General features: G+C 45.3%; 38 protein-coding genes. 27 read left to right on the plus strand and 11 right to left on the minus strand.

The window, feature by feature from the left end; all coding sequences use genetic code 11:
* The 3 genes from A3763_RS23210 to A3763_RS23220 form a co-directional block, all read left to right on the plus strand.
* Positions 1–574 (plus strand): ABC transporter substrate-binding protein (locus A3763_RS23210; protein ID WP_197483071.1); only part of this gene is annotated, 574 nt, incomplete at its 5' end.
* Positions 564–1,478 (plus strand): ABC transporter permease, encoded by a 915-nt coding sequence (locus A3763_RS23215; RefSeq protein ID WP_068633688.1) that lies wholly within the window; start codon positions 564–566, stop codon positions 1,476–1,478. The genes A3763_RS23210 and A3763_RS23215, both read left to right, overlap by 11 nt.
* Positions 1,475–2,266: an ABC transporter ATP-binding protein gene (locus A3763_RS23220; protein WP_068633686.1), complete on the plus strand. Its 792-nt coding sequence runs from the start codon at positions 1,475–1,477 to the stop codon at positions 2,264–2,266. The genes A3763_RS23215 and A3763_RS23220 overlap by 4 nt, the downstream gene beginning before the upstream one ends.
* Positions 2,267–2,292: 26 nt before the next feature.
* Here the strand turns inward: A3763_RS23220 and A3763_RS23225 are convergent, their stop codons facing one another.
* The 3 genes from A3763_RS23225 to A3763_RS23235 form a co-directional block, all read right to left on the minus strand.
* Complete coding sequence (locus A3763_RS23225; RefSeq protein ID WP_068633684.1) at positions 2,293–3,249, minus strand: ion transporter; 957 nt, start codon at positions 3,247–3,249, stop codon at positions 2,293–2,295.
* Positions 3,250–3,331: 82 nt separating this feature from the next.
* A complete protein-coding gene (locus A3763_RS23230) occupies positions 3,332–5,059 on the minus strand; it encodes a bifunctional protein-serine/threonine kinase/phosphatase (RefSeq protein ID WP_068633683.1) in 1,728 nt (575 codons plus the stop codon).
* Between the two features lie 100 nt (positions 5,060–5,159).
* A complete protein-coding gene (locus tag A3763_RS23235) occupies positions 5,160–6,635 on the minus strand; it encodes a NarK family nitrate/nitrite MFS transporter (RefSeq protein ID WP_068568131.1) in 1,476 nt (491 codons plus the stop codon).
* 344 nt (positions 6,636–6,979) lie between these two features.
* Between A3763_RS23235 and A3763_RS23240 the strand changes: the two genes are divergently transcribed.
* The 10 genes from A3763_RS23240 (at position 6,980) to A3763_RS23285 (ending at position 19,938) form a co-directional block, all read left to right on the plus strand.
* Positions 6,980–8,245 carry a nitrate/nitrite transporter gene (locus tag A3763_RS23240; protein WP_068516785.1) on the plus strand — a complete coding sequence of 422 codons (1,266 nt, stop codon included), beginning with the start codon at positions 6,980–6,982 and terminating at the stop codon, positions 8,243–8,245.
* Between the two features lie 52 nt (positions 8,246–8,297).
* A complete protein-coding gene (gene moaB / locus A3763_RS23245) occupies positions 8,298–8,858 on the plus strand; it encodes a molybdenum cofactor biosynthesis protein B (protein WP_068567508.1) in 561 nt (186 codons plus the stop codon).
* 203 nt (positions 8,859–9,061) lie between these two features.
* Positions 9,062–10,243 (plus strand): alginate export family protein, encoded by a 1,182-nt coding sequence (locus A3763_RS23250; protein WP_068633681.1) that lies wholly within the window; start codon positions 9,062–9,064, stop codon positions 10,241–10,243.
* Positions 10,244–10,478: 235 nt separating this feature from the next.
* Positions 10,479–11,090, plus strand: coding sequence for a hypothetical protein (locus tag A3763_RS23255; protein ID WP_068516779.1), 612 nt, complete (start codon positions 10,479–10,481; stop codon positions 11,088–11,090).
* A gap of 8 nt (positions 11,091–11,098) precedes the next feature.
* Positions 11,099–11,839, plus strand: a complete 741-nt coding sequence (locus tag A3763_RS23260; protein ID WP_068516776.1) for an MBL fold metallo-hydrolase — start codon at positions 11,099–11,101, stop codon at positions 11,837–11,839.
* Between the two features lie 22 nt (positions 11,840–11,861).
* The gene (gene yegQ / locus A3763_RS23265; RefSeq protein ID WP_068568159.1) at positions 11,862–13,238 is read left to right on the plus strand and encodes a tRNA 5-hydroxyuridine modification protein YegQ; all 1,377 of its coding nucleotides are present in this window, start codon (positions 11,862–11,864) and stop codon (positions 13,236–13,238) included.
* Positions 13,239–13,577: 339 nt separating this feature from the next.
* The gene (locus A3763_RS23270; RefSeq protein ID WP_068516770.1) at positions 13,578–14,762 is read left to right on the plus strand and encodes an NnrS family protein; all 1,185 of its coding nucleotides are present in this window, start codon (positions 13,578–13,580) and stop codon (positions 14,760–14,762) included.
* A 278-nt stretch (positions 14,763–15,040) separates the two neighbouring features.
* Positions 15,041–16,078 carry a dihydroorotase gene (gene pyrC / locus A3763_RS23275; RefSeq protein WP_068516767.1) on the plus strand — a complete coding sequence of 346 codons (1,038 nt, stop codon included), beginning with the start codon at positions 15,041–15,043 and terminating at the stop codon, positions 16,076–16,078.
* Between the two features lie 233 nt (positions 16,079–16,311).
* Positions 16,312–17,427 carry a methyl-accepting chemotaxis protein gene (locus A3763_RS23280; RefSeq protein ID WP_068516764.1) on the plus strand — a complete coding sequence of 372 codons (1,116 nt, stop codon included), beginning with the start codon at positions 16,312–16,314 and terminating at the stop codon, positions 17,425–17,427.
* Positions 17,428–17,733: 306 nt separating this feature from the next.
* The gene (locus A3763_RS23285; RefSeq protein ID WP_068553466.1) at positions 17,734–19,938 is read left to right on the plus strand and encodes an immunoglobulin domain-containing protein; all 2,205 of its coding nucleotides are present in this window, start codon (positions 17,734–17,736) and stop codon (positions 19,936–19,938) included.
* An 81-nt stretch (positions 19,939–20,019) separates the two neighbouring features.
* Here A3763_RS23285 and A3763_RS23290 read toward each other — a convergent pair whose 3' ends face one another.
* The 4 genes from A3763_RS23290 to A3763_RS23305 form a co-directional block, all read right to left on the minus strand.
* A complete protein-coding gene (locus A3763_RS23290; protein WP_068516759.1) occupies positions 20,020–21,054 on the minus strand; it encodes a hypothetical protein in 1,035 nt (344 codons plus the stop codon).
* Between the two features lie 113 nt (positions 21,055–21,167).
* Positions 21,168–21,896: an SGNH/GDSL hydrolase family protein gene (locus A3763_RS23295; protein WP_068516756.1), complete on the minus strand. Its 729-nt coding sequence runs from the start codon at positions 21,894–21,896 to the stop codon at positions 21,168–21,170.
* A gap of 194 nt (positions 21,897–22,090) precedes the next feature.
* The gene (locus A3763_RS23300) at positions 22,091–24,475 is read right to left on the minus strand and encodes an RND family transporter (RefSeq protein ID WP_068760609.1); all 2,385 of its coding nucleotides are present in this window, start codon (positions 24,473–24,475) and stop codon (positions 22,091–22,093) included.
* A gap of 45 nt (positions 24,476–24,520) precedes the next feature.
* A complete protein-coding gene (locus A3763_RS23305) occupies positions 24,521–25,651 on the minus strand; it encodes a YCF48-related protein (RefSeq protein ID WP_082865196.1) in 1,131 nt (376 codons plus the stop codon).
* Positions 25,652–25,727: 76 nt separating this feature from the next.
* On the opposite strand from A3763_RS23305, the gene A3763_RS23310 reads away from it, so the two are divergent.
* From A3763_RS23310 to A3763_RS23330, 5 genes are all read left to right on the plus strand, one after another.
* Complete coding sequence (locus tag A3763_RS23310; RefSeq protein WP_068509332.1) at positions 25,728–26,642, plus strand: alpha/beta fold hydrolase; 915 nt, start codon at positions 25,728–25,730, stop codon at positions 26,640–26,642.
* Between the two features lie 62 nt (positions 26,643–26,704).
* Entirely contained in the window at positions 26,705–27,115 is a 411-nt protein-coding gene (locus tag A3763_RS23315; protein ID WP_068516751.1) for a YeeE/YedE family protein, read from the plus strand.
* Positions 27,112–27,525 (plus strand): DUF6691 family protein, encoded by a 414-nt coding sequence (locus tag A3763_RS23320; RefSeq protein WP_068516746.1) that lies wholly within the window; start codon positions 27,112–27,114, stop codon positions 27,523–27,525. Before A3763_RS23315 ends, A3763_RS23320 begins: the two co-directional genes overlap by 4 nt.
* A 15-nt stretch (positions 27,526–27,540) precedes the next feature.
* A complete protein-coding gene (locus tag A3763_RS23325; protein ID WP_068516744.1) occupies positions 27,541–28,167 on the plus strand; it encodes a DUF2238 domain-containing protein in 627 nt (208 codons plus the stop codon).
* Positions 28,160–28,729 carry a nucleoside deaminase gene (locus tag A3763_RS23330; RefSeq protein WP_068509914.1) on the plus strand — a complete coding sequence of 190 codons (570 nt, stop codon included), beginning with the start codon at positions 28,160–28,162 and terminating at the stop codon, positions 28,727–28,729. The genes A3763_RS23325 and A3763_RS23330 overlap by 8 nt, the downstream gene beginning before the upstream one ends.
* Before the next feature lie 17 nt (positions 28,730–28,746).
* On the opposite strand, the gene A3763_RS23335 is transcribed toward A3763_RS23330, so the two are convergent.
* Both A3763_RS23335 and A3763_RS23340 read right to left on the minus strand, forming a co-directional pair.
* The gene (locus A3763_RS23335; protein ID WP_068516741.1) at positions 28,747–29,070 is read right to left on the minus strand and encodes a DUF2288 domain-containing protein; all 324 of its coding nucleotides are present in this window, start codon (positions 29,068–29,070) and stop codon (positions 28,747–28,749) included.
* A gap of 167 nt (positions 29,071–29,237) precedes the next feature.
* Positions 29,238–30,722 carry a wax ester/triacylglycerol synthase family O-acyltransferase gene (locus tag A3763_RS23340; RefSeq protein ID WP_068514503.1) on the minus strand — a complete coding sequence of 495 codons (1,485 nt, stop codon included), beginning with the start codon at positions 30,720–30,722 and terminating at the stop codon, positions 29,238–29,240.
* Between the two features lie 440 nt (positions 30,723–31,162).
* On the opposite strand from A3763_RS23340, the gene A3763_RS23345 reads away from it, so the two are divergent.
* From A3763_RS23345 to A3763_RS23355, 3 genes are all read left to right on the plus strand, one after another.
* A complete protein-coding gene (locus tag A3763_RS23345) occupies positions 31,163–32,155 on the plus strand; it encodes an alpha/beta hydrolase (RefSeq protein WP_068516739.1) in 993 nt (330 codons plus the stop codon).
* 170 nt (positions 32,156–32,325) lie between these two features.
* Positions 32,326–33,072: a hypothetical protein gene (locus tag A3763_RS23350; protein ID WP_068514029.1), complete on the plus strand. Its 747-nt coding sequence runs from the start codon at positions 32,326–32,328 to the stop codon at positions 33,070–33,072.
* 17 nt (positions 33,073–33,089) lie between these two features.
* The gene (locus A3763_RS23355; RefSeq protein WP_068516736.1) at positions 33,090–33,902 is read left to right on the plus strand and encodes a crotonase/enoyl-CoA hydratase family protein; all 813 of its coding nucleotides are present in this window, start codon (positions 33,090–33,092) and stop codon (positions 33,900–33,902) included.
* 16 nt (positions 33,903–33,918) lie between these two features.
* On the opposite strand, the gene A3763_RS23360 is transcribed toward A3763_RS23355, so the two are convergent.
* Both A3763_RS23360 and A3763_RS23365 read right to left on the minus strand, forming a co-directional pair.
* The gene (locus A3763_RS23360) at positions 33,919–35,787 is read right to left on the minus strand and encodes a long-chain-acyl-CoA synthetase (RefSeq protein ID WP_068516732.1); all 1,869 of its coding nucleotides are present in this window, start codon (positions 35,785–35,787) and stop codon (positions 33,919–33,921) included.
* 49 nt (positions 35,788–35,836) lie between these two features.
* Entirely contained in the window at positions 35,837–36,112 is a 276-nt protein-coding gene (locus tag A3763_RS23365; RefSeq protein WP_068516730.1) for a polyhydroxyalkanoic acid system family protein, read from the minus strand.
* Between the two features lie 268 nt (positions 36,113–36,380).
* On the opposite strand from A3763_RS23365, the gene ubiE reads away from it, so the two are divergent.
* The 6 genes from ubiE to tatB are packed head-to-tail and all read left to right on the plus strand — an operon-like array spanning position 36,381 to position 40,582.
* Positions 36,381–37,169, plus strand: a complete 789-nt coding sequence (gene ubiE / locus A3763_RS23370) for a bifunctional demethylmenaquinone methyltransferase/2-methoxy-6-polyprenyl-1,4-benzoquinol methylase UbiE (protein WP_068516050.1) — start codon at positions 36,381–36,383, stop codon at positions 37,167–37,169.
* 10 nt (positions 37,170–37,179) lie between these two features.
* Positions 37,180–37,881: an SCP2 domain-containing protein gene (locus A3763_RS23375; protein WP_068516727.1), complete on the plus strand. Its 702-nt coding sequence runs from the start codon at positions 37,180–37,182 to the stop codon at positions 37,879–37,881.
* A 27-nt stretch (positions 37,882–37,908) separates the two neighbouring features.
* Entirely contained in the window at positions 37,909–39,579 is a 1,671-nt protein-coding gene (gene ubiB, locus A3763_RS23380; protein ID WP_068516722.1) for a ubiquinone biosynthesis regulatory protein kinase UbiB, read from the plus strand.
* 17 nt (positions 39,580–39,596) lie between these two features.
* A complete protein-coding gene (locus A3763_RS23385) occupies positions 39,597–39,929 on the plus strand; it encodes a phosphoribosyl-ATP diphosphatase (RefSeq protein WP_068512015.1) in 333 nt (110 codons plus the stop codon).
* Between the two features lie 9 nt (positions 39,930–39,938).
* Positions 39,939–40,163, plus strand: a complete 225-nt coding sequence (gene tatA / locus A3763_RS23390) for a twin-arginine translocase TatA/TatE family subunit (RefSeq protein WP_068512005.1) — start codon at positions 39,939–39,941, stop codon at positions 40,161–40,163.
* Between the two features lie 29 nt (positions 40,164–40,192).
* Positions 40,193–40,582 carry a Sec-independent protein translocase protein TatB gene (gene tatB / locus A3763_RS23395; protein ID WP_068512008.1) on the plus strand — a complete coding sequence of 130 codons (390 nt, stop codon included), beginning with the start codon at positions 40,193–40,195 and terminating at the stop codon, positions 40,580–40,582.
* Positions 40,583–40,733 lie beyond the last annotated feature (151 nt).

Here is a 40,733-nt window from a genome sequence, read left to right on the forward strand (position 1 = left end):
GAGCAAAAACGTTACAGGCGTGTCGGACCTAACACCGATAAAACTGCATTTAGAGATGATTAAAGAGGTCCTCCCTGCCAGTAAGCAACTCGGTATTATCTACAACCCAGGAGAAGCTAATTCTGTTTCACTTCTCAAGCTAATCAAGCAACATGCTGAAGAGCTGAACCTTCAAGTAATTGAAGCAGTCTCCCCCAAGTCCTCGGATGTGCAAACTGCAGCTCGCTCATTACTCGGCAAGGTTGATGCAATTTACCTCCCTACAGACAACACAGTCATCTCTGCTATAGAAGGTATCATCAAAATTTCTGAGCAAGCAGACATTCCTGTTTTTGCCGGCGACACCGATAGTGTCGCTCGTGGCGCCATCGCGGCCTTAGGGTTTAACTACTATGAAGTGGGCCGACAGACAGGCAAGATCGTTGTGCAGATTCTTCAAGGCCAATCACCTGCTGATATTCCGGTTCAAGGTGTCATGAATACAGAGTTGTTTGTTAATCCTGGCGCAGCAAAGCGTATGGGCATAACACTTTCGCCAGAGTTTATCTCTAAGGCTAAATCACTTGTTGAATAGTTTTGCCTTATTCGGCGCCTTAGAAACCGGCTTCATTTTTGCTCTGGTCGCATTTGGAGTCTTTCTTTCTTTTCGAGTCCTGGGTTTTCCTGACCTTACTGTTGACGGGTCTTTTCCCTTAGGGGCCGCTGTCGCCGCGGCACTGATTGTTGCTGGCGTAAACCCTCTTATCTCGACGCTCTGCGCTTGCTTAGCCGGCGCCCTTGCAGGCTCAGTGACAGCGATATTAAATGTGAAACTAAAAATTTTGCATTTACTTGCATCAATCCTGACTATGATCGCGCTTTATTCCATTAATCTGCGAATAATGGATGGCCCGAACATCGCGTTGCTCGGCGTTGATACCTTGTTAAGCCCGCTAGATAAGCTAAGTATTGCTACTTATGAGATTCCTTATTACGTCGCCTACCCAATTTGCTTCGGTATCATTAGTCTTATTACTTTCACCCTGCTTTTTATGTTCCTGCGTAGTGAAATTGGTTTAGCAATGCGCGCCACAGGCTCTAACCCCAGAATGGCTCAGGCCAATGGCGTCAATACTTCGTTAATGGTTATTCTTGGGATGTCACTATCTAATGCCCTTGTCGCCCTGGCAGGCGCTTTATTTGCTCAAAGTCAGGGTAGCGCTGATGTAACTATGGGGGTCGGCATCATTATTATCGGCCTTGCTTCTGTGATAGGCGGCGAAGCCTTGATTAGCCCGAAGAACCTGTTTCGCTGGATCCTTGCCTGCCTGATTGGCTCACTACTCTATCGCCTGGTTATTGCCGTGGCACTTAACGGTGAATTATTAGGCCTTAAAGCTCAAGATCTCAATTTGATCACGGCTATTTTGGTAACGCTCGCAATTGTTGCCCCAAATATCAAAAGCGCCATTAAAGCACGCACGAGGTTCGGCCAATGATCTCAATGAGCAAGGTAGATGTTAGTTTTAATCTCGGCAGCCCCTTAGAAAACCATGTATTAAAGGGAATCGACCTGACTATTCCTAAGCATCAATTCATTACAGTTATTGGCAGCAACGGTGCAGGTAAATCAACCTTACTGAACGCCCTGTCTGGTGAAGTCGCTGTTCAAACAGGACAAATTCACTTAGATGATCAAGACATCACTAAGCTTCCTGTACATAAAAGAGCCCGATGGATAGCGCGAGTCTTCCAAGACCCCTTAACTGGCACCTGTGAAGACCTGACGATTGAGGAAAACCTTGCACTTGCGCACGCACGCACCTCACGAAGAGGGCTAAAACGAGCCGCTCGAAGAGAGTTCAAACAAAGCTTTATTAATAAGTTGAAGAGCCTGGAGCTTGGCCTGGAATATCGTTTAGAAGATAAAATTGGACTGTTGTCAGGCGGTCAACGACAAGCGGTCAGCCTCCTAATGGCAGCACTTCAACCTTCAAAATTACTACTGCTTGACGAGCATACTGCTGCCCTGGACCCGAAAACAGCCAAATTTATCCTTAACTTAAGCGAAGAGATTATTCGTAGCGAAAAACTAACTGCCTTAATGGTTACACACAGCATGAATCAGGCCTTAAGCGTTGGCGATAGAACCTTGATGCTTCATCAGGGCCAGGTTGTTCTGGATGTCAGTGGCAAGCAGCGCGAAGGTATGAACAGCCAAGACTTACTGGATCAATTCCATAAGAATCATGACGCCTTGGATGACGATAAATTAGTACTTTCCTAAACTGGCACTGACTCTTACAAAGACATTTAGTGCCGAAAGTGACTCACAACACCCGTCGCCTGATCGAGTGTTAAGCCATATTCAGACACTAAATACGCCACTTCTCGCTGCTCAGACTGACTCATACTCAAATGCAAAGAAGGCTCTTCCTCTTTATTCTTTCCAGCGACTACCTCTAATTGGCCGCGACGAATACGCAGTTTTCTTCGTCGCTCATGCTCCTGCTCTCGAACAAGCTGGACAAATGAGGATGCGAAAATACCAGCGGGCATCGCTGCGATCCCGACACCACAAACCATGACCAGCGCACCAAAAAGCTGTCCTCCGACAGTAATAGGCGTCACATCTCCATAGCCAACGGTTGTCAAGGTCACAACGGCCCACCATAAACAAGCGGGGATACTGCCAAAGGCTTCAGGCTGTTCAACTTTTTCAAAGATATAAATACCTGTCGCGGCAATAAACATCAAGATCATCATCACCAAACCTGCTGCCAGCAAGGTGTTCTTATTCTCACGAAAGACACGAGCAATCATCAACAGTGATGCAGAATAACGCGTTAACTTAAGCACCCTTACCATCGATATCAGCTTAAGAATACGCAGGTCACCAAACGCATCACCCGGCAGTAGCAACAAAAGGAATAAAGGTAAGAAAGAGAAAAGGTCGATTAGGCCCATGGGCGAACGAATATATAGCCAACGCTTTCGCCCGCTAGTCATATGAGTCGCATGAGGTGTTTCTGCCGCTACCCAATAACGCAACAGATACTCAAATGCAAAAACGACCACAAAGCAGATATTAGCAATGAGTACCCAGTCGCCCATTTGCTCCCTGAAGCCTGGCAGAGAACCAAGTACGACTTCAAGAATATTAAGAATAATAACTAATGAGAGAAAGACCGTCACTATCAAGGAAGGAAAGAAATCGGCCGAAGGCTCGTTGAGGCAGCGATACCAAAAAGCGCGGGCAGTAGTACTCATGTCGTTAACACTTCTTTTATTGTAATAGCGACAATATAGCTCGACTCAAGCCTTCATCCAAGCTCAAATCAAAGCATTTACATCAACTGTTCTGGCTAAACAGGTAAATGAGCAGCAAGAAAGTAACAAACCAGAAACCTGACAGAAGCTTCCAGAACATTAAAGTATTGGCACTCTTCTGCACCACCGGGTCCGCTTTCAGAAACTCAGGGTTTGGCTGCAGCAGGTCCTTCATAAAGTCATCGATCGTTCTATACCGTTCTTCAAGATCAAAAGACGTCCCTCTCTTCAAAGCACCGTCAAACCATTCTGGTATCACCGGGTTATTTGAACTGGCTTCAGTGTACCGTAACTGATCATAATCAAAGGCACTTCTGCACTGCTCTATTTTATCTCCATAAGGCAAGGTGCCTGTAAACATTTCATAGGTAATGGTTGCTAGCGAGTAGACGTCCCCCTGGATCCCGGGGTTATGTCCGCGTAGATAAAGCGGGTCTGAGTAGCCAGCTGTACCCAAAACGCCATCAGGAATAATCGGGCTCACGCACTCAGACAAACCGGCAACAAATACTGACCCGAAGTCCAACACCAAGGCCTTGCCCTCTTCAGTCACCATAATATTTCCGGGCTTCAAGTCTTGATGTACCGCCTCGTTTTGATGAAACGCTTTTAAGCCCTCTGCAACTTGTTTAACGATATTGATAGCAAGCTTTGGACTCGGTGGCTGGTTCTTTCTCAGCCATTTATCTAAGCCCTCTCCCTCGACATACTCCATGAGGTAATATAGAAAACTGCGCTTGCGGTCTTGTCGAATAATCTTGACCACATTAGGGTGCTGTATGCGAATACCTATCCATTCTTCCTGGATAAACCGGTCAATATAAGCGGTATCTTCCTCAAAGTTTGGTGAGGGCGTCTTCATCGCCAACAGCTCGCCTGACACTTCATCTTTTACTAGATACAACTGGCTTCGACTCGAAGCAAATAACTCTTTTTGGACGACAAAACCATCCAGTTTCATACCCTTTTCTAAAGCTGGCGGGAAAGGTAGGCGTGTCAGTTTCGCACTATAATCATCAAGGTTTTCGAAAGGCAGCTGTTCAACAATACCCACAACGGCACTGATATTGTCATCGGTTTCGCCTTCTCGTGCCAAATCTAGAAATTTGTCCGCGATAAACTCAGCCGGCTGGTCCATCGCCAGCGTTTCGATTATTCTCGCTTCCTCGATAAAGTCATGTACACCATCACTACACAGCAATAAGCGATCACCGGCTTCAAGAGGAATTCGCCCATAATCGAGGTGCAAGCGATTATCCATACCGATGGCGCGAGTAAGAAAAGTTTTACCGCCGCCTAAAGAAGCGACATGATCAGTAGTACATTGGGCGAATTCGCCTTCTCTCAGCAAAAATATTCGACTATCGCCAACATGAAAAAAGTGCGCGGTACGACCTTTGATGACGATGGAGCTGAATGTAGATAAGTAACCTTTAGTATCAGACGAGAACTCGTGACTCTTACGAAAAAGCTTGAGGTTAATCGTTGATAGAATCTGCTCTCCGCACTTACTGACTGACCAGGTGTCAGGCGTCTGGAAATATTCCTCAATAAAACGTTCAACAGCCGTATGGCTTGCTTCGCGCCCCGCTTCAGCTGATGAAACACCGTCGGCAACGACGAGTGCACAACCTTTATTGTTAAGCAGATAGCTATCTTCTGGAACCTTGACGCCAGCCGAGTCTTCATTGATCGGTTTTATACCGGCGTCTGTTGAAAATGCAGCATCAATCTTAAGAATCTGGGCCATCGAGAAATCCTGAGTTTAGTGCTATAGCGTTACCTTAACGCAAAAATGCCCGCCGATGAAATAAGCCACCAGCAGGCACTCTAGACTAGCAAGTTTCTAACTAGCCAACATCAATCATATGAACTGTGCCATCTGGCAGTACTTCAGAGATCTGTCCTTTTGGCTCATCCATCATTGCAGCAATGAAGAATACAATCAGTGCAGAACAACCGATCACCAAGAAGAAAGTACTGTAATCTACAAAGCTCAAAACAGTTAGGTAAGTTACTGCACCGACGTTACCATACGCTCCGGCCATACCTGCAATCTGACCTGTCATACGACGTTTGATCAGTGGAACTACCGCAAATACCGCACCTTCACCAGCCTGAACAAAGAACGAACAGCACATGGTTGCAATCACAGCAGCGGGGATCCACCAAGATGAATCAACCTGGCTCAATACAAAGTAGCCACATGCCAAACCACCAATCAAGAACATTAGAGCTTTACGACGACCAATGTGATCAGAGAACCAACCGCCAGTTGGGCGTGCAACCAAGTTCATGAAGGCAAAGCCTGAAGCCAATAGGCCCGCTTTGACAGGATCAAGACTTTCAAAAGTTTCCAAGAAGAATAGAGGCAACATTGATACAACCGCTAGTTCTGAACCGAAGGTAACGAAGTAAGACCAGTCTAGAATCGCAACTTGCTTAAAGTGGTACTTATCAAGCTCTTGGACACCGTTTGTCAGATTTTCTTTATTTACATTCCAGATAGAGTAAGTTTGGAAAACATATAGAGCGACCAAACCCGCCCAAATAACGTAAACAGCAGTCTGACTTAAGAGAGCAACACCCGTTGGAGATAGTTTCCAAGCCAACACAGCTAAGGCTGCATACATTGGAATATTCATGAACAAGTATAGGTAAAAGTCACCCCAGCTTGTTACTTCCAAACCACCTGCTTTCTTAGGCTTAAAGTAGGTTGAACCTTTTGGCGTATCACGTACTACCTGATAGTAAATAAGGCCATAGATACTAGCAACAATACCTGTTGTACCTAATGCATATCTCCAGCCATCTTCTCCACCGTACATCATTGCCAGCGTAGGCAATAGCATAGCCGATGCAGCTGAGCCAAAGTTACCCCAACCACCGTAGATACCTTCTGCGATACCGACAGACTTATGAGGAAACCATTCGCCAACCATGCGGATACCGATTACAAACCCGGCACCAACAAAGCCCATTAAAAAGCGCATCATTGCGAGCTGCTCATAAGATTGAGCCAGTGCGAATGCTATACACACGACGCCTGTCAGTACAAGTAAAGTACTATAAACCTTTCTGGGCCCTAGTTTATCCACCAAAATACCGATGACGATACGTGCTGGAATTGTTAGCGCAACGTTCAGAATCATCAGGGCTTTGACCTGCTGACTCGACATATCAAACGCTTCTTTCATAAACACCAAAAGCGGAGCATGGTTAAACCAAACCATGAAGGTTAAGAAAAAAGCAAACCACGTAAAGTGGAGTGTTTTAATCTTGGGGTCGCCAAAAGCGAACAGGTTTATTTTATGATCAGTGGACATAAAGCCTCCTATACAAAAAAGGGGTATGACGCTATTCTGCTTCGTGTGTAGGGTTTCCTACTTGATATGAGTCAAGTAAGGCAGGGCCTGAGAATGCCCCGGCACAGCGCATATACCTACTTTATTTTTTACTCCCTTGCCACAAAGCCAGCAGGCATCACAAAGCCTACTCACTTATAGGTAGGCGACTCATACCCCCTAACTCAAAAGGGTTAGAACAAACATGCACAAGGTTTTTTTGATTTAATAGGTATCAATCACTTTAATAGATAAACGAGCTCCTCTGTACCAACAATACCTTTGAGGATAAACCGAGTTAAACAGCCTTCGATCAGAGCGTCATAATGAATTTTGAGATCCCTGGCGCAGCCAGAGCCTTAACCATTGCCACCATAGCATTTGCTGCTAATTTTTCGGTATGGACACTCTATGCCGTTTTGGGGCTTGAACTTCAAAACAGCTTAAGCCTAAGCGCAACACAGTTAGGATTATTCTTTTCGGCCCCGGTTCTAACCGGTGCACTAGGGCGTATTCCTGCTGGCTGGCTTAGCGAGCGCTACAACCCCAAGAGCCTATTCACCCTACAAATGCTTCTTAGCACACCGCCACTATTCATCCTGCCTCACATCGAGACTCTGGAAGGCTACCTATTACTTGGCTTGTGGATCGGTATTAGTGGCACATCTTTTACCATCGGCATTCGTTATATCACCGACTGGTTTGAAAGTAACCGACAAGGCACTGCCATGGGTATATTTGGTGCAGGTAACACCGGCTCAGCCATTACCCTTGCACTTGCCCCAATTATTGTTGCGAACTGGGGTTGGGACAGCATTGGTCCTATCTATGGGGTTGGTTTACTCATTATGGCTTTTCTGTTCTGGCTAATAGCACCTACCCGCCCCTATACCCCGACAAAACTTCAAGCCGAACTTAGCACCCTACAAGCACTTAAATCCATCCAGATTTGGCGCTTCGGTCTATATTACTACTTTGTCTTCGGTAGCTTTTTAGCGCTAATCCTCTGGCTCCCACAGTATTATGCTTCCGCTTATAAACTCAGCTATAGCCAAGCGATGGCCTTTACGCTTTTCTTTGTTGCCACCTCTGGCATGGTTCGAGCATTAGGAGGCTGGTTTGCAGACCGCTATGGTGGTCGCACCGTTAACTGGGCAGTATTCTGGATATGCTTAGTTTGCTTGTTCTTCTTGTGCTATCCGCCGACCACGATGACCATACATGGCGTGCATCAAGATGTAGAACTGGCTATCGAAATTAACGTCTGGTTCTTCAGTACATTGATATTTATTATCGGTATAGCCCAGGGCTTTGGGCGAGCAAGTGTGTATAAGACAATTCATGAATACTACCCTCAGCAAATGGGGCTTGTTGGTGGCTTAGTGGCTGCAATTGGCGCCTTAGGCGGCTGCACACTCCCTATCGCTTTTGGCCTAGCCGTTGACTGGATCGGCATCCATAGCGCATGCTTCATGGTTTTATATGGTGTGCTCGCTTGCTGTATGACTGTCATGTTCCTTGCTATCAAGACTGATCGCTTTAACCAGCGCGTGCAACATGCCACCAGTCATAACTTCCTAGATGATGATTAAGCATCATCTTTAAACTTTATTACTACATTGCTTATACAAGAGAGATATCCCTATGGGTCACAACGTCAGCCAAGAAACCATCCCTTTAAACATTGCCGTATTAACGGTTTCAGACACTCGCACTGAAGACAATGACACATCAGGCCAACTTCTGGTAGAAAAGTTAAACTCGGCTGGGCACAAGCTCGCAGACAAAAAGATTGTCATTGACGACATATATAAAATTCGCGCTGCGCTCTCGAAATGGATTGCGAGTGATGACACCCAAGTTATTATCATTACCGGTGGTACAGGCTTTACTAGCCGAGATAGCACCCCTGAAGCCGTTACCCCTTTGCTTGATAAGGTCGTCGATGGTTTCGGCGAGCTTTTCCGACAAATATCTCTTGAGCAAATTGGCACCTCAACCGTCCAGTCTAGAGCACTAGCGGGCATGGCAAACAAGACCTTACTATTCTGCCTACCAGGTAGCACCAATGCCTGCCGCACTGCCTGGGATAATATAATCGACTCACAAATTGACAGCCGTCAAGGCCCTTGCAACTTTGTACCCCAGCTAAAAGGCATTGATTTCGCTGCATGTCTTGATCGAGAAAAAAGAGATAACTCTTAGATTTTCAAATACTTAAACTAAAACTTCGAGTTCATCTTAAAACACTATACCTCCAGACTTACCCATCAGGAGGTATAGCCCCTTACTCCCTTTATCCGATTGCCCCCCCAAAACCAAAAGCGTTAAATAGGTCACATCCCTTGCAAATTTAAGACACAAGAGCAAGGAGTCTTTTAGAACTTATATCAATTAGGATATCGCTTATGAAGAACGCTTTAAGTCTATCAATCTCGATGATCGCTCTCGGACTCTCTGCAGCAGCTCCAACGTTTGCAGCAGAAGAGGCAGACTCAATTACTGCCGCGATTGCGGGCGGCGATGCATCCCTTGCGCTACGTTATCGTTTTGAATATGTAGATGATTTCACCAACCGTGAAGCTTTAGCATCCACAGTGAAAACACGTTTAACCTACAAGACGCTTTCATACAATGGCGTATCCACTACGCTAGAAATGGATAACAACAGTGTTGTCGGTGAAGACAACTACAGCGACAGTGGAGCTGATCCAGATGAAGAAGCAGTAGTGCTCGATGCTACGTATACTGAAATTAACCAGGCATATATCGATTTTGCTGCGCCAGCTGATACGCTCGTTCGCTACGGTCGCCAGCGCATCAACCTAGATGGCCAGCGTATGCTAGGCGGCGTGGGCTGGAGACAAAACGAACAAACTTATGATGCTTTTACCCTAGTTAACACAGCACTACCAGACACAACATTGATATTCTCTAATGTTTATAACGTAAACACCTTTACCGGAGGCGATATCGACGGCAACGACCATCAAGTTTACTACGTAAACAACAAGAGTATTGACGGCTTGGGCTTAAGCGCTTACTTCTTGGACCTGAAAGATATTCATGACACTTTCGGTATCCGAGCAAACGGTAAAGTGAAAGCAAGTGACGACCTTACTGTCCTTTATACCGCTGAATTTGCCCAACAAACTACTGACGATGATAATGAGCATGAAACGAATTATCTTAACCTTGAAGCAGGTGTAAATGTTTCAGGCTTTACCGCTAAGCTGGGTTACGAAACTCTTGGCTCAGATGACGGTAATGCCATGTTTAAGACACCTCTTGCAACCAAGCATAAGTTCAACGGTTGGGCTGACAAGTTTGCTGCTGAAAAAGGGACTGACGGCTTAGTAGACACCTCGCTTAGCATTTCAACCAAAAACTACGGTCCTAAGATCGCGGTAATCTACCACCAGTTTGACGCCGATGAAGGTAGTGGAGATTTAGGTAGTGAAATTGACATTCTAGTTGCCAAGAAGTTTTCTGATAACTACACAGGGCTAATCAAGCTTGCCGATTACAGTAAAGGAGACTCGGGCGAGGATACTACGAAAATTTGGGTGCAGCTCGCAGCTAAATTCTAGTCTCTTAGGTTAATTTTTACTGCTAGCGGAGGTTTCTTCCACCTCCGCTTTTTTTATGCCCGATAGCCACAAAATATCCCCGTGAATTCCAGCTTTTTTTTGATCAGTGCTAAACTAAACGAATCAATAAAAACAAAGCACTTACGAGAGCCTCAGATACCGGATAGAACTAAGTCTTATCTTTTTAAATCTGGCCCTAAATACGCTACGTAAGTGAGTTTGGGAGACACTGCCAATGCTTAGCGAGAACACCCAACAAACCGTCATTGCAGCAAAGGTTGCCGCTGAGCTCTATCATGCTCAGGAGATTACTCGAAGCTTATCTATTTCTTCCAAAAATTTGCGCGTACTCGCTAAACGTATTGGCGAAAGCGCAGCCGGTCTAGCTGTTTTGGCAACCTTTTATGATGAGTGTTCACGTGAATCCATATCCTTGGCCGACCTGGTGAGTACCATGACTGTTGAAACCGCCAATAAAGCCGTTCGCGAGTGGCGTACCAGTTTATTTGAAGAGAAGCTTGAAAAAGCCTATAGAGTGATGGAACCGGACAAAGTACCTCAGATCGTCCAACAACACATCCAGGGGCGCCCTCAACGCGAGCAGCAAAGCCGTGAACGCATTGCACGCTTTAACCGCGAACTAAATGACCTTCTGACGGAAATGCAAAAGAATATTCGTAGCATCGCCGTTATTGCTGTTAATTCCAAAATCGAAGCGCCTCGAACTGGCGAACATAGCCCTGTTTTACTCGATATGGCGCATAACGTTGAAGAGATGATCAAGCGCATCCTTTACCATATCGATAAAGCGTTAAAGTTTTTATCTACTAACAATAAACTAATCTAGGCACGCACATGAAATCTCAAGCAATATATCAAGAAAAGCATCAATGGATCTATTTCGGAAGAGACCCTGACAAGCCTGAAAAAATTATTGATTCGAATCAGTTTATGATCGTGAATAATCAACAAGCTGTTTTACTCGATCCTGGCGGTGTTGAGCTTTTTGCTCCTATGTTAAGCTCTGTCGTCAAATACATTCCTTTAGAGCAAATCACTCACTTGTTTGCTTCTCACCAGGACCCAGACATCATTTCGTCTTTGGGTCTTTGGGATCAGGTTATCCCAGATGCGAAACTTCATGGCCCTTGGCTTTGGGAAGGCTTCATACGACATTTCGGCATGAACAATATTTCTTACGAGGCGATACAGGATGAAGGCCGAACATTGGATCTGGCGGGCCTGTCTTTACAACTGATTCCCGCACACTACCTTCACTCTTCGGGCAACTACCATGTATATGACCCTGTCGCGAAGATCCTGTTCACTGGCGATGTTGGTGCGGCTCTTGAGCCTATCGACAGCCCAATGTTCGTCGATGATTTTGATGCACATATCCCGAAAATGAAAATGTTCCATCAACGCTGGATGCCTTCCAATGCAGCCAAAAATGACTGGATCAACCGCGTCAGAAAATTAGAGATCGACATGCTTCTTCCCCAGCACGGCCGAATATTCAAAGGTGAAAATGTTGGGAAATTCCTGGACTGGTTCGAGCAATTACAGGTAGGATCCGCCATTTCGCAGAAAGAATAGCCTTAATTTCGAATCGGAACACATGAAAAAACCTGAATTATTATCTCCCGCAGGCTCGCTCCAGAATATGGAGTACGCCTTCGCCTATGGCGCAGATGCAGTTTATGCTGGCCAACCACGGTACAGTTTGCGCGTCAGAGAAAACGAGTTTAACCATATTGAAAATCTTGCCAAGGGCGTTGCTCGCGCACACGAGCTTGGCAAACAGTTCTATATCGCATCGAACATTAGCCCGCACAATGACAAGGTAAAAAGTTACCTTCGCGACATGGAGCAAGTCATTGCTATGAAGCCAGATGCGCTGATTATGTCTGACCCCGGCATTATCATGATGGTGCGAGAAAAATGGCCTGATGTGCCTGTTCACCTTTCAGTTCAAGCAAACGCGGTAAATTGGGCAACAGTGAAATTCTGGCAACAACAGGGCCTGACACGCGTCATTCTTTCGCGGGAACTATCCTTGGATGAAATTGCGGAAATTAAACAACGCGTTCCTGAAATGGAAATTGAAGTTTTCGTTCACGGTGCTTTGTGTATTGCCTACTCTGGCCGTTGTTTATTGTCCGGTTATATGACCCATAGAGACTCAAACCAGGGCGCTTGCACAAATTCCTGTCGCTGGAAGTACCAGACTCACGAAGCAGAACAGACTGATGGCGGAGAAATTGTTCCAAGCCAAGCAGTTGAAACCTACGACCCTAATGTTCAAACACTTTCACTTTCGGAAAGTTCTGACGTCCTAGAAAAAGTTTCCCCTTTATACCTACTACAGGAAAAAGGCAGACCTGGTGAGTACATGCCTGCTTATGAAGATGAGCACGGCACCTACATCATGAACTCCAAAGACCTACGAGCTGTTCAGCATGTTAAGCGCCTGATGGATATAGGTGTTGAGTCCCTGAAGATTGAAGGCCGTACCAAATCGTACTATTACGCTGCAAGAACTGCTCAAGTATACCGACAAGCGATCAATGATGCCGCCGCCGGCCATGAGTTCAACATGGCCTTGATGGACGACCTCGAAGGCATGGCTAATAGAGGTTTCACAGAGGGTTTTTACCGCCGCCATGTACCTGATGAATACCAAAACTATGAGACAGGCAATTCAACCTCAACTCAGCAACTATTCGTCGCAGACGTTCTGGAAGGTGACCTTGGCACAAATCGCATCAAACTTGAGGCGAAAAACAAGCTTTCTACTGGAGATCAGCTCACGCTGCTAACACCGGTAGGTAATATTTCCTTCACCGCAGCACAGCTATTCAACAGCAAGAACGGCCGAGAAATTGAGTCAGCTCTTGGCTCGGGTTATAAAGTTGAACTCGAGGTTCCGGAGCTTTCCAAGCTTAAGCTTACTCACGAAGCGCTTGAAAAAGGCTTAATTGTTAGAAATATCTAATCAAGGACAAATCTTCCTGTAAGCAGAGCCCGCTCCTCAAGGGCGGGCCTCCTGCAAAAGTGCTGATAGCATCCTAAGGCAGGCTCGGCCTTTGGCCGCGCACTATAAAAAGGCTCTGAGTCTTGTACCTTAATAGATCATTTGCTACTTTTTAGGTATTGATTCTTCCTTGCCCCCCCTCTAGCCTTAAAGATTGATTACTTAGTAGGCAGAGCTTTCCATAGCTCGCTAGCGGGCTAGTACATGCCTTCAGCTAAGCACGGTATGAAACCCGCTACCTACACAAAATAACCATAGTCATAGTGATACAATCCTCACTAGCTGGCATAGGAATCGTCAATGCAACCTAAACACGAGCTCAGCTCTCAACACCCAGCATTATTCAACCTTGGCTTTCGTGCATTTTTCGCCGGTGCTAGCCTCCTTTCTTTAGTCAGCATCGCCGTATGGTTACTCTTTCTAAACCAAGCCTGGTCTTTTAATTCAAATAGCATCAGCCCTTTTCAATGGCACGCTCATGAAATGATCTATGGCTACGCCGTGGCAGTAATCGCCGGCTTTTTGTTAACCGCAGTAAAAAACTGGACCGGCCTACAGACTCCTCACGGCAAACCGCTCATGATCCTCTTTTCTTTGTGGGCCCTGGCACGCCTAATGTGGCTGATTAACGTACTATCACTCGCTGCATTCTTCGACCTCATCTTTATCGTTTGTCTCGGCTACGCTATTGCCAAGCCGATCATCCAAGTCAAACAATGGCGTCAAATGGCGATTCTTTCGAAGCTAGTGCTGATTGCAGTCGGGAATGCCTTTTTCTATGCTCAAGCACTTGGTTTTAGTGATTCAGGTGCACATACATCCCTCTACGCAGGCCTCTATATCGTTGTCGGTCTGATCCTGACCATCGGGCGTCGGATTATTCCTCTTTTTATTGAACGAGGGGTAGGCTACGAAGTGACCTTGTTTAACTCTAGAATTCTCGATATCTCAAGTATGCTGGTCTTTTTAGTGTTTTTTATCGCAACCCTCTTTACCAACTATATCACCCTCGCGCAGACTGCTGCGGCACTCATGGTCATTATCACGACCATACGTATGATCGGCTGGTATACATCAGGTATATGGAAATCCCCTTTGCTATGGAGTTTCTTCGTAACCCTGGGTTCAATTACCATCGGCTTTTTAATTTTTGTATTTGAAACCAGACTTTCACTGTCGCCTTATTTGTCCATACATGCTTTTGCTGTCGGCGCTATTGGCGTTATGACCATGGGCATGATGGCACGCGTATCAACGGGCCATACAGGGCGAAACCTTAAGCATCTACCAAAGACTTTAGGGCCCGCCCTGCTTATTCTTTCTCTGGCTGCCATCATTAGGTTTTTTCTACCAGCCATTGCTCCGGGTAGTCACTTGCTTTGGGTCAATATTTCCGGTGGTCTGTGGATCATAGCATTTTCATTATTCTGCCTAGCCTTTATTCCCGTATGGACAAGCCCCCGTGTAGATGGGAAATACGGATAAAAAAATGCGCCGGTCACATTTCAATTAACCCGAAAGGTCGCACAATTGAGCGTTTGAGAATTTTACGTGCCAAGCAGTCAAACGGAGATATGCCTAATACCAGCGGGCTTACCTCTCAGACCATGCAGGCCTGCTTGGCAAAATAGAGTTGGCAAAGTAAGCGCCTGAGATCCCTCCAGACAAGTTAGTCATCCATACCTTGTCCTCCCACCCTGAATTTCCTGAAGCCTATATTTTCAGGCATAATATAAGCTTAAATTTTTGATTCAGGATATCCCATGCAAGAAATCACTATTCAAGCCCCCGATGACTGGCACCTTCACTTTCGAGATGGAGACATGCTCGCAGAAACTGTCCCGGCAACCGCTCGGTGCTTTAAGCGAGCGATAGTGATGCCTAACCTTGTCCCGCCTGTTGTTAACACAGAAATGGCACTTGCTTATAAAGCCAGAATTGAAAACGCTATACCTGAAGGAGTCGATTTCACTCCCTTAATGACCCTATATCTGACAAACGATACAAAGCCCGAAGACATTACTCGCGCCAAGCAAGCGGGCATTATTGCAGCCAAGCTTTACCCAGCAGGAGCAACAACCAATTCCGATGCTGCAGTTTCAGCCTTGAACGAGCTTTACCCGGTTTTTGAGGCAATGCAAGCTTGCGACATGTTATTACTGATTCACGGTGAAGTGACCTCTCATGAGGTTGATATCTTTGATCGGGAAAAGTTTTTTATTGAACAACACCTAGCCCCTATCACCGAAAAATTTACCGAGCTAAGAGTTGTTTTTGAGCATATCACAACCTCTGAAGCTGCTCAGTTTGTACAAGCAGGCTCAGACAAACTGGCCGCAACGATCACTCCCCAACACCTGCTCCTTAATCGTAATGACCTGCTCGTAGGCGGTATTCGGCCCCATAACTTCTGCCTACCTGTACTTAAACGCAACACCCACCAAACAGCGCTTAGAGAAGCTGTAAAGAGTGGCTCAAGCAAATTCTTCCTTGGAACCGACTCAGCACCTCACGAAAAGGCGAAAAAAGAGTCATCTTGCGGCTGTGCTGGCTGCTACAGTGCCTGGAGCGCTATAGAGCTTTATGCGCAAGTATTTGAGGACCTTGGAGCGATCGACAAGTTCGAAGGCTTTGCCAGCCATCACGGCCCAGATTTTTACCAACTACCACGCAATACCAGTACTATCACACTTCAAAAAGAAGAATGGACCATCCCGGAGCAAATCATTCTCCCTAATGGCAATCCAATTGTTCCTTTTTATGCCGGGCAAACAGTTAACTGGAAGCTAAAAACAAAATAACTCCAGATCTCACCGTCTTGGCCGATATAAGCCAAGACGCCGCTGATTGCGGTCGTTATTTTTTCTACAAACATTGTAGAAATACGTAAGCATACTAGACTTATTCAAACAAGCTAAAACGATTGCTTCTAGTGACACTGAGGCCAGACTTGCTCGCTAAATAGGCTCGTCTTGTCGTTCGCACTCGAAACATTTTAGCGCTCGGTTCTTACACTGGTGATAAAGGTCACTCAATGAAATATGAATACGCTTGTCTGCTTTTCCTGCAGGTTCTCGCAACTGGCTGGCTAGTCATCGCACCGCCGCTACCAAGCTACGTCATCGTTCCCTTAGTGTTCATGACAATGATCGTTGGCTTTATGATTTGGCAACGCATTGAGCGATCTTTAGTGCCCTATGACCAAACACCGCGAGCAAAACGGGCGGCAAGAGAAAAGCAGGCGCAAATTGAGTTATTCGATAAAATCCACCATATGATGGATGAAAAAATTGCGCTTATCGCCCAGCTTGCAGAGGATACTGAAAAACTTACACACTCGCTTTCTGACGATACGACACAAACTGCAGAGACAATCGAACGGGCAGACAGCTATGCTAAATCATTATCAAAATCTTTAGATGAAAACCTTGAGCCCAGCACACTAGAAAGCCTCAACAACTTTGGAGAAGTTTCGAATCAGGCCTTAGCCCAGCTGATTCAGCAATTTGAAAACATTCAGGCGGCTTCTGTTACTTTAAACCAGAACTTTGACGATATTGATGCACGTTTTCATGAAGTAGTTGAGCATCTAGAAGATATAAACAAGATCAACTCACAAACCAACCTCCTTGCGCTCAATGCCGCGATTGAAGCCGCTCGAGCAGGCGATGCAGGAAGAGGGTTTAGCGTTGTTGCAGATGAAGTGCGCACGCTTTCAGTTCAAACAGATGATTTTAATGACAAGATCAGCGCTAAACTGGCAGAAACCGAAACCATGTTCAAAGAGTCTGTTGAGTGTCTGGATATTGCTGCCCAAGCCGACCTATCCAACACCCACCAAGCAAAGGAGACATTGCTAAGCTTATGGGAGCATTTGCAACCTGAGGACCCAGAAAATAATCCCAACCTGCCCTTGATCGCCTCTCTCAAAGAGGAAATAGAGCAGTTATATAACATTTCAAATACCGAGAAACTGTCCAGCGATGCAATTCAACAGAAAGCATACAAAGTTTATCAGGATTCGCAGCACTTCAAGGACTTCTTCGGTCCTATATTGAGTGATTTCAAGCAGCTATATAGCTGTAAAGACGAAGACCAGCAAGAAATTCTCCGACGCGCACTCTCTAAGCGAGTAAATAAAATCCCCTAAGTCTTACTTTTACTGGTACAGACAAGACAAAGCTATTACGTAATGTTAATATCACTTTCACACAAAGTTACAATTCTTTAGTTAGAATTTTAACTATCGGATAAGGATTTCAGGATCTTGGCTCATACATACCTATAAGATATAGAGATTAGCAGCGTTACTCTATTAATAACTGCACATTACGCAGAAGCCCGTTTTAGATTCTTTACGTTTATTCCAACTGTTGAAATCGCGCATACCACTATACATTTGCGGTTTTTAGCCCTTTCTTGCGTCATTTTATAGGAAGGGGCGAGTTGTTGAATTATGCCTGTCCATAATGAATATTTCGAATGTACAACTATGAAAGCAAAAGATACAAGTCAAATAGCACTCTCCAAACTATGTACACTGCTAATGTGTTTGTTCTTAAGTGGCTGCGAATTTTTTGATAGCGACCGGCAAGATAACAATGTTGATGGACGTGCTGTTAAAGGCGTCATCAGCAACGGCATAATCAGCGCATACCGAGCCGAAGATAATAGCCTGATCACACAAACACGCAGCGACTCATCCGGCTATTTTTCACTAGACTTAAACGAACTTGAAGATGGCACGCTCGTTCTACTCTCACTAAGCGTAGATACTGATACTCGCATGCTTTGCGACCTGGTAGAAGGCTGTATTGAAAAAATATCTGGCCAAACACTTTCGTTTGGTGAAGCAGTCAGACTCCCAGCTTATTTTCAACTCTTAGGTCTAACAAGCAAGCAAACCCACTCCACAACGTTTCTTTCACCTTTAAGTCACCTTATTGTTAAAACTGCGCAGTCTCTGCCTCAGGGCTTAAATGCGCAAAACATAGTAACAGCCACTCAGTGGGTCATGGAAAGTTTTGACTTAGAGAGCGACCCCTTAACTACCCCAACACTTGACCTAACAAAGCTCTCGGATGCAAGTGACGAATCTCTAAAGCAAGCAATTCTAAGCGCTTCTCTTTATGAGCACGCGCTTGATACAGAGTGGATAGGCACGAACCAATTGCTTGATCATATTCCCTTAGCGAACGTGTTCTACACAGCAAGCGACCTAGCAGAGCAGCTTTCTGCATACCTGGACACCTACTCTGACAACGGAAATAGTTATGCTAGCGCACTGAGCAGTATCACCAATGATGCTCAAAATATTGCAGAAGATCTCGACAGCGCTGAGCTTCAAATTCAAACTCAACCGCAGTCCATACATACCAGTGAATCACAAAGCTTTTCTTTGTTTGTTCTCGCATCCGGAGCGGGAAGCTTAAGCTATCAGTGGCAGAAGGATGGCGAGAATATCCCGGGCGCGACAGCAAGCTCCTACAATAAAACGAGCGCTCAACTTAGCGATTCTGGTTTATATAGTGTCACCATTTCCAACAGTGAGGAAACTATCCACTCGCTAGAAGCCCTTGTCTCAGTGGAAGAAAACGTGTTACCCGTCAGCATATCCCAGCAACCTAGCGCTAGCATCGTCACTGAAGGGGAAACAATCTCTCTCAGCGTCTTAGCGACTGGCGGAGATCCAATCAGCTATCAATGGCAAAAGAACGGCTCCTTAATTCCTGGCGCAACACATAGCACTTTAACGATTAGCCCAAGTTCAATAAGTGACACGGGAAGTTACCGAGTATCGATTAGCAACAATGTTTCCCAGGTTTATTCAAACTTTGTCAGCGTTACCGTCAATGAACAACTTGCAGCACCCAGCATTAACTCGCACCCCGTTTCATTAACAGTATCCGAAGGAAGCTCCGCTTCATTTAGCGTCAACGCTGGCGGTGGAGGCTTTCTGACTTACCAATGGCGACACAATGGCACGGATATTAGCGGCGCATATAGCAATACCTTAAGCCTAAACTCAGTCGAGTTAAGTGATGCAGGGAGCTATGATGTGACAGTTAGTAACACGCAAGGCTCCGCTACATCTTTCAGTGCAAACCTAAGCGTATTATCTATAAGTGTACCGGTAAGCATAACCCAGCAGCCCTATTCACAAGAGATCAACGCGGGTGAAAGTGTAGACTTAACAGTTCGCACTAGCGGAGACGGCCCATTCTCATATCAGTGGCTATTCAATGGCGAAGAGTTAGTTGGCGCTAATTCGCAGGACTTGAGCATCAGCAATGCGGGTATCGAAGATACCGGCTTATATTCTGTAGTCGTCAGTAATGCCAGCAGTGAAGCTTACTCACAAGAAGCCTTGGTCTCGGTTAACTCTCTACCTTCTTCACTCGAGCTAAGCTGGTCTGCGCCAAGCACACGTGAAGACGGCAGCGCACTGGAAAGTAGTGAAATTTCAGCATATGTTATCGAATATGCTTATAACAACACCGAGCTAAACCAAAGCATTCGTATTAACAGCACAGGTAGTGAGACCTACAACTACATAATCAGCGATGTGCAATCAGGAACAATGTACCTGCGTATTGCAACAGTCGATAGCAATGAGATTCAAAGCCAATTCTCTGAAACGATTTCTATCGACATCCCTTAAAGCACTTGTTAACGCTATTCAGCCACAGAGGTGAATAGCGTATCTCCTCTCCTTAGCTAGAAGTGTTGGCATACGCGACTCTTAGTTATTACCAAACTTCCTAGGCCTGTTAAAACGCCAGAAGTCCATTTCCTCTTCCCTTTGAATCGTAACAGCTTCATGCTCAAAGTATTTTTGCCTAAGCTCGGCAAGAGACTCATCAAGCTGTTCTGCATCAAGGCTCGCCACCAATTCAGCTCGCTCAGCCATATAGGCGTAACCAGTTTGCCATCTCGCCTCACGTTCTTGGTCCTTTGCAGCAAGTGTTTCAATTTGCTCTTCTGAATAACCTAACTGGCGCCGAATATTATCTATCTCTATCTGTCGCTCTTCAGCAGGCATTTCAGACAAACCCTTTTGAACAGAGCTAAGGTTAAAAAAGGCTCGAGAGATTACCCCTTCACTAAGGGCTGCGTCCTGGACACTTCCAGCTAAATTTTCATCAATTGCACTACGAAGTTGAAATAGCTTTTCATCCAGGCTCGTCTCATTTGATTGATCTAGCTGATGAAAAACTTCCTGCATTCTAAGTTTGCTTTGGTTAAGGTTATCTTTCTCATCTTGCCAAATTAGTTCGGCATCACTGCCAAAAATTTCTCTACGCTTTTCCCAGAGCATACCGTTTTTTGCTAAAGGAGATAATTCTTCCAGGTATAAATACTCTTCTGAAACCCAGTTTTGGTAGCGCTCTAAACCTTCAATGACACGAAAAATAGACTCGGCAAATTCAGGGAACGCTGCAAGCACAAGGCGAGTAAAACGCTCCTCCCCACTTTCCGGATACTTTTCCAATATATAACGTTTTACTGTTAAAAGACTCGCTTGAACCTTCAACTCGGCAATATGTTCTTTATAGTCTGCTCTTAGCTGAGCTAATATCTGAAGATCAAAGTCATCGTATTCCGAAGCGCCTAACTCAGTTTCGTTAACAGCTTGAACCGGCACCTCCAGGCTATAATTTCCTAAGATACTCTCTGGCTCCAGAGAGGTATTTGCTATATCCATCGAGTTAACGCTCAACTGATAGACAGTAACACTACCAGCTACCACTACCAGCCCAATAATCGATTTCTTCATTGATTATCATTCCTTAAAATGAAAACAACCCACTTGCTTCACAAGTGGGTTGCCTAATTAAGATATCCAATAGATAGCCTGCTACGATATCAGGTCGCAGGCCCTATCCTCTTTTATAACATTGGCTGCAATACTGGCCAAATAAGGTCAGCGAGCTTTTGCGAGCCACTGGTCGCAGGATGGATACCATCAATAATAATATCGCGGTCATTGATTACTGAGCGAGGGTCGATAAAGGTACAATTTGCTGTAGAGTTCGCACATGCCTGGGCTAAACGCATATCGCCATAATCAACCGCTTCTTCCACATCATCCAACCAAAGTAGTGCATTTTTAGGGTAGTAGTAGCCAAGGAAGATAACGTTTTCAACACCATTTGCATCGATATTATTCAACAAATTAACGACATCAACATACAAGTCGTCAATCAGGTTTTTACAAGAAGAGCTTAAACCCCACCACTGATACCACTCTGTCTTACAGTTGTACCAGTCAAACATAGTAATGATAGGGATAAGAATATCGTTACCTGCAGCATCCATAACGATCGTCTGGATATTCGGATTATCGTTCTTGGCAATCTCGAATTGCGTTGCAATATCAGTTGCATAGATACCGCCCGTTACTTCTGCACCCGAGATAGTATATTGACGGAACGTTTCTCCAGCATAGTCTTCAAGAATATCCTGAATCTTACCGGATAAAGCGAAAATCGAATCCCCAATGGTTACAACTTGATCGTTGTCAGCGTCTGTTACACGGTCATTGCTGACTAGACTACCAACACCGCCACAGCCTGTGAGTCCCGCAGAAATAAGTAATAATGCGATTATTTTCTTCATAATGAGTCCTTTTTATTTTATGTAATGATTGTTTTGTATAATCTTTTTACACAACATCAGCCCACGCTAGACTTGATGTAAAAAAGGCACATTAGCATTATTAGCCGGCGCCTCTCCATGACAGCACTTGCCTGTTTTTGACATTTGCGGTCACGAGTTCAAAGTTGTCGACCCGGTCTCGACTCTGAGTTATCTCAGGCCAGGTCATCTCGATACACAACAAGCTCATCCTCCTCACCATCTTTGACAAAGTAATAGGCGAGCATGGGTAATAGGGTAATTGAGCCAAGCATATTCCAAAGAAACATGAAGGTTAACAGTATCCCCATATCCGCTTGAAATTTGATCGGCGAAAAGATCCAGGTTGTAGTACCGATAGCCAGGGTCAGCCCTGTAAAAGCAACGGCTTTACCCGTTGAGTGGAGCGTATGGAAATAAGCTCTCTGTAAAGTCATGCCTTGCGTTAGGTACTCCTCTAGACGAGAGTAGATATAGATACCGTAATCGACACCTAAGCCCACACCCAAAGCAATAATTGGTAAGGTTGAAACCTTCACACCAATGCCTAAAAAGGCCATCAAGGCCGTACATAGAATGGAAGTCATGATCAAAGGCATAACAATGCAAACAACGGCTCGCATAGAGCGGTAGGCGAGCAAAACCATCATTCCGACAATCACATAAACAATAACCATCATAAAAGTCTGTGATTCAGCTATCACCTGGTTAGTCGCGACTTCAATACCTGCATTTCCAGCCGCCAACAATATTTGCACCTCATCTGACTCAAAGGTCTCCGTGTAAGCCTCTACCACATCAACCGTTCGCTGCAAGGTTTCCGCTTTATGGTCATTAAGAAAAATGAAAATAGGGGCTAAGCTGCAATCGCGATTAATAAAGCCCGAAGGCACGTGCTGCAAAGAAGTGTCGATAATTTTCTGGTTTCTCGATAATTCAAACCACTTATAACTCCCTTCATTAAATGCTTTGGTGACCGCCTTTGAAATATTCACTATCGAAACACTTAATTGAACACCCTCAGTATGATTTAGCTCCCACTGCAAACGCTCCATTAAATCCATCACTTCATAAGATACACATTGCTCTTGTGGCGTCTTAACCATCAGCACCATGACATCAGCACTGGTCGAGTAGTTACTGGTAATAAATGCATTATCCAGGTTATAACGAGAGTCAGGGCGTAACTCGGGAGCACCCGCATCTAGCTCTCCAATCTTCAACCCCTGGGAGACATAAAGACCCATTGCCACAGCAAATTGCGCAAGAATAATAAACTGCAAAGCATATTTATGAGATGCCATCTTCGCTATTCTTGCCCATATCGGGCTGGGGTGCTTTTCTACCTTACGCACATGCGCGATACCACGCTTAGTCACACCAAAGTAAGACATAATAATAGGCAGCAATACCATATTGGTGATGATAATACTGGCAATACCAACACTGGCACCAACGGCCAAGTCTTTTATCACATCCACCTCAACCACAATCAGGGTCATGAAACCAATTGCATCACTAATCAAGGCAAGCATCGCTGGCACATAATGGTGACGAAAAGTACGAAGCGTTGCCTCGAGTGACTCAAACCCTGCGCCCATTTCGTGGGTCAAGCCATTGATAAACTGGACCGAGTGGCTAATAGCAGTCGCGAATATAATAAAAGGAATCAGCACCGAATAAGGATCAAGACCATAGCCTAGTAAGTGCATAATCCCCATTTGCCATACCACCGCAACAATGGAGCAGCCAACAGCTGCCAGGGTGCTGGTAAGACATCGGGAATAGTGAAATAGCAAAGCCGCAGTAATCAATACAGCAACAGCGAAAAAGACAACGATCGCAGAGAAACCTTCAATCAAGTCGCCAATTTTTTTGGCAAAGCCAACAATCTGAATGTTGACCTTAGATCCTTCTCCCGCGTAGCGCTGCCTAACGTTTTCTTCCAACACCCTAGAAAAGTCGAGGTAATTTAACGGCTCCCCCGTCTCTGGGTTTTTCTCCAACAAGGGGACATAGACAATCGAAGACTTAAAATTATTCGCTACCAGGCGACCGATTTCACCCGAGCGCAAGATGTTCTGTCTCATTTGTTCCAGGCTGGCGTCACTTCCATCATAGTCATGAGGGATAACTGTCCCTCCCTGAAAACCCTCTTCTGTCACTTCAACCCAGCGAACATTAGGCGTCCACAGAGACTTTAACCCTGTACGATCCACCCCTGGTAAATAGAACACTTCATCACTAATTTTCTCTAGTACATCCAGATAATCCTTATCAAAAATATCACCTTGCTTGGCCTCGACCGAGATTCGAATAAAGTTCGCCAGGTTCTCAAGGTCCTCTCTGTTCTCAAGGAAGTTGATAACATAAGGGTGCTCTAAGGGGATCATTCTTTCCAGGCTGGCATCAGGCCTTACCTTCGTCCCCATATAAGCCAAAAACAAAGATACAGAGAGGAATAAGCACAAGACAACCAGCCTTCGGCTAAATATCCACCGCTCGACCATTGGCTCAGCAAGACTAACGCTCTGTAACTCTTGTTGTTCGATTTCACTCATTATCGTTTTTCACTCTTCTTACTTTTCAAGTGTCAGATTCGCATCTTAATAAGGCTGAAAGTGGACACCATGATCACTCACCAGCACCAATTCAGAGTTCTTTAATGTCGCAACAGCGTTATAAGCCTCTAGACCCGACTGTTTAACTTTAGAGAAAGTCTTACCCTGGTCGGTGCTGCGTACAATCACACCTGAAAAGCCACTTAATATCACCACGCCATTTTCATCAATCGTAGAGCCGGTTAAGTTAGTCGTTGCAGGCGTAGCAACCTTATCCCATGATTGACCTTCATCGGCTGAGCTATACACATTGCCTTTCAAACCATAAATCAACACTTCTTTGACCTGAGGGACTTCCTGAATGCCAAAAAAAGAGCCTTCATATGGGCTATATAAGGTTTCCCAGCTCTCCCCCTGATCATATGAGGCGAACATTGTGCCGGCCTCACCGACTATCAAAACGGCACCAGTGGATAAAACAGCAATTGAGTTTAGGTGGTAACGGTCAAAATTCTCTAAACGGTTTGCCATCGAAAACCAGGTCTTACCACCATCCTCGGTTGCAAAAAATAAACCGTAGGCACCGACAACATAGCCTTTATCTTTGTTTTCAAAATACACTTCCAAAAGAGGGTTCGCTGGCCCTAACTGGCTATCAAACTCAGCATTCGATAGGGCGAATTCGGCATCATCTAAATCGTAGGACAAATCGTCCTGAGCTTCCTCATCGGCGGCATCGTACTCTTCCCGAAGAGCTTGATAGTCTGCTTTAGCACCGTCAAGGAGCAGCTCATTAGCTCGCTTGCCATCAAACTGAAGCGTCCAGTTTTCGCCAGCATCTTGCGTATGAAGAACCACGGCACTATGCCCCACTGCCCAGCCATGGGTATCATCAACAAAGTACATCGCTGTGAGCATCGTTGAAACAGGCACCTTTGCCTGAACCCAGTTTTCACCTCCGTCATTAGAGTAAGCAATGACGCCGCGTTCGCCGATTGTTAGCAATCGATCACCGAGAGTCGTGACATCAAGAAAAGCCGACTTCTCGACATTGTTGAAGGTTCGCGAAGGCTCATCTAAACGATCCTTTAATTCAAGCGCACTAAGTGGCCCTGCAAGCAAAAGCAATAGAAAAAGGCGGTGCAGCATTTTGAGGCAAGCATAGCTATTCAACATGATGTTCAGTATTCTTTCCGTAATAAGTAGGTGCTTAATAAATTTAGCTCATCAATAGCAATAAGAAAAAGAATTTATGCCATATATCAATACTGCTGACGGTCAGCGAATTTATGTGCGCGACCTTGGCCCCAAAAACGCTAACACAGCTCCGATCATTCTACTCCATGGCTTTGGTATGCAGTCTCTGCATTGGCTACCTTTTGCCCTGCCCTTAGCAAGAAAGCAGCGTTTTATCATTCCCGATTTGCGAGGTTTTGGCCTTTCCCATCACATCAACCATGACCGGGATTGCGTCATGTCCAATTACGCAGACGATCTACAGCAAATAATCACTTCCTTAGAGCTGGAGAGTTTTAAATTAGCTGGTATATCAATGGGCGCCTTTGTTGCACTTAAGTACCAGGAAAAATATAGCGACAATCAGGTTGAACGTTATCTACATATCGACCAAAGTCCCAAATGCCTTAATGATAGTGAGTGGAAATGGGGGCTTTTTGGCGCAGAAAACCAAGAAAGACTCTCCGAAGCGACAGACCTAATAGGCAAGCTAGACCCTTATATTGAGGCTCAGGCAGCCTACGACACCCTCCCCAAAACACTAAGAAAAGAGTTATGGGATAATTTAGCAAGCTTCTTCTCTGATGCGCTGTCTCGCTCATCCCACAAAGCGATTGCCAGGAGAGTATGCTCAAATGAGTTTTTGGCCCGCAAAATAATGCCTGTCGATAACTGGCCCGTTTACATCACCTGTCTGAAAGCCTACATAGAACAAGACTACGACATGCTCGACGTTATCGCTAAGCTGAATAGCCCGCTGACATTAGTCGTTGGGCTTAAATCAACGATGTACCCCTGTACCGGCCAACTCCGCATTGCCGACCATCACCCCAATTGCGATGTTCTCACTTTCCGAAACAGCGGGCATACACCGCTTATCGATCAACCTTATCGCTTTTTTCAGACACTAAAAGGTTTTGCCCAAGCCTAAATTTTGACCTAAAAAACTGTTATGCTGCCGCCGAAATTTAAACAACATTTCTCGGAGTACTCGTGGAGAATATAACACCCGCATTAATTGGTGGATTACTGATAGGTCTTTCGGCCAGCCTTATTATGCTTTTTTACGGTCGTATCACCGGTGTCAGCAGCATGATTCAGAGCCTTGTTAAGCGCACACAAGGTAATACCTTAAACAGTTTTGCCTTCTTAGCAGGAATGGCTTTAGGTGCATTGTGCTTAAGCGAGCTCAGCCAAATTAATTCTCAACCCATTCCAAACCATCCGGTTATTATTATCCTTTCCGGACTACTTGTGGGCTACGGTACGTCAATGGGCAGTGGCTGCACCAGCGGCCATGGCATCTGCGGCATTAGTCGCCTTTCCCTGCGTTCGATCATCGCTACACTTTGTTTTATGACAAGCGGAATCATCACGGTAGCTATCGTGAGGCATGTCATATGAATGCTCTAATATATCTTTTCTTTGGTCTGTTATTCGGCCTGGGGCTCGCTTTTTCAGGTATGACTAACCCAGAAAAAGTCCTTGGCTTTCTCGACCTATTCGGCAACTGGGATCCGACGTTAATGTTTGTTATGGCTAGCGGCGTGGGAACGACCATGCTCGCCTACCATTTTATTTTCAAGCGTCGGCCGATAATAAATAGCGAGTTTTGTCTTCCAAACAAACAAAAACTGGATAAGCGGCTGATCATTGGTTCTGTTTTGTTCGGCGTCGGCTGGGGGCTTTATGGCTACTGCCCTGGCCCGGCTATTGCCGCCTTAAGCTACTTGCACAGCGATACTTTTTTGTTTGTCGCAGCGATGCTTGGTGGTACGATCATCCATACTGTACAAGGAAAAAAGCAACCTTAAGGGACGTGGACAGCTATGCCGGCAAATGCAACTCAAGTTCTTTGGCTTACACTCTATTTTGCCGTGCTCGGCTGGTCAGGCTACGAACCTATAGACTTGTATACCTGGGTGCTAGAAGTCGCTCCGGCGATCATCGGCCTGGTATTAATCGTTACGACAAGGCGAAGCTTTCCACTGACGCCCCTGCTGTACTTCCTAATCCTGATTCACTGTATCATTTTAATGATTGGTGGACATTACACCTACGCAGAAGTCCCCTTGTTCGACATGATAAAAGAAGCCTGGGACTTGGACCGCAACAATTACGATAAAGTTGGCCATTTCGCACAAGGCTTTGTCCCAGCCATTCTTGCCAGAGAAATCCTTATTCGAAAGCAGGTCGTTAACGGCGTCAGCTGGCTCAATTTCTATATTATTAGCATATGCTTGGCCTTCAGCGCATTTTATGAACTTATCGAATGGTGGGTCGCACTCTTATCAGACCAGGCAGCAGAAGCATTTTTAGGTACTCAAGGCGATAATTGGGATACTCAATCTGATATGGCAATTGCACTGGTAGGCGCGATTCTGGCTATTATCACACTCTCGAAAACACATAACCGCCAGTTACTCAGTCTTAAAAGCCGTGTAAAAGATGATTGACCCCTACGCAAACTCTTTAGAAATCCAGCTTCCTAACTGGTTAAGTGAATATCGTGCTAGCTACCAGATAAGTGAAAGCCTGAGCGAGCGAATGAAGTTCGTCATCGCGGCATCACAAAGAAACATTAATAAAGATACTGGCGGCCCCTTTGCCGCAGGCGTTTTTGAGACCGAGTCTGGCAAACTGATATCTTTAGGTGTCAACCTGGTCACAAGCCAAGGTCTATCAATATTACACGCAGAAATCCTTGCTATCAGCTTGGCTCAACAACAACTGGGTAGTTACGAACTAGCAAAATCCGAGCACCGGTTAGAACTGCTTACCAGTACCGAACCCTGCGCTATGTGCCTGGGAGCAATCCCCTGGTCAGGTATTCATCGCGTCGTCTGTGCGGCAACAGGCAAAGATGCCGAAGCGATAGGCTTTGACGAAGGAGATAAACCCAATGCTTGGAAAGCGGGTCTTGAAAAAAGAAAGATAGAAGTAATAACTGAAGTCTGCCGAGACGAAGCCAAAGCCGTACTAAACAGCTATGCTAATAAAAATGGACATATTTACTAGCATTCTCAGAACTAAGTTTATTTAGAAACCGCCTGGACTAGAATCCAAGGTTTAATCACTAAAGTCCACAGTTCGGCATCGGCCTCATACCAGGCTAAGGCCTGATCATCTGAAACCTGGGCAACCTGCCCCGAGGCTAGCCATTCCTTGAAGATCGGAGCATTATCTGCCGCAAACTGCTCGCCCACCAACAATAGATCAAGACCCGGAGCAACGTATAGCACCATGCCCGAGGCGAAGAAAGTCTGTAGCTCGCGCCAGGGAGCTCTAGCAGTTTCCAAGTTGAGTTTATGCTTAAGTGGAACTTGGTCATTAGCATTGAGTGACGGACTATCGGACATAAGCTACCTAACTTTACTTTCAAAGGAGTTTCGAACAGCAAGCTTTCGTCGCTCGCAGCCTTAAAGCAGGTAATGATACTGAATTTACACTAGAAGTATCCAGTAATAATGAACGATTCATATACTGGATACTTTTTAGATCCTAACAAACACTCAAGGACTGCTAGTTACGAGGCCATCACAGGCTGAACAAGGTCTTCAATATAACTTGATACGATGTCAGTACGGTGCTTCTCGAGCTGTTCAACAAAGTGCTTCACAATACGCTCAGGGTTAGGGAACAGCTTTGCATCGCCAACCAAACCAAACTGAATTTGCCCCGCATAGCTAATGATGCTCAAACCTAAACCGATATCACCCGTCTGGGGAACCCAGAACATCTGCTCTTTAATCTCAGCCCCAGCTAGGTAGCGAGTCTCTCTAGAACCAGGCACATTAGATAAGACAGCGGAGGTTTTGTTACCAAAACTTTCCAATAGGGTTTTCTGAACATTTTTAGGCAGCATGCCTGCCGCATAAAGAATGCCGTAGGACAAAGCTGGTTGAAGAGACTGTTTCAAAGAAATCATGTCATGCTTAATCTTGTAGACTCTCTCCAGCGGATTCTCGATCCCAACAGGCAAAGCCACAAAAACCGTTCCGAAGCAGTTACCCAGGTCGTCAGGGTTACCAGCCATATCCACTTTGCTTTCAGGGCGAATATTGACAGGCAAGGTCACGTGAACCTGCTTGCCATCGAGTTCTTCACCTGCAAGCAGCAACTCCTCGCGAAAGGCACCCGCAACACAAGAAATCAACAAGTCATTAATCTTACAGCCAACCACCTTGGAAATACCGTAAAACTTATCAAAGCTTATCGGCTCAGACCAGGCACAGGTTTTGCGAACACCTAACTTACCCTTCAAGACACGCTTAGGGTCTGGTGCCATCGTCGCCAACTGAGCTAGTTCTGCCGCTGCTTTAACTCCATCACCAACAAGCTCTCTAAGTGCTTCTTTATCGCGTAATACCTGAATACCTTCAGAAGAGACTTTCCTAGCCAATGAGGCATACCGATCTACACGAACTTTCGCAGTATCCACTACTTTCTGGTACCGGGGCCATTCGTAATTAATATCAGTAAGTGTCTCACTTTCTTCGGCCGCTACCTCGTCGTTATCCGCACATGAAGGTGAAAACGGTTTCACATTCGGCGCATCATCGGTAATCGAGTGAAAAACAGAAATCAAAGCTAGCCCGTCTGCATAGCTATGATGAACCCGCAGAATAATCGCATTACCCTGCTCATAGTTATCGACAAACAATAGCTGCCACAAAGGTTTGCTTGCATCCAGCGGTATGCTCGCCTGATCCGCAAGATAGCTCTGTAGAGCTTCTTTGTCTGCATTACCTGTTAGCGCAACACGTTTAACATGGTTATCAATATCGAAGTAAGGATCTTCCTGCCAATAATACTGCCCGGTCTTGAATACAGGGCAAGAAGTAAAGCGTGGAAAACGTAAGAAACGATTAATGATGGTATTTCTAAAATCATCAAAAGCCATACTCTCGGTAATGAGCATGGCATTTATAATCATCAGGTTGGTAGGAGAGTCCATACGCAACCAAGCTGTATCAGCACCTGTTAAAGGTTTTAATTTGCTGTTACTCATGCCTGACCCCAAATATTGTTTTTATGTAATGAGAACGACAGAACGATAGTGATTGCAAAGATAGCAGATATCTTGGCGAAACGGCACCAAGAAAGTAGTGTTATATCTGAGCAATATGACATTCAAGTTTCAATTGAAACCAAATGTTACATTTTTTAACACCGAAAAATAAGCCCATCTGCCATAATTATTTCATAGAGTTACAGACGCTTTTAAACTTAAGTTCTAAATAGCGCTCATTGTTTGACCAATTTAATATTCCATTGTTGCTCAAGCTGCGTATACTTATTGATAAATAATCTAACATTTGCACGGTTTCAGATACAAAGTGAAACCTAAGCAAAGCCATAGTCACAGGGCCTTCCAAGTGTGCAAACGCCGGAAAAGCCAGCTGCCAAATTTTAAGCGCAGCATGACTATTAGAGAGTTGGGAGAGTAAAATGCAAGCAATCCATGCGCGCAAACTGATAAAGCCGATCGAACAAAGCTATACCGAAATGTTTTCGGGCAAGGTCTTCACCGTCGGTAAAGGCGCGGTTAGCATTCGAAACCATAGCAGCCAAGCGAAACATACCGTTATTGGCGTTCACGGTTTTTTGGAAAATCATTGCTACTTTACGCAACTCTATAATGATTCTTCTACAGAATTGGTATTATTGACCTGCAGTAACTACCACGTTCCTGTTAGCGGCCCTATCCCAGAGCCAGCTGAGTGGGAAATACCTATTAAGTACCCTGAAGCGACCATTGAATACGATGCATGCGTCCTTAACCAGGCTCTCGAAAATTTACCGACAACTGAAAACATTCGTATTCACGGTCACTCTCGTGGCGGCGCCGTTATTCTCCAAGCGGTAAGCTTTCGACCAGAACTCTATAAGAATGTTGAGCTAATTCTCGAAGCGCCAGCCTTGCCTGGTGGTAAAACTCACCCACTAGTTTCAGCAATGCTGGAACCTGTCAGCCATGGTATGTGGCCCTGGGTTGTTCGTATGATTAATAGCACACCTTCATCGTCTTATGGACAAATGTTTTTTGGCAAGACCAATGAGCGCAAGAAACAACTGCTCAATAAGATGTTTAGTGCAACCAAAGACCATCTGACTATCGTGCGCAACATTGAGAACCTGTTTGCCTGGATGGATAAAGCTGACTATTCAGTTTATGAGCATGTTAAGCATGGCACCTTCCTAATCCCTAAACTAGATAGAATTCTTGACCGTGACTTAATGCTTGCCAGTGCCAAGCATAGCCCGAATGCCGTGAGAATTGTTGAAACTGATGCGATGAGCCATTTCGTATCACTGGACGACCCTAAATGGACACCGAGCCTTGACGACATGCCCACCGTTCTTAGCAACAAGCCCGCTCGTCCAACAATGAAACTCAACCCCGACCAGCAAAAGAAGCTACAATTATCTGCAGGCGTGTAGCACTTCTTAGCAGATAGTGACTCCGGCGTTGAGCCTTCAGCGCCCAAAACAGCCTTCAGCGCCAAAACAGCTCTCAACACCAGGCATTCAAAAATTCCACTCGATTCAGCGCCTGTCTTTCTATAGAATTCCAAACCTGTTCTATTGAGTATCAGGGATCCGCGATCACTATGAGCCGTGACAAGCTTCTTCACACCCATGCTTCTAGCCCTGCGGCCAAAAGGCTAAGAGAGGCAATGCTCAATTATCACGACTTCCAACAGCAATCAAAGCTCGACAATATCGACCACCACTTGGCAAAACTCGCTCACTGGCAAAGTGAGCGCTTAAAGTTCAGTCATCGCGATTTTTATCAATCAAGCGACTATCAAGACGGCTTATCCTTCCTGTTTACGGATTTATATTCAACCGAGGATTTCAGCGACCGCGATCGGGATCTTGAGCGAATATTTCCTAAAATGATCAAGCTTTTACCAAAAAAAATTCTTGAAACAGTGAGTCTTCTGGTAGAACTAAACTTACTTACTCAGCAGCTAGATCAGCGGCTTGCTGAAATCATATTTATTGAACACAACAGCAATGAGCTAAACGAGAAGATCTATTGTGAAGCTTATCGCGCTAGCGACAATCATGGCCAGCGACTATACCAGATACAACTGACTTCACAGCTGGGACAAAAACTCGACAAGTATGCGCGTAGCTCCGTCATCTTATTTACCTTACGCATGACCGAAGGTGCCGCAGAAATGGCTGGACTACAAGCACTTCATCAATTCTTAATGACCGGCTTTGAAGCCTTTCATAGCATGAAGGATGTACGCACGCTGATGAATACCTTAAGCGAAAGAGAAACCGTCTATCTCGATGAGATTTATCAAGGCAATAATCACCCCTTCAATTTTGACCTGAGCATATAAGCACAAAGGAAATACACATGACCGACCGCATCATTCTTGAACGAGTAAGGCTGGAGATTAAAGATCAAATTGCCTATGTAACCTTAGTTCGTGCAAGTAAGCTCAACGCACTCGATATAGCTATGTTTGAGGCCATTGCAAAAGTGGCTAAAGAACTTAAAAAGAACAAGTCTATCAGAGCGGTCATTCTATCTGGTGACGGTGATGCTTTCTGCTCTGGACTAGACATAAAAAGCGTTTTGAAAAGTCCGGTAGCCGCGCTCAAACTTTTGGTTAAACCCGGCACCAAGGCCTCAAACCTGGCCCAGGATGTCAGCTACCTGTGGCGCGATGCTCCCGTTCCTGTCATTGCAGTGACACACGGAAAATGCTGGGGAGGCGGCTTTCAAATCGCATTGGGTGCCGACTTTAGATACAGCACACCCGATTGCGAATTCTCTATCATGGAAGCACGCTGGGGTCTGATTCCCGACATGGGCGGCACACTAACGCTGAGAGAGCTGGCACCGATTGATATCGTCAAAGAGCTTGCGATGACGGGCCGAGTTTTCAATGCTGAAGAGGCTAAATCATATAACTTGATTACCCATATCTATGATGACCCGATGACCAAGGCAGTCGAATTCGCTGAAGAGATCAAACAGCGCTCGCCAGATGCCGTTGCCAGCAACAAGCTGCTTTTCAACAAAACCTGGCTTAGCACCATCAAACAGGCTTTAAATTGGGAAACAAAATTACAACGCAAGCTGATCGGTCGTTACAACCAGAGAGCAGCAGTCAGCCAAGGCACCAAAGGCGCGAAGCCCTTACCTTTTAAGAATCGCAGCTAAGCTTGAATCAAACAGGCTAGAAGCGATACTTTCCCGCCTCAACAGCCGCTTGTAATTCAGCATTAAAGGGCTGATAAGCTGTGTCGCCTGGAAGACAGACCCATACCGGGTCTGTTATCTGCTCCAAATCATAAGCAATTTTCTTCAAGTCAGTTTTCTTGTATTTGAAGGTTCCCGTTGTCTCCATCGATGAAGACAATCGAATAAAAATCGGCCGGGCATATGCGGGCAGATTCTCACTTAAATGTTGGTAGACCTCTGAAGAGTCAAAATGAGCACCTTTCTCAAGCGTAATAGATGCCATTCCCGCTCTACCGTTTGTCTCGGGTATCTCGACACCATAAACCACAGCATCAGCTACAGCAGTCATCTGAGCCAATACATTCTCGACCTCAGTTGTCGAAACGTTCTCACCCTTCCAACGAAAAGTATCACCCAGGCGATCAACAAATTGGGCATGATTGAAGCCTTGATCTCGCATCAAGTCACCGGTATTAAACCAAGCATCCCCCTGTTTGAAGACATTTCTCAAGATGGTGCGTTCGGTTTTCTCTGGGTCGGTATAACCATCAAAAGGGGTTTTATCGGTAATTTCACCCAATAGTAATCCCGCCTGTCCTTTTTTGACCCGTCGCAGGAAGCCATCGTGATGCCTGACTGGACAATCTTCTTCTAAATCATACTCGACAATGGCGTAAGGGATTGTCGTGAAGCCAACGGTAAAATCATGATTGAATATATTGAGAAAACCTACATTCCCCTCACTAGAGCCATAAAACTCCATCACCTTATCGACACCAAAGCGCTGTTTAAAACCCGCCCACAGGTTTGCTCGCAAACCGTTACCAAAAATCATTCTTACCTGATGATTTTTATCATCAGCACTTTCTGGCTGAGACATCAAATAGCGACACAACTCACCAACATAACAAATAGCAGTTGCTTGCGTTCGTCTTACCTCAGACCAAAATCTACTAGCAGAGAATTGTCGCGCCATAACCAAGCAGGCATCACCAGCCAAGACACTGCCCCATGCAACTACCAAGGCTGTACCATGATAAAATGGCAAGGTCACATAAGCTCGGTCACGCGGTGTCAGCTGTAAACATGCCAGTCCCGCACCACCAAAGGCTTTCATAAAACGTCCATGAGTCAAAATAGCCGCTTTCGGCAGCCCGGTCGTACCAGAGGTATAAAAATAACAGAAAGCCTCGGAAGGACGACTCCTCAAGGTACTACCCGGATTCTCTGAGCTTTCTTTCCTCTGCACCGCCGCAAGATCTGTCCAGCCATCAGGCAAAGCATCAGGGTCAACATCACTAAGCAAAGTGTCAGCATCATCAAAGAAAAAGCGAGCATTACTAGAAACAGGAAGACTACTCTCTACCTCAGAAATCGCTGAAAATAGCTCTCGCCCGACAATAATTGCTTTAGCATCGACGAGCTCAAAACTGTGGCGTAACACCGCGGCGCGCTGACTGGTATTGATGAGCGCACTCACGGCCCCTATTTTGGCAATCGCAGCAACACAGGCCAATAGCTCTGGGCGATTCTCCATAAAAACAGCAATGACATCACCTTTGCCGTAACCAGAGTTCAGAAGTGATCGCGCAAGTCGGTTAACCCACTGATTGAAGATCTGGTAAGTAAATTCCCGCTCTTCGAAAATTAACGCAAGCCCTTGCGGATTTCTTGAGGCCGACTGCTCAAGACAAACCCCCATCCCGGCAGGGTAATCACCTGGTTTTCGGCTCGCGATATACATTCCCTTGACTCTCTTGGGCGTACCTTTGATAAAAGCCGGTAGCTTAGAAACAAAACGAGGAAATGAGATGGTATTCGCCACTGCTTCAGTATCTGCGTTACACTTGGATATCGGGGCCATAAATTAGCTCTTTTTATTAGTTCGGCGCTTTACATCATCGGAAATTTACTTAGGAAAGACACTCATCTAATCGGCGAATAATTGATTTCTCAATTTTGGATTTAAGAGGCATAAGTAAGAAACCCAGCTCCATTTTCAGGTCAACCTGTTGTGGTAGCACTGTCATTCGCCCCTTAGCTCCAGCACCTTTGAAGCGCACTGTATCACCTTCCCAATGATATTTAACACCAAATTCCTCAGCCAAACTGACGACCATATCTTCGGAAATCTTCTTAATTTCATCGTGAGCCAAATGATGCTCTCGAACAACCTGTATCACTGACATATATTTTTCTCTAATCTGTTTACTGCTCTAGCCCTAACTTTGAACTTCTTCCAAAACGCGGCTCAATTAGACGCCCTAAATCTTTAAGCTAACGAAGCGCTTTCTATTCGGGCGAAACCCGACAGTTTACCTCGATTGCTCTTGATGCAAAACAACTGCCTAGCAAAGTTCATTCATTTACCTACAAGTCATGATAGTTTTCCTGACACAGCAGAGTTAGAATGAGCACAATTTTTAGATCCGCGTTACATATAGATGAGTATAGCCCATGACCCAAGAGTCTCACACACAAGATTCACAGGCCCAGCAATCACAAGATGACACTACCCACTTTGGCTTTAAAAATGTCAAAGCTGAAGAGAAAGCAGGAAAAGTCGCTGATGTTTTTCATTCGGTTGCCAGCAAATACGACATCATGAATGATTTGATGTCTTTAGGCATTCACCGCGTATGGAAGAAGTTAACGATCGAATCCAGTGGTGTCCGTCCGGGACATAAGGTCTTGGATATTGCAGGTGGAACGGGAGACCTGACCATGCAATTCTCCAAACGCGTTGGTGAACAAGGGCAAGTTATTCTCGCCGATATTAATTCATCCATGCTGAATGTCGGGCGTGACCGTTTACTAGACAGAGGCTACGGCAGCAACATCGATTTTGTTCAAGCCAACGCCGAAACACTCCCTTTTCCAGACAACTATTTTAATTGTGTCAGCATCGCCTTTGGCCTTAGAAATGTGACAGATAAAGACAAGGCACTAGCCTCAATGGCACGCGTATTAAAACCAGGCGGCAGACTATTGGTTCTTGAGTTTTCCAAGCCAAAGAATGACCTGCTCAGTAAAGTTTACGACCAGTACTCTTTCAAGGCTCTGCCTTTAATGGGGCGTTTGATCACCAATGATAGTGAAAGCTATCAATACTTGGCAGAGTCTATTCGCATGCACCCTGACCAGGAAACCTTAAAAGGTATGATGGAAAACGCAGGCTTTGCCAATTGTCGTTATCACAACATGAGCGGCGGCATTGTTGCTCTACATACGGGTATAAAACCTTAAGATGAGCCTTATGGACACTAAGCGGCTAACTAAAATTGCAGTTACTATTGAAAGTGCAATCAATACAGCTCTTTCAATGGACCCTGCGGCTCAGAAACATTTAAAACGCCTTAGAGACTGTGTGCTAGCCATTAGTGTCAGTTCCCCTAGCAAAGTTATCTATGTGGGCGTTGAAGAGCAAAACGAAGCCCAAAGTAACGAGTCAGACGATAACACCCAAGTGGTTTATCGAGTTGCCATACTCCCCGCTCAGGACCATTCCAGCGTTCAGATCAAAGGTTCCTTACTGTCCTTTATTAAACTTGCTAGCTCTAAGGACAAAAGCTTACTCTTCAAAACCAACGAAATTCAACTAAGTGGCGAATCTGTCAGAATTCAACAAATTCAGGCATTCCTTAGCATCGTCAGTGTTGACTGGGAAGGCATTCTCGCTTCTGTTATCGGCGATATTCCCGCACATATTATCGGCACCTCTATTCGCCAAAGTTTGAGTTTTGGCAAAAACCTGACTCAATCTTTGATCAGAGATGCGGAAGAGTTTATTAAGTATGAATTACGCCTGTTTCCAAATAAGGCTGCTGCTAAAAAGCAATTTGCAGCGATCGACAAGCTCTATCAGGCAAGCGAAGCTTTAGAGAAGAAAATTAAGGCTCGACTTGGTGATAAGTCAAATCAAGATAGCACTGTTAGCCAAGAGCAAACGACCAATTAACGCATAAATAAGAGATCAATAAACTCCGTGTCGAAGTTATTACTACTTACCAAACTCCGCAGAATATTCGTGATTCTGTGGGTCATTAGTCGCTACCGCCTAGACGAGTTTATTCCGCTTGCTCAGCTCCCCTTAAGCGCCAGACTACTTCTAATTCTTGCACCTTGGCACTTTTTTCCAAAACCGAAGATGTCTCGCGGTGAGCGAATCCGCTTAGCTTTGGAAACTCTGGGCCCTATCTTCATTAAGTTTGGACAGATACTCTCTACCCGACGCGACTTGCTACCTGATGATATTGCGGATCACCTCAAAAACCTACAGGATCAGGTCACGCCGTTTTCAGGAGCTATATCCAAGGCTTTAATTGAAAAAGGCTTGGGGAAGAAGGTTGGAGAAGTATTCCAAGAGTTTGACGATGAACCACTAGCTACCGCTTCCATTGCACAAGTACATAGCGCCACGCTACATTCAGGTAAAGAGGTAGTCGTCAAAGTCATTCGTCCTGGCATTGAGCGAACCATCGACCAAGATATTGCCGTCATGCTGTTCTTTGCTCTGGTTCTGGAAAACTATTGGGTGGATGGTAAGCGACTTCACCCGGTACAGGTCGTAAGAGATTATGAAAAAACAATTTACGATGAGCTCGACCTGCAAAGGGAAGCAGCAAATGCCTCCCAGATCCGTAGAAACTTTCTAGATTCTGAACTGATCTACATCCCGGAAATTCATTGGGACTACACTAACCAGCACGTTCTGGTCATGGAACGGGTGTATGGTATTCCTGTTGCTGACGTTGACGCGCTGAGAACCGCCGGGGTCAACCTGAAAGCACTTGCCGAACGCGGCGTAGAGATCTTCTTTACTCAAGTATTTCGCGATAGCTTCTTTCATGCTGACATGCACCCTGGAAACATATTCGTCTCGTCAAAGAATCCTCACAACCCGCAATACATTGCCATCGACTTTGGTATCGTTGGCACACTAACGCCTGAGGATCAAAACTACCTCGCACGCAATCTGCTCGCCTTCTTCAAGCGTGACTACAAAATGGTTGCCGAGTTACATATTTCATCAGGCTGGGTTCCTGAGGACACACGTGCAGACGAGTTTGAATCAGCCATCCGTACGGTTTGCGAGCCTATTTTCGAACGCCCGCTAAAAGACATATCCTTTGGACAGTTTCTGCTGCGCTTGTTCCAAACAGCGCGTCGCTTCAATATGGAAGTTCAACCCCAGCTTGTACTGTTGCAAAAAACCCTACTAAACATCGAGGGCTTAGGGCGGCAGCTCTATCCAGACCTGGATCTTTGGAACACGGCACAACCTTATCTAGAAAAATGGATGAAACAGCGCATCGCACCACCTGGTGTTTGGAAAAACGTTAAACAGCACTTGCCTGAGTGGCTTGAACAGTCACCAGAAGTGCCCAAGTTGATATTTGATGCCATGAATCAAATTAAGCACTTAGATAGCTTTACACAAAAGCGCGAACAGCAAACTATCCAGCTAAAAAATGACATAAATCTACAGCGCAAACAAACAAAAGACTATATGATAGGTGGTACCTTGTTGGTGCTAGCCATTGCCCTAAGTAAACCAGACACACAGCAGTGGTTAACAAATTTAACCTGGTCTGAAATCGGGCCAGCAATAGTCGGTGCGTACTTTATATTCCGCACCAAACGAATCACGAAATAACAGGCAGTTTAGTTACCATGTCTACGGTTTTAGAACAGTTAACAGAAGTTTTGGCCGAGCGTCGACAAGCCGATGCCAGCAGCTCTTATGTTGCCAGCCTACACGCCAAAGGCTTAAATAAAATATTGGAAAAGGTCGGTGAAGAGTGCACCGAAGCAATTCTTGCAGCCAAAGATGCTCAGGATGACGAAGGTAAGAAAGCCTTAGTCTATGAAACCGCTGATTTATGGTTTCACAGCCTGGTAATGCTTTCACACCTGGACCTCGAAGCTAAGGACATCCTTCAAGAACTTGAGCGTCGTTTTGACTTATCAGGCCTTGAAGAAAAAGCATCTCGTAAACAGAAATAGGAGAAGGTTATGGGTATCAGTCCAATGCAGCTACTGATTATATTATTGATCGTAGCACTTATTTTCGGCACCAAGAAACTACGCAATATGGGCGGAGACTTGGGTGGCGCCGTAAAAGGCTTTAAAAAAGCCATAAAAGATGATGAGAAAGCCGCTGTAGAAAAGAAAGACAGCGACATCATCGAAGGCAAAGCTGAAAAAGTCGAAAGCAATGATAAAGAGCAACAAAAGTAACCCTGATCAGGCACTAGCTATCGAATACTATGTTTGACGTTGGTTTTTTAGAGCTCGTCTTAATCGCTATCATCGGCCTATTGGTTTTAGGACCCGAGCGCCTGCCCGTTGCCGCTAGAACTCTGGGTCGCTGGTTTGGCAAAGCACGCCGCATGACCAGCCAGTTCACTCAGGAAATAAATCGCCAGATAGAACTCGAAGACCTAAAAAGCGAGCTTAAAAAGCAGGGCGAGAGTTTGGACATTAATGAAGATGTCGAAATGATCCAGAATACCGTTAAAGACGCCCTCAAAGAAGCTGAAGAGTTCGAGCCCTTACCAAGAGATGAGTATGACAAGCTGTTTCAGGCACCAAAAGAGCCTGATTCGTCAAAAGACCTTCAAAGCAATACGCAAAACGACAAGCCTAAGCAGTCATAACATGGCCTCCGTAATAAGCTAAGCATAGTAAAGACATGAGTAAGACTTCTGACAACGCAACTGAAAACGACACTGTAGTCGACCAAGGCCAGCCTCTAATCAGCCATCTGATAGAATTGCGCACACGCCTCCTGCGTTCTGTGCTTTGCGT

Source organism: Oleiphilus sp. HI0128 (assembly GCF_001635365.1).

Excerpts from the sequence above, each read along its gene's own strand:
- A3763_RS23320 (WP_068516746.1), top strand. The coding sequence starts at position 27,112 with ATGAATGCTCTAATATATCTTTTCTTTGGTCTGTTATTCGGCCTGGGG.
- A3763_RS23385 (WP_068512015.1), top strand. The coding sequence starts at position 39,597 with ATGTCTACGGTTTTAGAACAGTTAACAGAAGTTTTGGCCGAGCGTCGA.
- A3763_RS23345 (WP_068516739.1), top strand. The coding sequence starts at position 31,163 with ATGCAAGCAATCCATGCGCGCAAACTGATAAAGCCGATCGAACAAAGC.
- A3763_RS23360 (WP_068516732.1), bottom strand. The coding sequence starts at position 35,787 with ATGGCCCCGATATCCAAGTGTAACGCAGATACTGAAGCAGTGGCGAAT.
- A3763_RS23270 (WP_068516770.1), top strand. The coding sequence starts at position 13,578 with ATGCAACCTAAACACGAGCTCAGCTCTCAACACCCAGCATTATTCAAC.
- A3763_RS23375 (WP_068516727.1), top strand. The coding sequence starts at position 37,180 with ATGGACACTAAGCGGCTAACTAAAATTGCAGTTACTATTGAAAGTGCA.
- A3763_RS23285 (WP_068553466.1), top strand. The coding sequence starts at position 17,734 with ATGCCTGTCCATAATGAATATTTCGAATGTACAACTATGAAAGCAAAA.
- A3763_RS23255 (WP_068516779.1), top strand. The coding sequence starts at position 10,479 with ATGCTTAGCGAGAACACCCAACAAACCGTCATTGCAGCAAAGGTTGCC.
- A3763_RS23235 (WP_068568131.1), bottom strand. The coding sequence starts at position 6,635 with ATGTCCACTGATCATAAAATAAACCTGTTCGCTTTTGGCGACCCCAAG.
- A3763_RS23300 (WP_068760609.1), bottom strand. The coding sequence starts at position 24,475 with ATGAGTGAAATCGAACAACAAGAGTTACAGAGCGTTAGTCTTGCTGAG.
- yegQ (WP_068568159.1), top strand. The coding sequence starts at position 11,862 with ATGAAAAAACCTGAATTATTATCTCCCGCAGGCTCGCTCCAGAATATG.
- A3763_RS23250 (WP_068633681.1), top strand. The coding sequence starts at position 9,062 with ATGAAGAACGCTTTAAGTCTATCAATCTCGATGATCGCTCTCGGACTC.
- A3763_RS23225 (WP_068633684.1), bottom strand. The coding sequence starts at position 3,249 with ATGAGTACTACTGCCCGCGCTTTTTGGTATCGCTGCCTCAACGAGCCT.
- tatB (WP_068512008.1), top strand. The coding sequence starts at position 40,193 with ATGTTTGACGTTGGTTTTTTAGAGCTCGTCTTAATCGCTATCATCGGC.
- A3763_RS23335 (WP_068516741.1), bottom strand. The coding sequence starts at position 29,070 with ATGTCCGATAGTCCGTCACTCAATGCTAATGACCAAGTTCCACTTAAG.
- A3763_RS23340 (WP_068514503.1), bottom strand. The coding sequence starts at position 30,722 with ATGAGTAACAGCAAATTAAAACCTTTAACAGGTGCTGATACAGCTTGG.
- A3763_RS23350 (WP_068514029.1), top strand. The coding sequence starts at position 32,326 with ATGAGCCGTGACAAGCTTCTTCACACCCATGCTTCTAGCCCTGCGGCC.
- A3763_RS23230 (WP_068633683.1), bottom strand. The coding sequence starts at position 5,059 with ATGGCCCAGATTCTTAAGATTGATGCTGCATTTTCAACAGACGCCGGT.
- A3763_RS23220 (WP_068633686.1), top strand. The coding sequence starts at position 1,475 with ATGATCTCAATGAGCAAGGTAGATGTTAGTTTTAATCTCGGCAGCCCC.
- tatA (WP_068512005.1), top strand. The coding sequence starts at position 39,939 with ATGGGTATCAGTCCAATGCAGCTACTGATTATATTATTGATCGTAGCA.
- A3763_RS23310 (WP_068509332.1), top strand. The coding sequence starts at position 25,728 with ATGCCATATATCAATACTGCTGACGGTCAGCGAATTTATGTGCGCGAC.
- ubiE (WP_068516050.1), top strand. The coding sequence starts at position 36,381 with ATGACCCAAGAGTCTCACACACAAGATTCACAGGCCCAGCAATCACAA.
- A3763_RS23280 (WP_068516764.1), top strand. The coding sequence starts at position 16,312 with ATGAAATATGAATACGCTTGTCTGCTTTTCCTGCAGGTTCTCGCAACT.
- A3763_RS23240 (WP_068516785.1), top strand. The coding sequence starts at position 6,980 with ATGAATTTTGAGATCCCTGGCGCAGCCAGAGCCTTAACCATTGCCACC.
- A3763_RS23355 (WP_068516736.1), top strand. The coding sequence starts at position 33,090 with ATGACCGACCGCATCATTCTTGAACGAGTAAGGCTGGAGATTAAAGAT.
- pyrC (WP_068516767.1), top strand. The coding sequence starts at position 15,041 with ATGCAAGAAATCACTATTCAAGCCCCCGATGACTGGCACCTTCACTTT.
- A3763_RS23290 (WP_068516759.1), bottom strand. The coding sequence starts at position 21,054 with ATGAAGAAATCGATTATTGGGCTGGTAGTGGTAGCTGGTAGTGTTACT.
- A3763_RS23325 (WP_068516744.1), top strand. The coding sequence starts at position 27,541 with ATGCCGGCAAATGCAACTCAAGTTCTTTGGCTTACACTCTATTTTGCC.
- A3763_RS23365 (WP_068516730.1), bottom strand. The coding sequence starts at position 36,112 with ATGTCAGTGATACAGGTTGTTCGAGAGCATCATTTGGCTCACGATGAA.
- A3763_RS23295 (WP_068516756.1), bottom strand. The coding sequence starts at position 21,896 with ATGAAGAAAATAATCGCATTATTACTTATTTCTGCGGGACTCACAGGC.
- A3763_RS23330 (WP_068509914.1), top strand. The coding sequence starts at position 28,160 with ATGATTGACCCCTACGCAAACTCTTTAGAAATCCAGCTTCCTAACTGG.
- moaB (WP_068567508.1), top strand. The coding sequence starts at position 8,298 with ATGGGTCACAACGTCAGCCAAGAAACCATCCCTTTAAACATTGCCGTA.
- A3763_RS23260 (WP_068516776.1), top strand. The coding sequence starts at position 11,099 with ATGAAATCTCAAGCAATATATCAAGAAAAGCATCAATGGATCTATTTC.
- A3763_RS23305 (WP_082865196.1), bottom strand. The coding sequence starts at position 25,651 with ATGTTGAATAGCTATGCTTGCCTCAAAATGCTGCACCGCCTTTTTCTA.